49 protein-coding genes and 2 pseudogenes (1 of these 51 running past the window's edge) are annotated in these 57,671 nt (G+C 61.2%); 36 read left to right on the top strand and 15 right to left on the bottom strand.

What is annotated here, in order from left to right:
• Positions 1-212 carry the final stretch of a lipocalin family protein gene (locus HNP33_RS14845; RefSeq protein WP_184709744.1) on the top strand. The gene continues 403 nt to the left of window position 1, outside the view, so the window shows 212 of its 615 coding nt (coding positions 404-615); the start codon falls outside the window, past its left edge; it ends in the stop codon at positions 210-212.
• A gap of 93 nt (positions 213-305) precedes the next feature.
• On the opposite strand, the gene HNP33_RS14840 is transcribed toward HNP33_RS14845, so the two are convergent.
• The 4 genes and pseudogenes from HNP33_RS14840 to HNP33_RS14825 form a co-directional block, all read right to left on the bottom strand.
• Positions 306-1,058: an ABC transporter ATP-binding protein gene (locus HNP33_RS14840; RefSeq protein ID WP_184709746.1), complete on the bottom strand. Its 753-nt coding sequence runs from the start codon at positions 1,056-1,058 to the stop codon at positions 306-308.
• Entirely contained in the window at positions 1,055-1,834 is a 780-nt protein-coding gene (locus HNP33_RS14835; RefSeq protein ID WP_184709747.1) for an ABC transporter ATP-binding protein, read from the bottom strand. The genes HNP33_RS14840 and HNP33_RS14835 overlap by 4 nt, the downstream gene beginning before the upstream one ends.
• Before the next feature lie 66 nt (positions 1,835-1,900).
• A complete protein-coding gene (locus HNP33_RS14830; RefSeq protein WP_184709749.1) occupies positions 1,901-3,541 on the bottom strand; it encodes an ABC transporter ATP-binding protein in 1,641 nt (546 codons plus the stop codon).
• A 97-nt stretch (positions 3,542-3,638) separates the two neighbouring features.
• Positions 3,639-4,682: pseudogene (locus HNP33_RS14825) on the bottom strand (ABC transporter permease); the annotation flags it as partial.
• A gap of 50 nt (positions 4,683-4,732) precedes the next feature.
• Here HNP33_RS14825 and HNP33_RS14820 point away from each other — a divergent pair.
• Positions 4,733-5,314: a DUF2127 domain-containing protein gene (locus HNP33_RS14820; RefSeq protein ID WP_233464540.1), complete on the top strand. Its 582-nt coding sequence runs from the start codon at positions 4,733-4,735 to the stop codon at positions 5,312-5,314.
• Positions 5,315-5,366: 52 nt separating this feature from the next.
• Here HNP33_RS14820 and HNP33_RS14815 read toward each other — a convergent pair whose 3' ends face one another.
• Entirely contained in the window at positions 5,367-6,395 is a 1,029-nt protein-coding gene (locus HNP33_RS14815; protein ID WP_184709752.1) for a microcin C ABC transporter permease YejB, read from the bottom strand.
• A 137-nt stretch (positions 6,396-6,532) separates the two neighbouring features.
• Positions 6,533-8,392: an extracellular solute-binding protein gene (locus HNP33_RS14810; protein WP_184709755.1), complete on the bottom strand. Its 1,860-nt coding sequence runs from the start codon at positions 8,390-8,392 to the stop codon at positions 6,533-6,535.
• 378 nt (positions 8,393-8,770) lie between these two features.
• On the opposite strand from HNP33_RS14810, the gene fabI reads away from it, so the two are divergent.
• A complete protein-coding gene (fabI, locus tag HNP33_RS14805) occupies positions 8,771-9,571 on the top strand; it encodes an enoyl-ACP reductase FabI (RefSeq protein ID WP_184709757.1) in 801 nt (266 codons plus the stop codon).
• A gap of 148 nt (positions 9,572-9,719) precedes the next feature.
• Here fabI and HNP33_RS14800 read toward each other — a convergent pair whose 3' ends face one another.
• Positions 9,720-12,197 (bottom strand): heavy metal translocating P-type ATPase, encoded by a 2,478-nt coding sequence (locus HNP33_RS14800; RefSeq protein ID WP_184709759.1) that lies wholly within the window; start codon positions 12,195-12,197, stop codon positions 9,720-9,722.
• Positions 12,198-12,437: 240 nt separating this feature from the next.
• Between HNP33_RS14800 and HNP33_RS14795 the strand changes: the two genes are divergently transcribed.
• Positions 12,438-13,313 carry a DNA ligase gene (locus HNP33_RS14795; RefSeq protein ID WP_184709761.1) on the top strand — a complete coding sequence of 292 codons (876 nt, stop codon included), beginning with the start codon at positions 12,438-12,440 and terminating at the stop codon, positions 13,311-13,313.
• A gap of 167 nt (positions 13,314-13,480) precedes the next feature.
• Here HNP33_RS14795 and HNP33_RS14790 read toward each other — a convergent pair whose 3' ends face one another.
• Positions 13,481-16,030, bottom strand: coding sequence for an arginine/lysine/ornithine decarboxylase (locus HNP33_RS14790; RefSeq protein ID WP_233464539.1), 2,550 nt, complete (start codon positions 16,028-16,030; stop codon positions 13,481-13,483).
• Positions 16,031-16,217: 187 nt separating this feature from the next.
• Here HNP33_RS14790 and HNP33_RS14785 point away from each other — a divergent pair, with 187 nt between their 5' ends.
• Positions 16,218-16,652, top strand: a complete 435-nt coding sequence (locus HNP33_RS14785; RefSeq protein ID WP_184709762.1) for an NfeD family protein — start codon at positions 16,218-16,220, stop codon at positions 16,650-16,652.
• A 266-nt stretch (positions 16,653-16,918) separates the two neighbouring features.
• Entirely contained in the window at positions 16,919-17,836 is a 918-nt protein-coding gene (locus HNP33_RS14780; protein ID WP_184709764.1) for an SPFH domain-containing protein, read from the top strand.
• Positions 17,837-17,970: 134 nt separating this feature from the next.
• On the opposite strand, the gene kdgR is transcribed toward HNP33_RS14780, so the two are convergent.
• Together kdgR and kduD are read right to left on the bottom strand one after the other, a co-directional pair.
• Positions 17,971-18,753 (bottom strand): DNA-binding transcriptional regulator KdgR, encoded by a 783-nt coding sequence (gene kdgR, locus HNP33_RS14775; protein WP_184709766.1) that lies wholly within the window; start codon positions 18,751-18,753, stop codon positions 17,971-17,973.
• Between the two features lie 48 nt (positions 18,754-18,801).
• Positions 18,802-19,599: a 2-dehydro-3-deoxy-D-gluconate 5-dehydrogenase KduD gene (gene kduD, locus HNP33_RS14770; protein ID WP_184709768.1), complete on the bottom strand. Its 798-nt coding sequence runs from the start codon at positions 19,597-19,599 to the stop codon at positions 18,802-18,804.
• Between the two features lie 319 nt (positions 19,600-19,918).
• On the opposite strand from kduD, the gene kdgT reads away from it, so the two are divergent.
• The 11 genes from kdgT to cydX all read left to right on the top strand — a co-directional run bounded on the left by kdgT (position 19,919) and on the right by cydX (position 33,029).
• Complete coding sequence (gene kdgT, locus HNP33_RS14765; RefSeq protein WP_184709770.1) at positions 19,919-20,941, top strand: 2-keto-3-deoxygluconate transporter; 1,023 nt, start codon at positions 19,919-19,921, stop codon at positions 20,939-20,941.
• Positions 20,942-20,996: 55 nt separating this feature from the next.
• On the top strand, positions 20,997-21,758 hold the full coding sequence (locus HNP33_RS14760; RefSeq protein WP_184709772.1) for an SDR family oxidoreductase: 762 nt from the start codon (positions 20,997-20,999) through the stop codon (positions 21,756-21,758).
• Positions 21,759-22,007: 249 nt separating this feature from the next.
• Complete coding sequence (locus HNP33_RS14755; RefSeq protein WP_184709774.1) at positions 22,008-22,853, top strand: ureidoglycolate lyase; 846 nt, start codon at positions 22,008-22,010, stop codon at positions 22,851-22,853.
• Between the two features lie 273 nt (positions 22,854-23,126).
• Positions 23,127-23,456 (top strand): hypothetical protein, encoded by a 330-nt coding sequence (locus HNP33_RS14750; protein ID WP_184709776.1) that lies wholly within the window; start codon positions 23,127-23,129, stop codon positions 23,454-23,456.
• Positions 23,457-23,631: 175 nt separating this feature from the next.
• Positions 23,632-24,654 carry a P1 family peptidase gene (locus HNP33_RS14745; protein ID WP_184709778.1) on the top strand — a complete coding sequence of 341 codons (1,023 nt, stop codon included), beginning with the start codon at positions 23,632-23,634 and terminating at the stop codon, positions 24,652-24,654.
• Between the two features lie 41 nt (positions 24,655-24,695).
• Positions 24,696-26,132 carry a TAXI family TRAP transporter solute-binding subunit gene (locus tag HNP33_RS14740; protein ID WP_418903849.1) on the top strand — a complete coding sequence of 479 codons (1,437 nt, stop codon included), beginning with the start codon at positions 24,696-24,698 and terminating at the stop codon, positions 26,130-26,132.
• Between the two features lie 433 nt (positions 26,133-26,565).
• Positions 26,566-28,314 carry a thiol reductant ABC exporter subunit CydD gene (gene cydD / locus HNP33_RS14735; RefSeq protein WP_184709780.1) on the top strand — a complete coding sequence of 583 codons (1,749 nt, stop codon included), beginning with the start codon at positions 26,566-26,568 and terminating at the stop codon, positions 28,312-28,314.
• On the top strand, positions 28,311-30,035 hold the full coding sequence (locus tag HNP33_RS14730) for an amino acid ABC transporter ATP-binding/permease protein (protein ID WP_184709782.1): 1,725 nt from the start codon (positions 28,311-28,313) through the stop codon (positions 30,033-30,035). The genes cydD and HNP33_RS14730 overlap by 4 nt, the downstream gene beginning before the upstream one ends.
• A 69-nt stretch (positions 30,036-30,104) precedes the next feature.
• A complete protein-coding gene (locus HNP33_RS14725; RefSeq protein WP_184709784.1) occupies positions 30,105-31,706 on the top strand; it encodes a cytochrome ubiquinol oxidase subunit I in 1,602 nt (533 codons plus the stop codon).
• A gap of 4 nt (positions 31,707-31,710) precedes the next feature.
• Entirely contained in the window at positions 31,711-32,865 is a 1,155-nt protein-coding gene (gene cydB / locus HNP33_RS14720) for a cytochrome d ubiquinol oxidase subunit II (protein ID WP_184709786.1), read from the top strand.
• A gap of 32 nt (positions 32,866-32,897) precedes the next feature.
• Positions 32,898-33,029 carry a cytochrome bd-I oxidase subunit CydX gene (gene cydX / locus HNP33_RS14715; RefSeq protein ID WP_184709788.1) on the top strand — a complete coding sequence of 44 codons (132 nt, stop codon included), beginning with the start codon at positions 32,898-32,900 and terminating at the stop codon, positions 33,027-33,029.
• A gap of 188 nt (positions 33,030-33,217) precedes the next feature.
• On the opposite strand, the pseudogene HNP33_RS14710 reads toward cydX, so the two are convergent.
• From HNP33_RS14710 to HNP33_RS14700, 3 genes and pseudogenes are all read right to left on the bottom strand, one after another.
• Positions 33,218-33,919, bottom strand: a pseudogene (locus HNP33_RS14710) (GNAT family N-acetyltransferase); the annotation flags it as partial.
• Between the two features lie 145 nt (positions 33,920-34,064).
• Positions 34,065-35,273, bottom strand: coding sequence for a L,D-transpeptidase family protein (locus HNP33_RS14705; protein ID WP_325064943.1), 1,209 nt, complete (start codon positions 35,271-35,273; stop codon positions 34,065-34,067).
• Positions 35,274-35,654: 381 nt separating this feature from the next.
• A complete protein-coding gene (locus HNP33_RS14700) occupies positions 35,655-36,947 on the bottom strand; it encodes a nuclear transport factor 2 family protein (RefSeq protein WP_184709794.1) in 1,293 nt (430 codons plus the stop codon).
• 526 nt (positions 36,948-37,473) lie between these two features.
• Between HNP33_RS14700 and HNP33_RS14695 the strand changes: the two genes are divergently transcribed.
• The 18 genes from HNP33_RS14695 to HNP33_RS14610 all read left to right on the top strand — a co-directional run bounded on the left by HNP33_RS14695 (position 37,474) and on the right by HNP33_RS14610 (position 55,472).
• Entirely contained in the window at positions 37,474-38,535 is a 1,062-nt protein-coding gene (locus HNP33_RS14695) for a hypothetical protein (protein ID WP_184709796.1), read from the top strand.
• An 80-nt stretch (positions 38,536-38,615) separates the two neighbouring features.
• Complete coding sequence (locus tag HNP33_RS14690; protein ID WP_184709798.1) at positions 38,616-40,091, top strand: hypothetical protein; 1,476 nt, start codon at positions 38,616-38,618, stop codon at positions 40,089-40,091.
• Between the two features lie 364 nt (positions 40,092-40,455).
• The gene (locus tag HNP33_RS14685) at positions 40,456-40,782 is read left to right on the top strand and encodes a hypothetical protein (protein WP_184709834.1); all 327 of its coding nucleotides are present in this window, start codon (positions 40,456-40,458) and stop codon (positions 40,780-40,782) included.
• On the top strand, positions 40,779-41,144 hold the full coding sequence (locus tag HNP33_RS14680; protein WP_184709836.1) for a hypothetical protein: 366 nt from the start codon (positions 40,779-40,781) through the stop codon (positions 41,142-41,144). Before HNP33_RS14685 ends, HNP33_RS14680 begins: the two co-directional genes overlap by 4 nt.
• Positions 41,089-41,313, top strand: a complete 225-nt coding sequence (locus HNP33_RS14675) for a Flp family type IVb pilin (protein ID WP_184709800.1) — start codon at positions 41,089-41,091, stop codon at positions 41,311-41,313. Before HNP33_RS14680 ends, HNP33_RS14675 begins: the two co-directional genes overlap by 56 nt.
• Entirely contained in the window at positions 41,310-41,876 is a 567-nt protein-coding gene (locus HNP33_RS14670; protein WP_184709802.1) for an A24 family peptidase, read from the top strand. Before HNP33_RS14675 ends, HNP33_RS14670 begins: the two co-directional genes overlap by 4 nt.
• A gap of 174 nt (positions 41,877-42,050) precedes the next feature.
• Positions 42,051-43,076 (top strand): Flp pilus assembly protein CpaB, encoded by a 1,026-nt coding sequence (gene cpaB, locus HNP33_RS14665; protein WP_184709804.1) that lies wholly within the window; start codon positions 42,051-42,053, stop codon positions 43,074-43,076.
• A gap of 110 nt (positions 43,077-43,186) precedes the next feature.
• The gene (locus HNP33_RS14660; RefSeq protein WP_184709806.1) at positions 43,187-44,641 is read left to right on the top strand and encodes a type II and III secretion system protein family protein; all 1,455 of its coding nucleotides are present in this window, start codon (positions 43,187-43,189) and stop codon (positions 44,639-44,641) included.
• A gap of 4 nt (positions 44,642-44,645) precedes the next feature.
• Positions 44,646-46,130 carry an AAA family ATPase gene (locus tag HNP33_RS14655; RefSeq protein ID WP_184709808.1) on the top strand — a complete coding sequence of 495 codons (1,485 nt, stop codon included), beginning with the start codon at positions 44,646-44,648 and terminating at the stop codon, positions 46,128-46,130.
• 7 nt (positions 46,131-46,137) lie between these two features.
• Positions 46,138-47,454 carry a CpaF family protein gene (locus HNP33_RS14650; RefSeq protein ID WP_184709810.1) on the top strand — a complete coding sequence of 439 codons (1,317 nt, stop codon included), beginning with the start codon at positions 46,138-46,140 and terminating at the stop codon, positions 47,452-47,454.
• Positions 47,451-48,419 carry a type II secretion system F family protein gene (locus tag HNP33_RS14645; RefSeq protein WP_184709812.1) on the top strand — a complete coding sequence of 323 codons (969 nt, stop codon included), beginning with the start codon at positions 47,451-47,453 and terminating at the stop codon, positions 48,417-48,419. The genes HNP33_RS14650 and HNP33_RS14645 overlap by 4 nt, the downstream gene beginning before the upstream one ends.
• 85 nt (positions 48,420-48,504) lie before the next feature.
• Positions 48,505-49,491, top strand: coding sequence for a type II secretion system F family protein (locus HNP33_RS14640; protein ID WP_184709814.1), 987 nt, complete (start codon positions 48,505-48,507; stop codon positions 49,489-49,491).
• Positions 49,492-50,361 carry a tetratricopeptide repeat protein gene (locus tag HNP33_RS14635; RefSeq protein ID WP_184709816.1) on the top strand — a complete coding sequence of 290 codons (870 nt, stop codon included), beginning with the start codon at positions 49,492-49,494 and terminating at the stop codon, positions 50,359-50,361.
• A gap of 12 nt (positions 50,362-50,373) precedes the next feature.
• Positions 50,374-50,769 carry a DUF3613 domain-containing protein gene (locus tag HNP33_RS14630; RefSeq protein WP_184709818.1) on the top strand — a complete coding sequence of 132 codons (396 nt, stop codon included), beginning with the start codon at positions 50,374-50,376 and terminating at the stop codon, positions 50,767-50,769.
• Between the two features lie 45 nt (positions 50,770-50,814).
• The gene (locus tag HNP33_RS14625) at positions 50,815-51,321 is read left to right on the top strand and encodes a TadE/TadG family type IV pilus assembly protein (RefSeq protein WP_184709820.1); all 507 of its coding nucleotides are present in this window, start codon (positions 50,815-50,817) and stop codon (positions 51,319-51,321) included.
• Position 51,322: 1 nt separating this feature from the next.
• Positions 51,323-51,835 carry a TadE family protein gene (locus HNP33_RS14620; RefSeq protein ID WP_184709822.1) on the top strand — a complete coding sequence of 171 codons (513 nt, stop codon included), beginning with the start codon at positions 51,323-51,325 and terminating at the stop codon, positions 51,833-51,835.
• Positions 51,832-54,003: a pilus assembly protein TadG-related protein gene (locus HNP33_RS14615; RefSeq protein WP_184709824.1), complete on the top strand. Its 2,172-nt coding sequence runs from the start codon at positions 51,832-51,834 to the stop codon at positions 54,001-54,003. The genes HNP33_RS14620 and HNP33_RS14615 overlap by 4 nt, the downstream gene beginning before the upstream one ends.
• A gap of 50 nt (positions 54,004-54,053) precedes the next feature.
• On the top strand, positions 54,054-55,472 hold the full coding sequence (locus tag HNP33_RS14610) for a sigma 54-interacting transcriptional regulator (protein WP_184709826.1): 1,419 nt from the start codon (positions 54,054-54,056) through the stop codon (positions 55,470-55,472).
• A 32-nt stretch (positions 55,473-55,504) separates the two neighbouring features.
• On the opposite strand, the gene HNP33_RS21090 is transcribed toward HNP33_RS14610, so the two are convergent.
• Complete coding sequence (locus tag HNP33_RS21090; RefSeq protein WP_233464537.1) at positions 55,505-55,852, bottom strand: hypothetical protein; 348 nt, start codon at positions 55,850-55,852, stop codon at positions 55,505-55,507.
• Positions 55,853-55,888: 36 nt separating this feature from the next.
• Between HNP33_RS21090 and HNP33_RS14605 the strand changes: the two genes are divergently transcribed.
• Positions 55,889-56,788: a glycosyltransferase gene (locus HNP33_RS14605; protein ID WP_325064944.1), complete on the top strand. Its 900-nt coding sequence runs from the start codon at positions 55,889-55,891 to the stop codon at positions 56,786-56,788.
• Positions 56,789-56,795: 7 nt separating this feature from the next.
• Here HNP33_RS14605 and HNP33_RS14600 read toward each other — a convergent pair whose 3' ends face one another.
• Positions 56,796-57,536 (bottom strand): 16S rRNA pseudouridine(516) synthase, encoded by a 741-nt coding sequence (locus tag HNP33_RS14600; protein WP_184709828.1) that lies wholly within the window; start codon positions 57,534-57,536, stop codon positions 56,796-56,798.
• Positions 57,537-57,671: the final 135 nt, after the last annotated feature.

Below are 57,671 nucleotides of genomic sequence, written 5' to 3'. Positions count from 1 at the left end.
AGGGCTACCACATCGTGGCCATCGACCCCGATTACCAGTGGGCCATGATCATGGGCGATACCACCGATTCGTTCAAGCTGCTCTCGCGCGAGCCGGTGCTCGACGGTGAAACCACTGAGTTGCTGCTTTACCAGGCGGAGCTGATGGGTGTGGAGGCCGACCGCATCCATTGGGTGATGCAGGATGGCGTGAACCCGACAGGGCAGTGGTAAAAAATACAAGCCCATTCTGACGCCTATTCACAATGCGTCAACAGCTATCAAAAAAGGAGCAAATCAGCTCCTTTTCTGCTTTTTTATGGCACCTTACACCCCAACCAACCGAGCCCCTGCCCTCTCACGCTCCAGCAAGGCCGCCATGCTGCCTTCAAACTGGATTTCTCCCTTCTCCAGTACATAGGCCCGGTCACTTACCAGTTGGGCAAAGTGCAGGTTCTGTTCGCACAGCAGGATGCTCACACCATGCGCCTTGAGCTGCAGGATCATCTGCACCATCTGCTCCACGATGACCGGTGCCACGCCTTCCGATGGTTCATCAAGCAGTACCAGGTAGGGATTGCCCATCAGGGTGCGCGCCACAGTCAGCATCTGCTGCTCGCCACCGCTCATCTGCCCCCCTGGGCGCCCGGGCATGGCCGCCAGATTGGGAAAGAAGGCCAGCAGGCGCTCTGCCGTCCAGTCACTCGCCACCGTGCCGTCCGGCCAACGGCGGGCAGGCTGGCGGCCCACTTCCAGATTCTCCAGCACCGTCAGTTCGGTGAAGATGCGGCGATCCTCGGGCACATAGCCCAGGCCCTCACGGGCAATCTGCCAGGCTTCATGGTGCGAGATGTCGTGTCCGCAAAATCGCACCTGCCCGCTGCGCCGCGCCAAAAGGCCCATGATGGCCTTGAGCGTGGTGGATTTGCCGGCACCGTTGCGCCCCATGAGCGCTACCACTTCGCCACGCCGTACGTTCAGCGACACATCAAACAGAATGTGGGCCGCGCCGTACCAGGCGTTGAGCTGGAGAGCCTCCAGCAGCACCTCTGCATTCGCAGTATTTACGGCGCCATTCATGCAGCCTCCTCGTTGGTTGCCGCCTTGTTGGTGGAGCCCTTGCCCAGATACACGGCCTGCACCTCGGGGTTGCTGCGCACTTCGTCCGGCGAGCCCTCGGCAATGAGGCTGCCACGCGCCAGCACGATGATACGGTCCGCATAGGCGAACACCACATCCATGCTGTGCTCGGTGAACAATACTGCCATGTCGCGCTCGCGCGCCAGGCGTTGCGTCAGCGCCATCAACTGATGGCGCTCGGCCTGGGCCATGCCGGCGGTGGGCTCGTCCATCAGCAAAAGTGCCGGCTGGTGCGCCATGGCAATGGCCAGCTCCACGCTTTTCACATCGCCATAGGCCAGTTCGCTGCAGGGACGGTCGGCCTGGGCCTGCATGCCCACCAGCGCCAGCAGTGCAAGCGCCTCGTCGCGCCGAAAATCACGTGCCTTCTGCCACAGCGAAAAGGTGCGGCCTGCGGCCGACAGCAGCGCCATCTGCACATTTTCGACAACCGTCAGCGACGCAAAGGTTTCGGCAATCTGGAAGGTGCGCCCCACGCCCAGGCGCCAGATCTCGCGCGGCAGCTTGCCCACCAGTTCGGTGCCGCTCAGGCGCACCGATCCGGCGTCCGCCCGCAGCTGGCCGCCCACCATGTTGAAGGTGGTCGTCTTGCCTGCGCCATTGGGACCGATCAAAGCCAGCACTTCGCCGCGCCGCAGCGAAAAGCTGACATCGGCAACCGCCTGCACGCCGCCAAAACGCTTGCCCAAATGGCTCACCTGGAGCAATTCCGTCATGATTTATGCGTTAAAAAAATCACTAGCCCTTGCCCATCAGGCGCAATCAGCTATCAAAACAATAGTTCACGGGACCACCGGCGACAGTTCCAGGCTCGAAGCCATCAGGCGCTGGGTATAGGCCTCGCGCGGGGCGTCCAGCACCTGCATCACTTCGCCCGATTCGACTATACGGCCATCCTTCATCACCAGCACCTGGTGCGCCATGGCGCGGATCACTGCCACATCGTGGGTGATCAGCACATACGACAGCCCGCGCTCCTTTTGCAGGCGCTGCAGCAGAGCCAGCACCTGCTGCTGGATGGTGACATCGAGCGCACTGGTGGGCTCATCGAGCACCAGGATATCCGGGTTGACGATCAATGCGCGGGCAATGGCCAGCCGCTGGCGCTGGCCGCCCGAAAATTCGTGCGGGTAGCGCTCAAGCAGGCCGGGGAACTGCTCCTCGGTCAGGCCCACTTCTCGCAGCAGTGCCAGCACCTGTTGCTGCAGATCGGCGGCGGCCATGCGGGGCTGCGCGAGCTGCAGGCCTTCACCCACGATTTCCTGCACTGTCATGCGCGGCGACAGCGACGAGAACGGATCCTGAAACACCACCTGCACCTTGCGGCGCAAGTGCTGGTTGGCGGGGGTATTGCGCTGCGCGGGCAGTTGCCAGGGTTGCTGCTCGATGCGCAACTCCCCCGTGCTAGGCAAGAGGCCCAGAATGGCCTGGGCCAGGGTGGATTTGCCCGAGCCCGATTCGCCAATCACACCCAGCGTCTGACCCTGCGCCAACTGCAGGCTGGCCTCGCGCACCGCCTCGAACCGGCCCTTGCGGAACCAGCCCGTGAAGCCCGGCAGCGGCGTGGCATAGGCCACGGACAGATTCTGCGCCACCAATACAGATTGCGCACCGGTCTCTGGCGCAATGACATCGCGCTGTGGCGTGCTGGCCAGCAGCCTGCGGGTATAGGGATGTTGGGGCGCAGCAAATACCTCGGCCACACTGCCCTGCTCCACCAGCAGGCCTTTTTCCATCACAGCCACTCGGTCGGCAAAGTGCCGCACCAGCGGCAGGTCGTGCGTGATCATCAACACCGCCATGCCCGTCTCGCGCTGCAGGTCGTTCAGCAGATCCAGAATCTGCCCGCGCAGGCTCACATCCAGCGCTGTGGTCGGTTCATCGGCAATCAGCAGCTTGGGTTTGCAGGCCAGTGCCATGGCGATCATGGCGCGCTGGCGTTGCCCGCCACTCAACTGGTGCGGGTAGCTGGCGGCGCGCCGCTCCGGCTCAGGGATGCCTGTGGTGGCCAGCAGTTGCACGGCCTGCGCCCAAGCCGCCTTGTCCGAAAGCCCTTGCTTGAGCTGCAGCACCTCTGCAATCTGCGCACCCATGGTCATCAGCGGGTTGAGCGCCGTCATCGGCTCCTGAAAGATCACCGCGATCTCATCGCCGCGCACGGCCTGTATCTCTCGCTCTGAAATTTGCAGCAGATTGCGTGCACTCATCAAGGCCTCACCGCGCAAGTGCGCATCTCCCACCAGGCGCAGCAGCGACAGGGCCGTCACGGATTTTCCCGATCCGGATTCGCCCACCAGCGCGAGTTTTTCACCTGCATGCATCGAAAAGCTCACGCCTTTGACCACGTCCTGGCCTCCAAAGGCCACATGCAGATCGCGCACCTGCAACAGCGGCGCTGGCTCCGCCCGATTGGTGTCAACCATGGCGCACCTCCACATGTGCTGGCTGGGCAGGCAAGGCAGTCGCTACGGTTTGCGTAGCTGTCTGCGCTTTGTTGGAAGGCGTAGCAGGGGTATTGAGCTGTTTTCTTGGGTCCAGCGCATCGCGCAGCGCATCGCCCATGAAGGTGAGCAGCAGCAATGTGATCACCAGTACAGCAAAGGTGGCAAGTGATATCCACCAGGCGTCGATGTTGTTCTTGCCCTGCGAGAGCAGCTCGCCCAGGCTCGGCGTGCCGGGCGGCACGCCCAGACCGAGAAAATCCAGCGACGTCAGCATCAGGATTGCAGCGCTCATGCGGAAAGGCAGAAAGGTCACGACCGGCGTCAGGCTGTTGGGCAGAATGTGCCGCCACATGATCTGCCAGTTGGGCACGCCCAGTGCGCGGGCAGATTTGACATAGTCCAGCTGCCGGTTGCGCAGGAACTCGGCACGCACATAGTCTGCCAGCCCCAGCCAGCCAAACAGGCTCAGCAGGATCAGCAGCAGCGCCACGCTGGGCGCAAACACCGCGCTGAAGATGATCAACAGGTACAGCTCGGGCATCGAACCCCAGATTTCCGACAGGCGCTGCAGCAGCAAATCGGTCTTGCCGCCAAAAAACCCCTGAATGGCGCCCGCCACCACGCCCAGCACAACACCAATGGCCATCAGCGCCAGGCCAAACAGCACGCTGACGCGAAAGCCGTACAGCAGCTGCGCCAGCAGGTCTCGCCCCCGGTCATCGGTGCCCAGCCAGTTGTCGCGCGACGGCGGCGAAGGATTGGGCGCCTTGGCAAAGTAATTGATGGTGGACTTACCGTAGCGGTTGATGGGGAAAATCGCCCAATTGCCATCCTTGGCCAATTGCTGCTGGATGAAGGGGTCGAGAAAATCGGTGGTAGTGTGGAAATCGCCGCCAAACGTGGTTTCCGGGTAATCCTTGGCCAGCGGAAAGTAGGTGTGCCCTTCGTAGCGCACGATGAGCGGCTTGTCGTTGCTGATCACCTCGGCAAACAGGCTCACCACCACCAGCACCACAAAGGCCACCAGGCTGTAAAACCCCAGCTTGTTGGATTTGAAACGGCGCCAGGCGCGGGCGGCGGGTGAGCGGCCCGGGGCCGCAGTGGAAACACGCTCGGTCATCGTTATGGTCTGCGGAGCCTGCGCAGGCACAGCTCCCCTCCTGTCGCTGAATGGTTGGGCCTGAGGCCAACTATATCGTCATTGAAAGCGCCATTGACAGCGTCATTGATAGCGCCATTGGCCGACAGCAAAACGGCGCGCCATCGATCATGCTGTGCGCCATGCCCGCTGCCAATCCTCCTCATGCCCTGCGCACTGCGCTGCAGGGCATTGCTATCTTCGAAGCCCTCAAGGGCGTTGCTGCGCTGCTGGGGCTTCTGGGTCTGCTCAGTCTGTTGCACCATGATCTGCACCGCCTCGCGCTGGAGCTGATCGGGCACTTCGGCCTGTCGCCCGAAGCCCGCTACCCGGCAGTGCTGATCACCTGGGTGGACAGGATCAATGCCAGCTCCATCCATACCCTGGTGCTGCTGGGTGCCATCTACATCGCGCTGCGCTGGCTGGAAGCCTGGGGCCTGTGGCACGACAAGGCATGGGGCGAATGGCTGGGCGCACTGTCTGCGGGGCTGTACATACCGCTGGAAGTTCGGCACCTTCTGGCGCATCGCCACTGGCAGGGTGCGCTGGTGCTGGTGCTCAACCTCGTGCTGGTGGCCGTGCTGCTGCGCCGCCTGTATCTGCGCAAGGCGTAAGGTACGGATCTTATTCAGCGGGCCTTGCCCGGCAGGTGCTGGCATGGGCGCCTCAGTCGAACTTGACACGCGGATCCACCCACACGTAGCACAGGTCGCTGACAAGCTTGGTGACCAGGCCGATCAGCGTAAAGAGGTACAGGGTGCCCAGCACCACCGGGTAATCGCGGCGGATCACGCTTTCGTAGCTGAGCAGGCCCAGACCGTCGAGCGAGAACTGCGTCTCGATCAGGAGCGAGCCCGCAAAGAACGCGCCGATGAATGCCGCAGGAAAGCCGGTCACGATGGGCAGCAATGCATTGCGGAACACATGGCGCCACAGCACCTGGCGTTCCGACAGCCCTTTTGCGCGCGCCGTCATCACATACTGCTTGCGGATTTCCTCCAGGAAAGAGTTCTTAGTGAGCATGGCAGTCACCGCAAAGCTGCCTGCCACCATGGCTGTCACCGGCAAGGTGATGTGCCAGAGGTAATCGATGATGCGCGCCCCCCAGCTCAGCTCCTCCCAGTTGGGAGAGGTGAGCCCGCGCAGTGGAAACCATGCAAGCTGCCCGGCAAACACCACCAAAAGCAGTACGCCCAGTACAAAGCCCGGAATGGCATATCCCACCAGCACGAACAGCGACGTGACCAGATCGAAGCGCGAGCCTGCCCGCACCGCCTTGGCAATGCCCAACGGCACGGCCACCAGATAGCTGATCAGAAAGGTCCACAGACCCAGGCTGATGGAGACCGGGAGCTTTTCCTTGATGAGTTGCCAGACGCTTTTGTTCTGAAAGAAGCTGCGGCCCAGGTCAAACCGTGCAAACTGGCCCACCATCTGCACAAAGCGCTCGGCAGGAGGCTTGTCAAAGCCGTACAGGGCCTTGATCTCATCGAGACGCTTCTGGTCGATGCCCTGGCCGCCGCGGTAACTCATGCCACCACCTTCCGCCCCTGCGCCTGCTCCCGCCTTGGTCTCGGCGAGGTACTGCTCCACCGGGCCGCCGGGTACGAACTGGATCACGACAAAGGTCAGCAGCAGCACGCCCAGCAGGGTTGGGATCATCAGCAGCAGGCGTTTGAGGATGTAGGCGAACATGCGTGCGGGGCTCCTGCGTCAGGCGTGGGCGGGGCTCACGCAAGCAACATCTGTCGAAAAAACTATCAAAAACATAGCTTGTTGCGCTTGTACAGTGGGCATAAAAAGCGTTTTTATCATAGTTTTTCGGGATGCTTTCAAGGCTTGGCTGTCTCTGCTGTCAAAGGCGGCAGCCGTGCCCACCAGTTGTTGATGACCCAGGTCTCCCCCGGCGCATAGGCCGGAATCTGCGGCGGCACGACAAGGCGCCAGGCGTCATACACCATGCGATGGCTGCCCGCGTAGTACTGCGGAATCAGGTAGTGGCCTGCAACAATGATGCGCTCCAGCGCATGGCAGGCAGGCAGCAGTTGCTCCTCGGTCTTGGCGCTGCTCATCTGGGCGATCATGGCGTCGACGGCGGGGTTCTTCAAGCCGATGAAATTGCCCGAGCCTTCCTGATCGGCAGCGGCACTGCCAAACAGCTCCGCATATTCCTGGCCCGGGTTGTTGGTGCCGGGAATGTTGAGCGTGATGATGTCGAAATCGAACTTGTCCATGCGCTGCTGGTACAGCGCAAAATCCACCACGCGCAGCTTGAGCGTGATGCCGAGCTTTTCCAGGTTGCGCGTCCAGGCGCTCACAACCTTGGCGCCCCCTTCGCTGCTGTCCAGGTATTCCAGCACCAGCGGCTCACCCTTGGCATTGCGCAGCAGGCCGTCGCTGCCCACTCTCCAGCCCGCATCCGCCAACAGCTTCTGCGCCTTGCGCAGATTGCCGCGCAGGGTGTGTTCGCCCCCTTCTTCGCCCGGGGCGCCATCCGTGCGGGGTGGTTCCTGAATGGGATCCAGGGTGCCCGCAGGCAAATCCTTTTCAAATGGCTGGAGCAAGGCCAGCTCGGCAGCGCTCGGCGCGCCATGGGTCTCGCAGGCCGTGTTGCCGAACAGGCCATGCACGCGCTGGTAGGAGCCGTAGAACATCTGGCGACTCATCCACTCGAAATCGTAGGCCAGTCCCAGGGCCTGCCGCACGCGCGCATCCTGCAAAAGCGGGCGGCGGGTGTTCAGAAAATAGCTTTGAAAGCCCGATGGCAGCTTGTTGGCAAAATCCCCCTTGCGCAGCTCTCCGCTGTCAAAACGCTTGCCATAGAGGCGCCGCGCCCAGTCGCCCGCACTGAAAAACCGCATCAGGTCGAATTCGCCCGCCTTCAAGGCCTCCAGCCGGGCCGTGCTGTCCCGGTAGATCTTGACGGTGACCTTGTCAAAATTGTTGCTGCCCACACGCACCGGCAGATCCTTGCCCCAGTAGCCGGGGTCGCGCACGTAGGTGATGTCCTTGCCGAAGTTGACCGGCCCGATCTTGTACGGGCCGCTGCCGATCGGAATATCGGTCACAACCTGGTCAAACGGCCTGGCCTTACCATCATCGCCCTTGCCCCAGTCGCGGCTGAAGACCGGCAGACCGCCCACGGTCAGCGGCAGATCGCGGTTAGGCTTTTTGAAGCGAAAGCGCACGGTGCGGTCATCGACCACATCGCAGCCATCCACCTCCACCAGCAAGGTTTTATACCCGGGTGATACATACTTGCTGATCAGCGTTTCGTAGCTGTATTTCACATCCTGCGCGGTAACGGGCTTGCCGTTGTGAAAACGCGCCTCCTTGCGCAGCCGGAAGGTGACAGACAGGCCATCGGGCGCCACCACCACATCCTCGGCCAGCAGGCCATAGCCGGTGGCCGTTTCGTCCAGGCTGCCGGTCAGCAGGCTCTCGAACAGCATGTCGCTGAGGTAGGCGGGGGGCGAGCCCTTGATCGTGAACGGGTTGTATTTGTCGAAGGTGGAGTAGCGCAGGCCGCTCACCAGGCGCAGCTCGCCGCCCTTGGGGGCGTTCGGGTTGACATAGCCAAAATGCTTGAAATCCGCGCCATAGCGCGGCTCGCCCCACAGGGCATAGGCATGGTTGGCCCAGGCAGGAGCGGCAGCGGCCGCACACAAAATCATCGGAAGGCAAAAGCGCATGCGACAATTCTGCCTTAGAACGTGCTTACGATCTCTACGCAGCCGCGTTGGAGTGCAATCGGGATGAGTTCGAAGCGCTGGGCCACAGCTTGCACCGGGGTGCAAGCAAGGGCCAGCGCGCAGAAATCGCCCGATTTCACTCCAACCCGGAGGGACAGTGACTTTGCGGGCGGTCTGCTTCGTTGCAGCGCTTGCCAATAGCTGGCTATTGGCTGCGCACTGCGCCTCGCATCCCATCCCGCAAAGTCACTGTCGCGGCGCGAGGAGATCGTAAACACGTTCTAAACCGGACGCCTTGCCATGCATTTTTTGGCGAATGGGCGTCCGACCATTTTTTGGCCGGTCTGCATTGGATCGGTACTTATCAGGAGAAGAACAATGGGTTTTCTGACCGGCAAGAAGCTGCTGATCACAGGCGTGCTGTCCAACCGTTCCATCGCCTATGGCATTGCCAAGGCCTGCCACGAGCAAGGCGCCGAGCTGGCTTTCAGCTATGTGGGCGAGCGTTTCAAGGACCGCATCACCGAATTTGCCGCCGAATTCAACTCCAGCCTGATTTTTGACTGCGATGTGGCCGATGACGCACAGATCGAAGCCATGTTCAAGGGCCTGGGCGAAGCCTGGGGCAAGTTCGATGGCTTTGTGCATTCGATCGGCTTTGCACCGCGCGAAGCGATTGCCGGCAACTTCCTCGACGGTCTCTCGCGCGAGAGCTTCCGCATTGCACACGACATCAGCGCCTACAGCTTCCCCGCCATGGCCAAGGCTGCACTGCCTTACCTGAACGACAAGTCGTCGCTGCTGACCCTGTCGTACCTGGGGGCCCTGCGCTCCATCCCCAACTACAACACCATGGGCCTGGCCAAGGCATCGCTGGAAGCATCTGTGCGCTACCTGGCCGAGGCCGTGGGCCGCACCGAAGACGGCCGCGCCATCCGTGCCAACGGCATCTCGGCCGGCCCGATCAAGACGCTGGCGGCCTCGGGCATCAAGGATTTCGGCAAGCTGCTGGGCCGCGTGGCCGATGCCGCCCCGCTGCGCCGCAACGTGACCATTGAAGACGTGGGCAATGTCGCCGCCTTCCTGCTGAGCGATCTCGCCTCGGGCGTGACCGCCGAGATCACCTATGTGGACGGCGGCTTCAGCCAGACGGCAGGCCTGTCGGCCGACCAGGTATAAGAAACAGCACCCGTATCTTCCGAATAAAAGGCCCCGCAAACGCAACCGTTTGCGGGGCTTTTGTGTTTCAACGCCTTTGCAAATCAGAAGGGAAATCGGCCCTTTTTTTGAGTGCCAACGGTCACCAATTGCTACCAAATAAATAGCATTACGCTAAAAAGCGTTTCAGTCGCAGCGCATTGCCCAGCACGAACACGCTCGACATGGCCATGGCGCCTGCGGCAAACACCGGCGACAACAGCGTGCCATAGAACGGGTACAGCAGACCTGCAGCCACCGGAATGAGCGCCACGTTGTAGGCAAAGGCCCAGAACAGGTTCTGGTGGATATTGCGCATTGTGGCGCGCGACAGGCCGATGGCGGTGACCACACCGCGCATGTCGCCTCCCATCAGCACCACGTCTGCCGATTCGATGGCGATATCGGTGCCCGTGCCAATGGCCACGCCTACATCGGCCTCGGCCAGCGCAGGGGCGTCGTTGATGCCGTCACCCACGTAGGCGAGCGCACCATGCTCGGCCCGCAGGCGTTTGACGGCATCGACCTTGCCATCGGGCAGTACTTCGGCCACCACCTCGTCAATACCCAGCTGGCGGGCAATCGCTTCACCGGTGCGACGGTTGTCGCCGGTGATCATGGCCACCTTCAGCCCCATGGCATGCAAGCCATCAATGGCTGCCTGCGTGGTCGGCTTGATCGGGTCAGCCACCGCAATCATGGCAGCCAGTTGGCCGTTGATGGCCGCATACAGCGGCGTTTTGCCTTCGGCACCCGGGCGAGCGGCATCTTCGGCGAATACGGTGACTTCAGCCCCCAGCTGCGCCATCATGCGGTCGGCCCCCACCTCCACCCGCGCGCCCTCCACCTCGGCTCGCACGCCAAAGCCGGTTACCGATTCAAAGCCAGCCAGTTGTGGTATCTGCAGGCCTTCCGCCTTGGCGGCCTGTACGATGGCCTGCGCAATCGGGTGCTCGGACTGGCTCTCGACCGCCGCCACCGCAGACAGCACCGCAGCCCGTTCAAAGCTGGGCGCCAGCACCAGATCCGTCAAAGCAGGCTTGCCTTCGGTCAAGGTGCCGGTCTTGTCGACGGCCACGACCTTGGCGTCCTTGAGCAGCTGCAGGGCTTCGCCCTTGCGCAGCAGCACGCCCAGCTGTGCCGCGCGGCCCGTGGCCACCATGATGGAAGTCGGCGTGGCCAGCCCCATGGCACAGGGGCAGGCAATGATCAGCACCGCCACTGCATTGACCAGGGCAAAACTGAGCGCAGGCGCAGGCCCGACCAGCAGCCATACCGCAAAGGTAAGCACGGCGGCGATCATCACGGCCGGCACGAACCACATGGTCACCTTGTCCACCACGGCCTGGATCGGCAGCTTGCCGCCCTGCGCCTGCTCTACCATGCGAATGATCTGCGCCAGCACCGTGCCCGCACCCACCTGGGTGGCTTCGAGGGTCAAGGCGCCCTTCTGGTTCACGGTTCCGCCCACCACCTGGGCCCCCACCTCCTTGCGCACGGGCACCGGCTCGCCACTGATCATGGATTCGTCCACAAAGCTGTCGCCTGCGGTCACCACGCCATCGACCGGAATGCGCTCGCCCGGCCGCACCTGCACGGCATCACCCTGGCGCACCTCGGCAATCGCCATTTCCACCCACTCACCGCTGCGCTGCACCAGCGCAGTCTTGGCCTGCAGTTGCACCAGGCGCTTGATGGCCGCAGAAGTATTGCCCTTGGCCTTGGCCTCCATAAAACGGCCCAGCAGGATCAGCGCAATGATGACCGCTGCCGCCTCGAAATACACATTGACCGTGCCCGCAGGCAGCCACGACGGCGCAAATGTGGCCACCACAGAGTAAAGATACGCCGCCGACGTACCCACCGCCACCAGGGAGTTCATATCGGGCGCTGCGCGCAACAATGCGGGAATGCCCTTGGCGAAGAAGCGCCGCCCGGGCCCCGTCAGCGCCAGCGTCGTCAGTACGAACTGCAGCAGCCAGCTGGCCTGCTGAGGCAGCCACTGGCCCACCCAATGGTGAAACCCAGGAATCAGATGCCCGCCCATCTCCAGCACGAACACCGGCAGCGCCAGGGCCGTGGCGATGAGCAAGTCACGCTTCAAGGCCTGCAACTCCTGCTGTTGGCGCTCGCTCTGCTGATCGGCAGCGGCTGTGGCGTCTTGCACAGGTTTGGCTTCATAGCCGGCCTTGGCCACTGCGGCCAGCAAGGCGGGCAGCGCCACCTCGCCCGTGGCGGTGATGGATGCCCGCTCGGTGGCCAAATTCACGGTGGCACCTTGCACGCCCGGCACGGCCTTCAGAGCCCGCTCCACCCGACCCACGCAGGACGCACAGGTCATGCCCTCCACCGCCAGCTCGATCTGCTGCGCTGGTACGGCATAGCCCGCCTTGGCGATGGCCGCAATCGCATCGCTGCCCACAGCCGAGGCCTGTGCATCGGCTGCCAATTGCAGGCTGGCGCGTTCGGTCGCCAGATTGACCGAGGCGCTTTGCACGCCAGGCACGGCTTTCAGGGCACGCTCCACCCGCCCAACGCAGGATGCACAGGTCATCCCTTCAATGGGCAGCTCCAGCGTGGCGGGGTTCTTCAGGATTGCATTCGTCATGGCGTTCTCGTCTTTGTTGCATCACGTTGTCCGCCACTCTAAAGATTGCCATGGTGTGAAGGTCAAGCGCAGGGTTGGCGGGCAGGCAACAGCAGCTATTTTGACCGCCAGCACCCATCCAGCTTGCGCTGCACATGCAATTTTCATAGCAGATATCGCAAGGCGACGGACGGCATGGCCTGGATGGCAGGCGAGCGCTAGCATGCAGCCATCCTTTCCATGCGGTATTCAGAGGCTTTCATGCTCCCCACGCACGTTCCACCCCGGTTGCGCCATTGGTTGACCTGGCTGCTGCTGTTGATGGCAGCCTCCGTGCAGGCAGCGGACAGGCCTGCCCTGTGGCTGGCACAGAAATACCCGGGTGGATTGGATTTACAGCAGTACTGGGTGAGCGAAAAGTATGACGGCGTGCGCGGCTACTGGGACGGAACTGCGTTGTGGACACGCCAGGGCGAGCGTATTGCAGCGCCCGCCTGGTTCACCGCGGGCTGGCCCCCCGCTTCGGTAGAGGGCGAGCTGTGGGCGGGGCGCGGGCGCTTTGCTGATGCCCAATCCACCACACGCAAGGCCGAGCCCGTCGATGCCGAATGGCGCCGCATCCGCTTCATGCTGTTTGACGCGCCAGCCACGCCCGGCCCCTTCGACGCGCGCCTTGCGGCGCTCGCACGGTTTGAAAAGACAGTGAACCAGCCCTGGGTGCAGGCCGCCCCGCAATGGAAGGAGGTCAGCGAAGCCAGTTTGATGAAACGCATGGCGCGCACCGTCAAGGAAGGCGGCGAAGGCCTGATGCTGCACAGAACAAGCGCCCTGTACCGCAGCGGCCGGGGCGACGATGTACTCAAACTCAAGCCGCAGGACGATGCCGAGGCGCAGGTGATCGGCCACGTTCCCGGCAGAGGCAAATACGCAGGCCAGACCGGCGCCCTGCTGGTACGCACGGCGACCGGCCAGCAGTTCAGGCTCGGCAGCGGCCTCAAAGATGCGGATCGCCTGCATCCACCCGCCATCGGCAGTTGGGTCACTTACCGCTACCGGGGCCTGCATGACAGCGGCCTGCCGCGCTTTGCCAGCTACTGGCGTGTGCGCGAAGATACTGCTCTCTTGCAGCGCGAATGAGATATTTCAAAAAGCGTAGCTGAAAGTGTTTGACTGGCGGGCGCCATATCTCATTTCCACTAAAAACCCCGTAGCCCCGCCCAGCCGGTCTCAACACGCAGACGACCATAAAAAAGCAGCACCGCAGTGCTGCCTTTTGCCTTCAGGCCGAAAGGCCCTGGCGCCTATCAAGCCTTGGGCGTACGTGGCTTGGGTGCCTTGGCGGTCTTGGTGGACTTGGCAGCGGCCTGCGGTGTCTTCTCCACGGGCGAGATCTTGCCGACGCTGGCGTCGCCAACAGGCTTTTCCGCCTTCAGCGCCTTTTTCATGGCAGCTTCCGTCTTGATCTTGCCGGTTTTGGCGGGAGCGCGGCCTGCCAGCATGGGGCTGGTTTTCTTGCCAGCGGCCACGGGCGCCGAGATTACCTGCGTCTGCACGGCCTGATCGCCCGCATCCAGCGCCACGCAGTCCGCGTAGTAGCGCACTTCGCCCTTGTCGTCGACCAGTTCGACGAGGCCGTGGATATCGGTCTCGAAACCGGGGCAGAGTTTGGAGAATTCGCGCGCAAAGATGAGGTAATCCACGATCTTGCGGTTGAAGACTTCACCCGGAATCAAAAGTGGAATGCCCGGTGGGTATGGCGTGACCAGGCCCACGGTCACGCGGCCTTCCAGGTGGTCGATCTCGACGCGGTCCGTCTTGCGGCGGGCAATGTGCGCGTAGGCGTCCGAAGGCTTCATCGCGGGCGTCAGCTCCGACAGGTACATCTCGGTCGTCAGGCGCGCAATGTCGTACTTGGCGTAGAGCTCATGCACGTGCTGGCACAGGTCGCGCAAGCCCATGCGCTCGTAAACCTTATGCTGCTGGCAGAACTCGGGAAGGATGCGCCACATCGGCTGGTTCTTCTCGTAGTCGTCCTTGAACTGCTGCAGCGCCGTCAGCATGGTGTTCCAGCGGCCCTTGGTGATGCCGATGGTGAACATGATGAAGAACGAGTACAGGCCGGTCTTCTCAACCACCACGCCGTGCTCGGCCAGGTACTTGGTCACGATCGAGGCCGGAATGCCGGTCTTGTCGAACTTGCCGTCCAGGTTGAGGCCCGGCGTGACGATGGTCGATTTGATCGGATCGAGCATGTTGAAGCCGTCGGCCAGTTCGCCAAAACCGTGCCAGCTGTTAGAGCTGGCCTTGCCGCTCTTGCTCTTCTTGCCCTTGATGATCCAGTCATCAGCACGGCCCATGCCCTCTTCGGCCAGATCTTCGGGGCCCCAGACCTTGAACCACCAGTCGTTCTTGCCGAACTCGTCTTCCACCTTGCGCATCGCGCGGCGGAAATCCAGGGCTTCGACAATCGACTCCTCCACCAGCGCGGTGCCGCCCGGCGGCTCCATCATGGCGGCAGCCACGTCGCAGCTGGCAATGATGCTGTACTGCGGGCTGGTCGAGGTGTGCATCAGGTACGCCTCGTTGAACAGGTTGAAATCGAGCTTCTGCGTCTGGCTGTCCTGCACCAGCACGTGCGATGCCTGGCTGATACCGGCCAGCAGCTTGTGGATGGATTGCGTGGCATACACGACCGAGTGTTTGGGACGCGCGCGCTTCTTGCCCATGGCGTGATAGCTGCCATAGAAGGGGTGGAAGGCAGCGTGCGGCAGCCATGCCTCGTCAAAGTGCAGGTTGTCCACGTAGCCATCGAGCTTTTGCTTGATGGTTTCGGTGTTGTAGAGCACGCCGTCATAGGTGGACTGCGTGAGCGTGAGCACGCGCGGCTTGACCTTCTTGGGATCCACGCCCTTGAGCAGCGGGTTGGCGGCAATCTTGGCTTCGATCGTCTTGGGCGAGAACTCGCTCTCATGGATCGGGCCGATGATGCCGAAGTGGTTGCGGGTGGGCTTCAAGAAGACAGGAATCGCGCCCGTCATGATGATGGAGTGCAGGATGGACTTGTGGCAGTTGCGGTCCACCACCACCACATCCCCCGGCGCCACGGTGTGGTGCCACACCATCTTGTTGGAGGTGGATGTGCCATTGGTCACGAAGAAGCAGTGGTCGGCGTTGAAGATGCGTGCGGCATTGCGCTCGCTCTCGCCAATCGCGCCATTGTGGTCGAGCAGCTGGCCCAGTTCTTCCACCGCGTTGCAGACGTCGGCGCGCAGCATGTTCTCACCGTAGAACTGGTGGTACATCTGGCCGATGGGGCTCTTGAGGAAGGCCACGCCGCCACTGTGGCCGGGGCAGTGCCAGCTGTAGGAGCCGTCTTCTGCATAGTCGAGCAGCGCCTTGAAAAACGGCGGCTGAATGCTTTCGAGGTAGTTCTTGGCTTCGCGGATGATGTGCTTGGCCACGAACTCGGGCGTGTCCTCGAACATGTGGATGAAGCCGTGCAGCTCGCGCAGGATGTCGTTGGGCAGGTGGCGGCTGGTCTTGGTCTCGCCATAGATGTAGATCGGCACATCGGGGTTCTTGCGGCGCACTTCGGAGATGAAGTCGCGCACATTGCGCACGATCAGGTCTTCGTCGCCACCCTGCGTGAACTCCTCGTCATCCACCGACAGGATGAACGCACTGGCGCGGCTTTGCTGCTGCGCGAACTGCGAGAGATCGCCATAGCTGGTCACGCCCAGTACCTCGAAGCCCTCTTCCTCGATCGCATGGGCGAGGTCGCGGATGCTCAGACCGGAGGTGTTCTCCGAGCGGAAATCCTCGTCGATGATGACGATGGGAAAACGAAATTTCATGGGCAGTGCCTCACAATGAACAGAGCAAACAACAGACAAGAAACGAAACAGGCGCGAAGTGTACGGAATTTAGAACTCCGTTTTATGTAATGAATGTCAATTGCCGCAAAATTGATCAACATATCGCACAATGCAGCAACAAGTCCAAGAACGTGTTTACGTTCTAAGCGAAAAGGAGGAATCGACAATGGCACTCTCAAGTATCTGGTGGCTGATGGCGGGTATTGCCGTGATTGCCGAGCTGCTGACGGGCACACTGTATCTGCTGATGGTGGCCATTGGCCTGGCCGCTGCGGCCATTGCCGCGCACCTGGGCGCTGGCGAGACAACGCAGGTGGTAGTGGCTGCGGCCGTGAGCGCGGCAACCGTCCTCGCGTGCTACCTGCGGCAAAAGCGACTGGGCGCCCTGCACAACACCCAGAGCGACCGCAGTATTCATCTGGACATTGGCGAGCAATTGACCGTGGACCACTGGCAGCCCGACGGCACCGCCCAGGTACGCTACCGCGGCGCGCAGTGGACGGCCGTGCTGCAGCATGGCGCGCAACCCGCGGCCAGCGGCCACTACCGCGTGGTGCGGCTCGATGGCAACCGGCTGATGGTGGAGCCTGCCGCGGCGTGATGCCCTCGGCAGGGGTGCCGCCCTGGCGTGGCGGCACCACGGCCAGATATCTTGATCAAAACCAGGAAGATCGGCCGCTATAGCGCACCAGTGGTGCGGACCGGCCTCCAAAACAATAGCATTCACCCACCCAGGTCATTGCGGTGCCGCGCCAGGGCACGCATGTTTTAATCGGGCTACGGGCCCCATTCAGGCCCACAGGCCCCCGGGCCGTTGCCGCCCGCAGTCATTGCGGTCACCACCGGAATCTACCCAGAGGAGAACACATGGAAATTGCGCTCATTGCCCTTGTCATCGTGGTGATATTTGTCGCCATGTCCGTCAAGATCGTGCCCCAGCAACATGCGTGGGTCAAGGAACGCCTGGGCCGCTATGCCGGTACGCTGGCGCCCGGCCCACGCTTCATCATTCCATTCGTCGACAAGGTCGCCTACAAGCACAGCCTGAAGGAAATCCCGCTCGATGTGCCCAGCCAGGTCTGCATTACGCGTGACAACACCCAGTTGCAGGTAGATGGCATCCTGTATTTTCAGGTGACCGACCCGATGCGCGCCAGCTACGGCTCGTCCAACTACATCATGGCGGTCACCCAGCTGGCACAGACTTCGCTGCGCAGCGTGATCGGCAAGCTCGAACTCGACAAGACCTTTGAAGAGCGTGACATGATCAATGCGCAGGTGGTTTCTGCCATTGACGAGGCTGCGCTGAACTGGGGCGTGAAGGTGCTGCGCTACGAAATCAAGGATCTGACGCCACCCGCAGAAATCCTGCGCTCGATGCAGGCGCAGATCACGGCAGAGCGCGAAAAGCGCGCGCTGATTGCCGCATCCGAAGGCCGCCGCCAGGAGCAGATCAACATTGCCACCGGCGAGCGCGAGGCATTCATCGCCCGCTCCGAAGGTGAAAAACAAGCTGCGATCAACAAGGCCCAGGGTGAGGCCGCATCGATCACCGCCGTGGCTGACGCGACCGCGCAGGCGCTGGAACGCATCGCCGCGGCCATCCGCCAGCCTGGCGGCGAGCAGGCTGTGCAGCTGAAGGTGGCCGAGCAGGCCGTTACCGCCTATGGCCAGCTGGCCAGCGATGCGACCACCACCCTGGTCGTGCCCAGCAACATGACGGAAGTCTCCAGCCTGATCACCTCGGCGATGAAGATGATTCAGACCACGCAGCGTGGCAATTGATCCATTTGGAAAAAATGGGCTATAGCGCCCACCCATAAAGCACAAACCGCTACTGAATAAGTAGCGGTTTTTTCTTCGTCCATGCAAGAACGGTGTGCGCCCCACGCCCAGTGCGCGGCCCCCCGCTTTGCGGCCTACGCCTCTGGCCGCCAGCCCAACCGCCCCGAAATCGACTGGCTGGCCGCTTTCAACAGCGAGGTGTAGCGCTCGGGCGTATCCGCATCGCAGCGCATGGTGGGAAAGGAAATCGATAGCGCCGCAACCACCTTGCCAAAGCGGTCGAACACCGGCACGGCAATGCAGCGCAGGCCGGGTTCAGCCTCTTCGTTGTCTTCGGCAAAGCCGAGCTTCCATACACGCGGCAGGATCTGCATCACCGCCTCCACCGTGTTCAGCGTCTGCGGCGTAAAAATCTTCAGGGGCTGCGACTCCAGCAGTGCCCGCGCCCCGCTCGGCGTCATATGCGCCAGCAGCACCTTGCCGATGGCCGTACTGTGCAAGGGCTTGCGCCGCCCAATGCGCGACTGCATGCGCAGCCCGAAATCCGATTCGATCTTGTGGATGTAGATGATGGCATCTTCATCCAGGGCGCCCAGGTGAATGGTCTCGCGCGTGAGTTCGCCCAGGCGGCGCATGTCCTCGTCGGCCTCGCGCACCAGGTCGGTGTTCTCCAGCGCCTTGCCACCCAGCTCGAACAGCTTGAGCGTGGCGCGGTACAGCTCCGATTCGCCGTCCTGCGCCACATAGCCCAGGGCCTTGAGCGTCTGCAGCAGCCGGTGCACCGACGATTTGGACAGCCCCAACTGCTGGGCCAGTTCAGTCACGCTCACATCACGCCTGTTACCCAGGCACTCCAGAATGGCAAAGGCCTTTTCGACGGCAGCTACGGTGTCGGATTTTTCCTGGATGGTGGTCATGGGCAGCAAAACGGGTCGGTCTATGTCTTTGAGAATGTATGGAGCCCATTATCGGGCCAGCCAGCCACCATCGACGGCCAGCGTATGGCCGTGCACATAGTCTGCTGCAGATGAAGCGAGGAACACGGCAGCACCGCCCAGGTCTTGGGGCGCGCCCCAACGGCCTGCCGGAATGCGCTGCAGTATTTCGCGCGCCCGGCCCACATCCTGGCGCAGCGCCTCGGTATTGTTGGTTTCGATATAACCCGGGGCAATCGCATTCACATTGATACCCTTGGCCGCCCATTCATTGGCCATCAGGCGGGTGAGGCCCAGCACCCCACTCTTGGCCGCCGTGTACGACGGCACCCGAATGCCGCCCTGAAACGACAGCAGCGATGCAATGTTGATGATCTTGCCGCCGCGCCATGCACCACCCTGCTCAGCCCCGCGCGCCAGCATGTGGCGCGCCACCGATTGCGACAGAAAGAACAGTGTCTTGAGGTTGGTGTCCATCACCGCATCCCAGTCTTCCTCAGAGAAATCCAGTGCATCGGCGCGGCGGATGATGCCTGCGTTGTTCACCAGCACATCCACATGGCCCATTTCCGCCAGCGCCTGCTCCATCACGCCAGGGATGGCGCTGATGGATGCCAGATCGGCCCGCACCGCCACAAACCGCCGACCAAGTGCACAAACCTGCTGCGCAGTCTCGACGGGCTCGCTGCGGTTGACCCCCACGATATCGGCCCCCGCGCGCGCCAGCGCCACCGCAATGCCTGCGCCGATACCGGTGTTGCACCCCGTCACCATGGCCACGCGGCCACGCAGATCAAAAGGGTTGAACGATGCAGCGGCTTGGGACATGGCTTTTCCTTTTTTGGATGGCGCAGCGAGATCGCGCCTGTGGCAGAGCGATGGCGGCAATGGCTCGCAAGCCTGAGAAGCTGCACAGCCCATGGCTCAGCCACCAAAGAGATACGACAAGTATAAAAATCAAGTTTATTTTTCGGAACCTAGTTCTAATTTTTTCTCAAATTATTCGTATTTTTCAAAAATCCTAGGGTTTACAGCATGATTTTCCATTGATTTTTTATGAAACACTTCACTCGTCAAGACTTTGTTGTCTGACAACAAGCCAAACTACACATAACAAAAGCGCCTGCCGCGGCGCAAGGAAAGAGACATGCACATCAAAAAAGCCATCGAGCGCGTGCCCGGCGGGCTCATGCTGATTCCCCTGCTGCTGGGCGCCTGCGTCCACACCTTTGCACCCGATGCAGGCAAGTACTTCGGCTCGTTCACCAATGGGTTGATGACAGGCACAGTGCCGATCCTGGCCGTCTGGTTCTTCTGCATGGGCGCCACCATCAACCTCAAGGCCACGGGCGTGGTGCTGAAAAAATCAGGCACCCTGGTGCTCACCAAAATTCTGGTGGCCTGGGTAGTTGCCATGATCGCAACCCGGCTGCTACCGCCCGGAGGCATCCAGACGGGCCTGTTCACCGGCCTATCGGTGCTCGCGCTCGTCACGGCCATGGACATGACCAACGGCGGCCTGTACGCCGCGCTGATGCAGCAGTACGGCACCCAGGAAGAAGCCGGCGCCTTTGTGCTTACCTCCATCGAGTCGGGCCCGCTCGTGAGCATGCTGATCCTGGGCGCCACCGGCGTGGCCGTGTTCGAGCCGCGCCTTTTTGTCGGCGCGGTGCTGCCGTTTCTGATTGGCTTCGCGCTAGGCAACCTTGATGCCGAACTGCGCGAGTTCTTTGGTCGCTGCGTGCATCCCTTGATTCCCTTCTTCGGCTTTGCACTGGGCTGCTCGATCGACTTGGGCGTAATCGCCAAGAGCGGTTTCACCGGCGTGTTCGTCGGCCTGGCGGTCATTGTCATCACCGGAGTGCCACTGATCCTGGCCGACAAGGTGATTGGCGGCGGCAACGGCACGGCAGGGCTGGCGGCCTCTTCCACCGCAGGCGCTGCGGTGGCTAATCCGCAGATCATCGGCAACATGATCCCCGAGCTCAAACCCATGGCCGATTCGGCCACCGCCATTACCGCCACGGCCTGCCTGCTTACCGCCATCCTGGTGCCGATCCTCACCGCCATGTGGGCGCGCAAGTACGGAATGCTACGAAATCAGCAGCAACCCGTGCAAGCTGCACCTGCGCAAAGCCCCAGCCCACTGGTACAAGATGGTCATTTCTGACCCACCGGCCCCACCAGACATCCCCAGCAAAGATCGACAGGAAAGAAAAGAACGAATGAGCAACTTGACCCTCCCCTCCCAACGCCTTGCAGGCAAGGTAGCCCTGGTGACCGCCGCCGGACAAGGCATCGGCCGCGCCAGTGCAGAGCGGCTGGCTGCCGAAGGCGCTCGTGTGATCGCCACCGACATCAACATTCAATCGCTCGCAGGCTCCGGCCTGGAGGTGCGACAGCTTGATGTGCTGGACAACGCCCAGGTGCAAGCGCTGGCCGCCGAGCTGGGGCCCATCGACATCCTGTTCAACTGCGCAGGCTTCGTACACGCGGGCTCCATCCTGGAATGCAGCGAAACCGACTGGGACTTTGCCTTCGACCTGAATGTGAAGGCCATGTACCGCACCATCCGAGCCTTTCTGCCGGGCATGCTGCAAAAGGGCGCGGGCAGCATCATCAACATGTCGTCAGCGGCATCTAGCATCAAGGGCGTGCCCAACCGCTTTGCCTACAGTGCTTCCAAAGCCGCCGTCATCGGCATGACCAAGTCGATTGCTGCCGATTACTGCACCAAGGGCGTGCGCTGCAATGCCATCTGCCCCGGCACGGTTGATTCACCGTCGCTTGCCCAGCGCATCACAGCACAGGCACAGCACGAAGGCCGCTCGGTGGACGAAGTGCGCGCCGCCTTCATCGCCCGTCAGCCCATGGGCCGCGTGGGCAAGCCCGAGGAAATCGCGGCGCTCGTGGCCTACCTGGCGTCTGACGAAGCCGCATTCACCACGGGCCAGGCGCATGTGATCGACGGCGGCTGGGCCAACTGACCACAACGGATCGCAACGCAAGGCGACAGCTTCGTGACACCCAGCCCACCCCGCCTTGCATAGACTAAGAGCCGCTAACACAACCCAGCAAATCGCAGATTTGCGTTTGAGACGAGGCGCCGGGCCGCGTCAGGCGAAGCCGCAGGCAGTACAGACGTACGACAAGGCTAGGCGCCCCCGACGAAGCAACGACGTATCAAGGGTTGTGTTAGCGGCTCTAAAAGCATTGTTTTTGATGATGGAGACTGCATGAAACTGCTGCGCTACGGCCCTGTGGGCCAGGAAAAACCCGGACTGCTGGATGCCAGCAACACCTTGCGCGACCTGTCTGGCGTAGTGGCCGACATCCACGGCGACACCCTGAGCGATGCGGCGCTCGCCAAGCTGCGCGCCATTGACCCGGCCACCCTGCCCGCCGTTGGTGGCCAGCCGCGCATCGGCCCCTGCGTAGGCAGGGTGGGCAAATTCATCTGCATCGGCCTGAACTACGCCGACCACGCCGCCGAATCCGGCGCGGCGATTCCCACCGAACCCGTGGTGTTTGGCAAATGGACCAGCGCCATCTGCGGCCCCAACGACAACGTCGAGATTCCGCGCGGATCGACCAAGACCGACTGGGAGGTGGAGCTGGGCGTGGTGATCGGCAAGCCCGCCAAATACATCACCGAGGCCGAGGCGCTCGACCATGTGGCCGGTTACTGCGTGATCAACGATGTGTCCGAGCGCGAATGGCAGATCGAGCGCGGCGGCACCTGGGACAAGGGCAAGGGGTTCGACACCTTCGGCCCCATCGGCCCCTGGCTGGTAACCCGCGACGAAGTGCCCGATCCGCAGAACCTCACCATGTGGCTGGATGTGGATGGCAAGCGCTTCCAGAACGGCAACACCAAAACCATGATCTTCACTGTGGCGCAAATCATTGCCTACCTCAGCCGGTGCATGAGCCTGCAACCCGGTGATGTGATCTCGACAGGCACTCCGCCCGGCGTGGGCCTGGGCATCAAGCCTGTGCCCGTCTACCTGAAGGCCGGCCAGACCATGCGCCTGGGCATTGAAGGCCTGGGCGAGCAACAGCAGACCACGGTCGCCGCCTGATCCACTTTGGTACCAAACAGCCCGCACGGCCTTGCCCTGCGGGCTTTTTGCCATCTCAATGCTGGCTTTTGCGAGGCGCCCGGGCCGTGAGGATCCTTGCGCAAGTCTTCCGGGTAACCTCGGGCCAATGCAAGCAATCAAAAGCGAGATTCATATAGGGCTTCAATTGTCAAAATATCTGTTAACGCTGATGTACAAAGCAACCATTGCTCATCTTTTGATACATGAATATCCGCTAAGCTTCGCAGCTTCATTCGCCTAACATGAATGCCCATGAGCCGCCTGCTTGCCCAACTTCTTGTTCCTTTGGCCCTGGCCAGCCTGTCTGCCCCCGTCTGGGCGCATGACGACGATCACCACGGACGCCGCCACCATCGCAAGGAATACAAAGAAGAGTACTGGGACGGCCAGTGCAAGGTCGAGCGCAAGTGGAAGAAGAATGGCGAGTACAAGGAAAAGCGCAAGTGCCGCGACCGGCCCGTGGTCTACCAGCAGCCGGTGTATGTGGAGCCGCAACCGGTTGTGGTGGCGCCTCGCCCCGTGATCGCAGTCCCCAGGCCCGAGGCCATTGTGATCAGTCCGCAGATCGTGATTCGTCCCTGAAGGCTGCGCGTCAGAAGGTTCGACGAATTTATGGGCCCTGGCGCCCGATGGAAACGCGCCGAAGCTATACAAAGAATAGCAAATCAATTCACTGCAAAGCGCTGCCAGACACTTGTTTGACAGCGCTTTGGCTTTTGCCTCACCAGCGCACCCTGCATTGGCCCACAATCGGCCCATGTCATCCAACGCAAAACAATTTCCGGATACGGGCGCCATCACTCTGGTACAGGGCATCGAGGTCGGTCACTTCACCGACAGCCGCCGTCCTACCGGCTGCACAGCCATTCTTGCCAGAGACGGTGCCGTCGGCGGCGTAGATGTGCGCGGTGCTGCTCCCGGCACGCGCGAGACTGATCTGCTGCATCCCACCAACCTGGTCGAGCGCGTACATGCCATCGTGCTGGCCGGTGGCAGCGCCTGGGGGCTGGATGCGGCCAGCGGCGCCATGCGCTGGCTGGAGGAACAAGGCGTCGGCCTGGATATCTCCGTCGGCCGCATTCCCCTGGTGCCTGCGGCCGTGCTGTTTGATGTGCTGGTGGGCGATATGCGCGTGCGCCCCGACGCCGCCGCCGGCTATGCCGCATGCCAGGCCGCCAGCCGCGCCATGCCTGCGCAAGGCAATGTGGGCGCAGGAGCGGGTGCCGCCGTGGGCAAGATCTTTGGCATCGACCGCGCCATGAAAGGCGGCATTGGCACCGCCTCGGTCACCGTCGATGGCGTGACCGTGGGCGCCATCATTGCCTGCAACGCCCTGGGCGACGTGATCCATCCCGACACTGCCCAGGTGGTGGCGGGTGCGCGCACTGCAGATGGCAGGCAGCTCATGGATACCCGCCGCGCCCTGCTGCGCGGCGAACCGCCCAGGCCGCTGTTGGCCGGTACCAACACCACCATTGGCGTGGTGGCGACCGATGCCGCCATCACCAAGGCGCAGGCCAATCGCCTCGCAACCGTTGCGCACGATGGCCTGGCGCGCGCCATCAACCCGGTGCACACCATGTCGGACGGCGACACCCTCTTCTGTCTGGGGACTGGTGCCTCAGGCCGCAGCCCCGGCATGATGGTGCTGGCCACCATGGCCGCCGAAGCCGTGGCCCAGGCCACCTTGCAGGCCGTGCTGCACGCGCGCAGCTTACATCTGGATGCTGGAGAAAACCACAAAGCGCTGCACCTGCCCAGCGCCGCTGATTTACAGTAAGCGGTCTTCCAATACCGCTGCATGCGCAGCACCCGAGAACCATGGGTGACCGATCCACCACGATGCGCCACAAGGCCTACCAACTGCGCCAGACTTTGATCACACTGGTGCTCAATATCCGCGACGCGCTGGTGTCCGGCGGGCCATTGGTGATCATTGCGGTGGCGCTGATCGTGGCGGCCTACTGGTGGCTCAAGCCCAATCCGCCTTCGGAAGTGACGCTGGCTACCGGGCCCGCACAAAGCGCCTATGCCGGTTTTGGTGACCAGTATCGTTCGGCCCTTGGCAGCAACAAGATCAAGGTGAATCTGGAAGCGAGCGAGGGCTCGTTCAACAACCTGCAACTGCTGCGCGAAGGCAAGGCGGACCTCGCCTTTGTGCAGGGCGGAACGGCCAGCCTGACCGACGAAGATCTGGAAAGCCTCACATCGCTGGGCGCGCTCTTTCTAGAGCCTGTCTGGCTGTTCTACCGTACCGATGCCGCGCAACGCCTCAACAAACGCCCGCAATTGACCAGCATGACCCAGCTGGCTGGCTGGAGAGTGAACGTGGGCACGGCCGGCAGTGGCGTGCCCACCTTGTTCAACCAGCTGCTCGAAGCCAACCACCTCAGCCCCAAGCAACTGACGCTGTCGCAATTGACGGAAACGCCCGCCACGGTCGATTTTCTGGCGGGCAAGCTCGATGCCATGGTCTTCGTCTCCGCACCCGAATCACTGATGGTGCAGATGCTGCTGCAAACGCCCGGGGTGCAACTGATGGACTTTCCGCAGAACGAGGCCTATGGCCGCAAGTTCAAATTCTTGACGCCAGTCACGCTGCCACGCGGCATTGTCGATCTGGCCGCGAATGTACCGCCGCGCAATGTGCATCTCTTGGCGTCCACCACCTCGCTGCTGGCCCGCGACGATACCCACCCGGCTATCAAGCAGCTGTTTGCGCAGGCATCGCAGAACATCCATAGCAATGCAGGCTGGTTCAACCGGGCACGGGACTTTCCCAATACCAAGAGCAGCGAATTGCCTGTGGCGCAGGAAGGCGTGCGGGCCATCAACGAGCCATCGCCCTGGCAGCAACGCTATCTGCCTTTCTGGCTGGCCAACTTGGTAGAGCGCATGTGGCTGGTGCTGGGCGTTCTGCTTGCGTTCATGCTGCCACTGTCACGCATCGTGCCCCCGCTCTACCAGTTCCGCGTGCGTTCGCGCGTGTTCAAGTGGTACGGACGACTTCGCGCCGTTGAGCATGAAATGGAGCAACCCGACTCCGACCGCGCCGGCATCCGGGCCGAACTCGAGGAGCTGAGCCGCAAGGTCGAGAAGATCACCGTGCCGCTGTCTTACGCCGACGAACTGTACGCGCTGCGCAGCCATATCCATTGGGTGCTGCAAAAGCTCAACATGCAAACACAGGCTGCCCCTGCACAGGCATCACAGGGCCCGGCCAGTGCAGCAGAAACGCCCAACGCACCTGCCGCCTGACGTGCGCCCATTGCCTATGTCACTTTTTTGCTCCATCCAGGTCGCGCTGGAGCAACGGGCGAGCAAGCCCATTCCCCGATAGCCTAGGGACAACCCTTGTATTTCTTGACTTACAGCAAGGTCTGTTTACCCCTGCAGGACCAGAATGCAGGAAAACCTTGACGTTAGGCAAGTGAGACTGCGTCCCCATAGGCGTAGCGGCCTGCATGAAATGCGCCGCCATTGGGCCACGCTGCTTTCATAAACCAGCCAAACAGCTAATTTTCATAGCAAAAATCCGCGTGCATTGTGCGCAGCTTGGCGCAACAATGCGGCAAATGCTTGAGCATGATCAAGAAAAAGCTGCTAGGCCCTTAGCTTGGGTCAAGTGTTTATTTGTAATTACAATACTTTCACGAATTCCTGAAAATTTAAAACCCGATAAATAACCTCGATGGCTGCCGACCCGCTCCCTTTCCCCTCCGCCAACGCGGCTAGCGCGGCGGAGCGTCCATCCAAGGGCGGGGCATGGCTGCAGGCGGCAGCAGCATTGCTGTGGCTGCCCCAGGCAGCAGCCATTGCGTGGAGTATCGGTGCTTTGCAGCAGGGTACTGCCTGGAGCCAGATCTGGATCGCCCTGTCGGTGTTTCTGGCCACCGGCCTGGTACGCGCGCTGTTGGACGCTGCCGGCCTTCGCGTCTCCTTCACCTCGGCACGGCTCTATACCCAGCAGTTGCGCCAGCAGGCACTGAAAGCTGTGGCGCTACACTCCCCCACCGATAGTCAACGCCCGTCACCCGGCTTGGCTGCCAGTGTGCTGAACGAGCAGGCCGACCAGATCACCCCCTATTTTGCGCGTTACACCACGGCCCGCACCAAGGTGATGGTGCTGCCCCCAGCCATTCTTGTGTGCGTAGCCTGGTTTTCATGGGTGTCGGCAGTGGTGCTTCTGGTGGCCGCGCCGCTGATTCCGGTCTTCATGGCCCTGGTAGGCTGGCGCGCAGAGGCCGCCAGCAAGAAGCATCTGCAGGAAGTGGGCAACCTCAACCAATTCTTGCTCGATCGCCTGCAAGGCCTTGCCAGCATTCGCGGGCTGGGCGCGGCCCCGATGGTGGCCAACCAGCTTGCTGCCACCGCCGAGCGCCTGCGCTGCAACACCATGGCAGTGCTCAAGATTGCCTTTCTGTCATCGGCTGTGCTGGAGCTGTTTTCTGCGCTGGGCGTCGCCCTGGTTGCCGTGTATGTGGGCTTTCACCTGCTGGGCCAGTTGCCGTTTGGCAGTTGGGGCGGCCAGCTCAGCTTGGCCCAGGCCATGTTCGTGCTGCTGCTCGCGCCAGCCTTCTTCGAGCCATTGCGCGAACTCTCCGCGGTCTGGCATGACAAGGCGGCTGGCCTTGCTGCCGAGCAAGCGTTGCAGGCGCTACAGAAGCCGGGCCCGCAATTGGTGGGCGCAAATCTCTGCAATGCAACTGTCCACCCTATGCATTCGACTGCCAGCAAGCACGGGCTGCACATTGCCCTGCAGGGCGTCAGTTTTCGTTACACCGATGGAGGTGCGCAGGTGGTCGAAAGCCTCCATGCCGAGATCCGGCCCGGTGAAAAGATTGCACTCTGGGGCGAAAGCGGCAGTGGCAAATCAACCGTCATGGCGCTGATTGCCGGGCTGGCGGCACCGTCGCAAGGCAATATCCGCGTGGGCGGCCTGCCCATGAATGGTGCCAATGCGCCGGGTCTGCGCAGCCGCATGGCCTGGGTCGCGCAGAAACCGCATTTGTTTGCCACCAGCCTGCTTGCTAATATCAGCCTGGGCCGCGATCTGGATGACACCACTTTGCAGCAAGCCGTGCACAGCGCTGCACTCGGCGATGTACTGGCCCAGCGCGGCAACGCCATCATCGGAGATGGTGGCCTGGGCCTGTCTGGTGGCGAGGCGCTTCGTCTGACCCTGGCGCGCGCCGCAGCCAATCCGGGCTGCCAACTGGTTCTGGCCGACGAGCCCACAGCCCATTTGGATGCTGAAACCGCAGAGTTTGTGCGCCAGGGTCTTTTGCGGCTGGCTGCCGGCGGCGCCACCTTGGTGGTTGCCACACACGACCCGCTGCTGGCCGCTTGCATGGATCGGGTACTGCCTCTCAAAAAGGACAGTGGCAGCCCTCCCGCCTTCTGCGATAGCGAAAAGCGCGAAGAAGGAGCCACAGTATGACGACCTGGAACGCCCTGCGCCCCATCGTGCAACTGTTTGCACGTTCCGGCCATCGCCGCCAATTGCTGACCGGCATGCTGCTTGCCATGGCGACCGTGCTGTTTGGCATGGCGTTGCTGGGCCTGTCCGGCTGGTTTTTGACAGCCTGTTACGTGGCGGGCCTGTCCACCGCGACAGCCCTGGTTTTTGATGTGTTTGCGCCGGGCGCCGGCGTGCGTCTGCTTTCGGTATTGCGAACCGCTGCCCGCTATGGCGAGCGCGTCACCACCCATGACGCCACCTTGCGCGTACTGGCCCAGTTGCGCGTCCGGCTGTTTTCGCGCTTTTCTGCCACGGATATTGCACTGCGCCTGCGCCAGCGCCCCGCACGCCTGCTCTACCGCTTGACCTCCGACATCGACGCGCTCGACGCCGTCTACCTGCGCCTCTTCACCCCGGCCATGGCCCTGCTTGCCAGCACCACGGCCTCCGCGCTCGCCTTGGGCCTGTTTCTGGATTGGCGCAGCGGTTTGCTGGTGGGCGCCATGGTGCTGGCAGGTGGAGTCGCCTGTATCGCCTGGTGCGTGCGCCGGGGTTTTATAACGGCGGTCAGGCGCAGCTTTGCCGGAGCGCATTTGCGGGCTGCGGTGATTGACGCGGTAGGCGGTCAGACCGAACTGGTGATGGCCGGCCGCCTGTGCCACCAGTTGCAGCAGGTATTGGCCGCAGAGCGCCAGCAGATGGCTGCCGACATGCACCTCAACAAGATCGAGGCCCAGGTGGGCATCGCCATTGCGATGACCGGGCACCTCGCCACCGCCGCCGCGCTGCTGTCTGCGGGCAGGCTGGTGCAACAAGGCCAGATCGGCGCGCCGATTGCAGCCCTGGCCACCCTGGTGTTGCTGGCGGCCCTGGAGCCGCTCTTGAACATACGACGCGGCGCCATGGAAGCAGGCCGCACCCTCCTGGCTGCCCGCCGCCTGGCGCCCCCATTGCAGGCACAACCCGCTCCCGCGAGCCTGCAGCCGCCTGCCACAGGCCTGGTGGCGGATCTGCAGGACGCCAGCGTTCAATACAGTGGCAGCGCCCAGGCGACGCTGCAACACATCAATCTGCAAGTGGCCGCTGGCGAATGGCTGGTGCTCGCCGGCCCGAGCGGCACCGGCAAATCCAGCCTGCTGGCCTTGATGGCGGGCGAGCTGCAGGCCGCCACCGGTCAGGTACTGTGCCAGCCAGCCGCCAGCCTGCCGCAACGCACCGAACTGTTCCATGACAGCATTGGCGGCAATCTGCGCCTGGGCTGCCCCGACGCCAGCGACGATGACTTGTGGACGGCCCTGGAGGCCGCAGGCCTTGCCGCTGTGGTAGCAGCGCTGCCACAGCAATTGGCCACGCCCCTGGGCAGCCAGGGCGCCGGTCTGTCGGGCGGCGAATCGCGCCGCCTTGCGCTGGCCAGGCTGCTGCTGCACCCCGCGCCGCTTACGCTGTTGGATGAACCCACCGAAGGTCTCGACCAGCACACCGCAGACGAGGTGATGCAGGCCATTGCCCAATGGCACCTCGCTCGCCGCACGAATGCCCCAGACATACCCGCTGCCATCGTCATGGCCAGCCATCTGCAGCGCGAAGCGCGCCATGCGGACCGCATCGTATGGGTGGATCCCGCCCGCATCGCCTGGCAGGACGCGCGCAAGGGCACACCGGAATTTGATGCACTGATTGCGCGACTGCGACCGGGTTGAGCGCCGCCGCCCACCCCCACCCTTATTTCATCTGGATCGATAAATACCAAGAACGGAAAGGACCATTTCATGGATATCGACATTGTCGGGCTATCAAGGTTGCAGTTTGCAATCACTGCCCTCTACCACTTCCTCTTTGTCCCATTGACCTTGGGTCTGTCGATGTTGATCGCCATCATGGAGACGGTGTACGTGATGACGCGCCGCGTCATCTGGCGACAGATGACCAAGTTCTGGGGCACGCTGTTTGGCATCAACTTCGTGATGGGCGTTGCCACCGGCGTGGTGATGGAATTCCAGTTCGGCATGAACTGGAGCTACTACAGTCATTATGTGGGCGACATTTTTGGTGCGCCGCTCGCCATTGAAGGCCTGATGGCCTTCTTCCTGGAAGCCACCTTTGTGGGCCTGTTCTTCTTTGGCTGGGACAAGCTCTCCCCCGTCAAGCACCTGATCGTGACCTGGCTCACGGCGCTGGGCACCAATTTCTCGGCGCTGTGGATTCTGATCGCCAATGGCTGGATGCAGAACCCCGTGGGCGCGGTGTTCAACCCGCAGACCATGCGCATGGAAGTGAATGACTTTGGCGCCGTTCTGACCAATCCGGTGGCGCAGGCCAAGTTTGTGCACACCGTGTCGGCAGGCTATGTATGCGCCTCCGTCTTCGTGCTGGGCATTGCCGCCTGGTACCTGCTCAAAGGCCGCCATGTGCAGCTTGCCAAGCGTTCGATGACCGTGGCAGCCGCCTTTGGCCTTGCCGGTGCGCTGTCGGTGGTGGTGCTGGGCGATGAATCGGGCTACCTCTCTGGCGAACACCAGAAAATGAAGCTGGCAGCCATTGAAGCCATGTGGGAGACCGAGCCTGCTCCGGCATCCTTTACCGCCATCGGCTTTCCCGACCAAGAGGCCCGCGAGACACACTATGCCGTGCATATCCCGTGGGTGATGGGCCTGATTGGCACCCGCTCGCTCGATACCGAGCTGCAGGGCATCAACGATCTGGTCAAGCACGCCGAAGTGCTGATCCGCGACGGCATCAAGGCCTACGACGCACTGGAGAAGATCCGCGCAGCAGGCTCCACCACCACCATTTCGCCAGAACTGAAGGAGCAGTTCGAGGCCAACGGCAGTGCGCTGGGCTATGCACTGCTGCTCAAGCGCTATGTCGATGACCCGCGTCAAGCAACCGACGCGCAAATCGCCAAGGCTGCATCTGACACCATTCCGCAGGTCGCGCCGCTGTTCTGGACCTTCCGCATCATGGTTGCACTGGGCATGTTCTTCATCGTGCTGACCGCTGTGTTCTTCTACCTGGCATCGCGCCACCAGCTCGACAAGTACCGCTGGCTGCTGTGGGTGGCAGTGTGGTCCATCCCGCTGCCCTGGGTGGCGATTGAATGCGGCTGGTTTGTTGCCGAATTCGGCCGCCAGCCCTGGATCATCGAAGGCGTGCTGCCCACGGCCGTGGCCGCATCCAACCTGGGTGTCACCACCTTGCTGATCACCATTCTGGGTTTTGTGGCGATTTACTCGGTGCTGTTTGTCATCGAGATGAAGCTGATGTTCAAGGCCATCAAAAAGGGCCCCGAGCTGGAGCCCGAGCAGCAGGAGCCTCAGCCGCTGAGCTATGCCTCGGTCGCTACCGCACAACCTACCTATTCCGGAAAGTAACACCATGATCTTGCATACACTTTTGGATTACGACACGCTGCGTGTCATCTGGTGGGTGCTGCTGGGCGTGCTGCTGATCGGCTTTGCCGTGATGGATGGCTTTGACCTGGGCACCGGCATGTTGCTGCCCTTCCTGGGCAAGAACGATGTGGAGCGCCGCGTCATCATCAACGCGGTAGGTCCCACCTGGGAAGGCAACCAGGTCTGGCTGATCCTGGGCGGCGGCGCCATCTTTGCCGCCTGGCCCCAGCTGTATGCCGTGTCCTTCTCGGGCTTTTACCTGGCGATGTTCGTGATCCTGATCGGTCTGATCCTGCGCCCTGTCGCCTTCAAATACCGCAGCAAGAACGAATCCAGGGCCTGGCGCAACGGCTGGGACTGGGCATTGTTCGCGGGTGGCTTCATCCCGACCCTGATCTGCGGTGTGGCGCTCGGCAATGTACTGCAGGGCGTGCCCTTCCGCCTGACGCCTGAGCTGTTCATCCACTACGACGGCAGTTTCTTCGGGCTGCTCAATCCGTTTGCCATCCTCACAGGCCTGGTCTCCGTTGCCATGCTGACCATGCACGGCGCCGCCTGGCTGGGTATCAAGACCGAAGGTGCTGTTGCGCAGCGTGCGCGCACCGTGGGCTCCATCGCCGCCATCCTGACCGCTGTGCTGTTTGTGCTTGCAGGCGTCGTGCTGTGGAAGTTCGTGGATGGCTATGCCATCACTTCTGCAGTCAATACAACCGGCCCGTCGAATCCGCTGTTCAAAACAGCGGCCCACATGCCCGGTGCGTGGATGGCCAACTACAGCAAATACCCCTGGACCATGGCCGCACCTGTGCTGGGTATCGTGGGCTGCATCATCGCTGCGGTGCTGATGCGCGCGCGCAAGGAAGGCTGGGCCATGATCTTCAGCGGCCTGGGCATTGCCGGAATCATCCTGACCGTGGGCGCATCCATGTTCCCCGTGATCCTGCCTTCCACGGTCGATCCCCGCTTCAGCCTGACGGTTTGGGATTCCTCATCGAGCCACATGACCCTGTTCATCATGCTGGTGTGCACCGTCATCTTCCTGCCCATCATTCTGGCCTACACCACCTGGGTGTACCGCGTGCTGTGGGGCAAGGTCGACGAAAAGCAGATTCGTGAAGGCAGCGGCCACGCTTACTGAGCGTGGGCTGCATCTTAAGAAAGGATTTTTATATGTGGTATTTCGCCTGGATCCTAGGACTTCCGCTGGCTGCCGCGTTTGCCGTGCTCAACGCAATGTGGTTTGAGATAACCGAAGACCAAAAGCTGCGCGACCAGTTGATGGATGACCCGAACACCCACTGACGGAATGCAGTCGCAGCCCCTTGCACAAGGGGGCTGCGGCCAATACAGAACAAAAAAGGCCCAGGCATCATGCCCGGGCCTTTTGCTTTACCGCTATCAACGCTACCAACTGAATATCAAAGGCGCAATACAGGCAGGCGCCAGCGGCCAATTTCTGATGAATCGGTAACCGGCCCTCACCCCTGGGTGCGCAAATCCGCCAGTGCGCGCTTCTGGTGCCCGGCGGCATCAAAATTACCCGGCGCCAGCCATGCCTGGAATGCCGCAGCAATTTTGGGCCAATCGCTGTCGATGATGGCAAACCACGCCGTATCACGGCTGCGCCCCTTGTACACCACCGCCTGGCGGAAAATGCCTTCAAAACTGAAGCCCAGGCGCTGCGCAGTCTTGCGCGACGGTGCGTTGAAATGGTCGCACTTCCATTCATAGCGCCGGTAGCCCAACTGATCGAACACATAGGCCATCAGCAGATATTGCGCCTCGGTAGAGATCGGGGTTTGCTGCAACAGCGGCGAAAAGGTGACGCTGCCGACCTCGATCACACCATTTTTCGGATCAATCCGCATCAGCGCCAGCGTGCCCACCGCCTCGCCGCTGGCCCGGTCGATCACGGCATAGTGGCGCGGATCGGTGCTCGCCTCCACGCTCTGCAGGTAATCGTGGTATGCCTGTGCATCGGCGAAGGGGCCGATGGTCATATAGGTCCACAAACGAGCATCGGGAGCGCTGCTGAAGGCCACATGCAACTGGGCAGCGTGCCGGTCGGCATTGATGGGCTCCAGCCGGCAAAACCGGCCTTCGAGGGTGACGGGAGCTGGCAGCTCGCGCGGTGCCCAGCTGGGCAAATCACAGCCAATGGCTTGGCCAAATGCATTGGTACGGTCAGTCATGCCGGACAACTCCAGAAGCAAACGCAAAACCCTAGTGTGACAGCATTGCAGTCTTCAGATCTCTGCCTACCATCTTCTGGACACGCGCCCAGCTTCATGGCATTGCGCTCCAGGCGCAGACACCGATGCGCTGCCAGCCACTGCATCAATTCTGCGTGTCTTCCGAAAACAGCTTCCACTCGCTGCCCACCTTGCGCCAATACTGGCGCAGCGACAGGGGCTCTGCCTGGTTTTTCGCCTTGAGGCGGAAATTGGCGATGCGAATCTCGCCTTGGGAATCTTTCCAGGCAAATGCCGATATATCCTGCAAAACGGCGCCACCTTTGAAGGCGTTTGCCATGCGCTCCTGCATGGCCTGGCCAGCAACCGAGCTTCGCCATTCCGCCTGGTAGAGCGGCGACAGCGCAGCCTGCGCATCTACTTGGCTCCAGCCCTGCTGCCAGCGGTGAAGTATGGAGAAAAAGGCATCCCGCTCGCGCCCCATACCTGTGTCGGCAGCCGCGACCCAGTGCAGGCGTTCACGTACCAGCACCGGAGAGAGGCGACCAACGGTTCGCATCAGATGCGTCAGATCGGTATTGGAGAGCACCATGCAGCCGTCACTGGCAAGCGGCAGGCGGGCAAACTGGTCTGGTGGCGTGCCATGCAGCCAGATACCACTGCCTGATCGCCCGACTGCCTTGTCCCAGTCGTTGGGGTAATTCACCGTCAAGGCACCCTTGCCATAGAACTCGGGCAGTTTGGGGCCAGGAATCTGCCTGCCGATGAAATACACCCCCTCGGGCGTGCGCTGGTCGCCCTCCTCAAACTTGCCCATGCCCAGCTTGCCGACGGATACGTAATAGTCGCCCGTCAACCGCAGCTTGCCGTCTTCGTTGGCAAACAGGTAGAGCCGTGACTTGCTCGCGTCAATGGCAATCGCCTGGCGCACCGAGGGCGCCAGCGCCAGAAATTCCGCCGGAATACTGCCGGTAGCCGGCAAGGCATTGGCCCCCTGCACACGGCGCTTGATCTCGTCCTGCAAGCCGCGCAACTGCTCCAGGCTGTCTGCACCAGGCGCCGTGCTGGGTTGTGGGGTGTGTTTGACCCGCATTGCCACCACCTCCGGCAGCGGCGCGGGAGAAAGTGCCCCTGCATGGCCAGTCTTGTAGCGCAGCAAATCCGCATACACCAGTTGCGCCGCCTGGAAATGTGGCACATCCAAGGTCAGCCGAGAGGCTTCCTGCAGCGCCATATCCAGCTTTTGCTGCTGAACCAGATCGATCACCTTCAACAAACGCGCCTCGGCGCTTGCATGGACGGCAGCCGGTGCGGCGACACCCGGTGCGACGGCCCCCGGTGCGACGGCAGCCACGGGCACCGCTGCCCGTGCTGCGCTGCTTTTGGCATCTTGGGTATTTTTTGTGCTTTTTTCGGCTTCGGTGGCCTTGGTCTTTTTGCCACGCCTCGGCTCTTTGGAGGCTGACGAACTCTTTGCAGGCCCGCTGGCAGCAGCCCCTTGGCTCCGGGCGACGCTGCCAGCCTTGCTGTCCGCCGTTTTTTGGGCATACGCAACACCGAGCGCGCCGCTTGCGGCGACCGCCAGTGCTCCCATGGCCAATGGCCGCCAAAACTGCTTGCTAAAAGGCATTGCCCAAAAATCCTCGTCCCGCCGCCCAACCATCGGTAGCGCGCTGCGCATGATACCGCGCCACCCTATCCCTCAGAAGCTATTGGTGCGAGTCGCCACGCAAGATCAGCCCCCGGTTGCTTCCCGAACGATATGCCACTGGCCCTTTTCGTGGCGCAGGGTCAAGGTCTTGCGCGTCGTGGATTTGAGTGAGCCCGCGGCATAGTACTGGCGGAACCTGGCCGTCGCCTGTTCACCGTCAACGCTGACCTGCAGGTTCTGCACCTTTACGTCGATCGTCTGCTTACCCACAATGCGCGCCCGGCGCTCCTCTTTCCATGCCGCCAGGCTACCCCCACCGGCGGGCTGGAACCTGTCGCTGTATGCATCCAGATAGGCCGTCATGTCCTTTTTCTCCCAGGCCGACGCCCAGGCATGCACAGAACGCTCCACATCGGCAACCGCGCTCGGGCGCGTAGCTGGCTTGGTCTCGGCAACAGCAGCCGGTCGTGCTGCAGGCTCTTCCTTGGGCTTGGCGCTTGCTGCAGGTTGAGCCGGCGCCGGTACAGGTGCTGATACTGATGCCACAGGCACAGGCGCTGGCGCTGGTGCAGCAACGGGAGTCGGTGCCGGTGCCGCAGGTTTGGCCACTGGCGCCGGTTCTGCCTTGGCAACCACAACGGGCTCGGGCTTGACCGCAGGCTGTGGTTTGGGTGGTTGCTGGGGTTCCGGCTTTGCCTCGGGCTTAGGCTCCGGCTTGCGCTCAGGCGCAACTTCGGCCTTGGCGGGGGCTTTGGCCGCCACTGGCGCCGCAGCGCTTCCTGCATCGGCCACCACCGTCTTTCCCCGGCTCGCGGCCCCCGGCACGATCTGGGTGATCAAGGCCAGCTTGGGGCGAATGTCCTGCCGCGAACCATCCAACTGCAGCGCCTTTGAATAGGCTTCGCTCGCCATGCGTGCATACAGGTCCCCCAGATTTTCATGGGCGGTGGAGTAACTGGGGTTGGTTCGGATTGCCTGCTCCAGAGCCTCCGCAGCCTTGCGCTCCTGCCCATCGGCCGCATACAGAACCGCCAGGTTGTTGTAGGGCTCAGGCATATGGGGATACTCACGCGTGAGCGCCGAGAAGATCTTGATCGCCTGCGCATTCTGTTTTTGCTCGGTGGCAATCACACCGCGCAAAAAACGCATTTCCACATCGCCTGGATTGAGCTGCAGATGGCTGTCTGCCTGTTTGGCAGCCAGATCGGCCTTGCCCTGCTCCAGCAACTGCGTGACCTCTTCCACAGCGCGGGCGGCCAATGCAGGCAGGCTGTGCAGCGCCACACCACATCCCAGCAATAGTGCGACCCAATTGCGGTGCCAATGCAGGCGGCGGCAGGTATGCACTGGCAGCAAGATGTTAGGCGCAGTCTTCATAAGCAATGGTTCTCTCTGCAATGACTAGAAAAGGCAGACAAGGCCGCCAGACACCGAAATGAGCGACATTGTGAGCCACCTGCGCAGGCGCTCGGCCCAGGTTGTCGATTGTACATTTTGATACATTGCATTTTACCGATGGGTATCAGCAATTGTGGCACCCAGGTTTCACCACGATCTGACGGGTTGCAGCTGTTTGCGTACCGCATATTTCTATCTGCCAATCAATGCTCACCAGCTTTTTCCGGCCATTGTTGGCAAGCGCCAGACGGCAGGAAAAAAGCTACGGCCCCACCGTGTCCACGTTACGTAACATTGCCCGTAACACTGCCAGAAGCATGGCGGATGCATTCGTTATGCATACCAAGAAGAGAAAAAATACATCAAAAAAATCAATAAGTTAGAAACCTCTGTTTTCTGACCTGCCCGTTTCCCCATGTTGGCACGCCTATTGCGCTCACCGAGGCATGTGCCGTCCGGCGTCGTTTCCGGGCTGCCCACAAAACCAATTTTTGGGAAACAGTACATGACCGCGGCCCTCCCATCGATTCACCGCGCAACCAACGATGCCGCCCCATCCGGGGATGGCGCCAAAATGGCGTCCGCCCCACTCACCCAAGTCTCTGCAGGTGTGCACATGGTGCGCGGCGGCCAGTCAATGGCAGCGCGGACAGGTGGCAAGTTGCAGATGGGCGGCACCATCGTGGCTCCGGCGGGCGGCAATGCGCAAGCGGTTATGACGAACAACGATGGGCAATCGCAAATTGCCCCCCTTGCTGCCAGTCCAGAAGCAACACTCGGCAATTGCGATAGCAGCGGCGCTGCAGGCGTGGCGGCATTCACCGCGGCATCAGGCAGCGTGGAAACTGTGCCTGCGGCAGCGAATGCCGCCGCTGTACCAACCGCAAAGGCAGAAGCTGCCGGTAGCAATACTGAAGCGGGCTGCGCCGTCCTGGGCGACTTCTTGCTGGCGAGTCTGGTTGGCGTGGGCGGTGGCGTGCTCGCAGGTGCTTTGCTGAACAGCGGCAACGATGGTGACGATTCCACGCCGACGAACCCCGGCGGCGGAACCGAAGAACCCGGCATGACCGCCCCAACGGGCACGACCGACCCGACTGACCATGGCCTGATCACTTCGGTACAAGATCTGGTGGACAGCGTGTTGGGCAGCACCGTGGCAAGCCCCGTTGGAAACCTGATCGACACCCTGCTCAACCCCAGCACTGGCACGCTGGCAGCGGTGACCGGGCTGCTGGAAGGGTTGACCTCCGTCGATGGTGGCCATTTGGGAGTGCTTGCCGAGTTGGTGAACGGCCTGACGCTGATCGACGGCCTGGTACTGGAGCCAGTCATTGGCACACTCAACCAGTTGATTGCCGGTCTCAGCGATCTGGGCAGTGGCGTGGGCAGCGGTGGCCTCGGCGGCTTGCTGGACAGCTTTATCACCGTCACAACCAGTACAGCAGAGGCCTTGGCAGATCTGCAGCCCCTTTCGCTGGCCATCAGCAGCCACGTTAGTGAAGCGGGTACGGTAGGCATTAGCGGAGCAATCAGCCAGGAGTTGCAGCACCACAGCCTGACTCTATAAGGTTTGAGTGCCTCAACGCCGCAAGGTTGCGGCGGTGAGGCAGCAAACCCCGAATCATCTCTACACCTTGCGAGAACACCATGATGAACGCATCGCTCTCCAGTTGCTTCGCACCGCCCACGCCGATGCCCATGAGCGTCGGTGAACAATATGAGCCGAGCGCCGAATCGATCGATCTCGCGCAGCAGCTGGATCTGGCTTTTCGGTTCGTGGCGCAGCATGTGGTGTCACTTCCGGATCCATACGCCTGCTGTGTGCTGTTCTTTACCGTTGCAGCAGAAGATCTGCCTGTCACCAGCTTCAGCATCCGGCGTGTCACCGTGCACGCCGCCTGGCGGGAAGGCGCCACGCGCGTGCGCCAGTGGGCATGGGCCCACAACGCCAGCGGAGTGGAGCTGCGCATTGACTGGGCCTGCGGCATCCAGCCAGCAACCACCGCAATGGGCCAATTGCGCTCCACCGATCCCACCCGCACCTGGGCATTGGCGGACGATGAATTGGAAGACACGGAACTGCTCTCGGTTCTGGGCACCAACACATCGCGCACGCTAGCTGGCGTACGAAGCCTGTCCGATCCGGTGCATGGTGCCACCCATGCCCGCTGGCAGCTATTGCTGGAGGGTGTGTATCTCGACCAACATGGTGAACTGACTGCATTGCCCCGCCCCCGCCTGTCTCCCGCCCACCTGCGCAATGGCTCCGCGGGGCCCATGCTGTATAGATCCACCAAACAGTTGATCGCCCAACGCCAGAGCGAAGACGGTAGCTGGCCCGAAGCCGGAACACTCTTGGATCACCTGGGCATTGCCTACGCTCTGCTGCTCGCGCACAAGAGCAGCCCGGCGGAGCCATCCCAGGACGAGCTCAGTGCCCTGGCCTGCCACCGCTGCATCGTGTACCTGATTGAACAGATGCGCCGCTGGAGCCTGCATGACTATGCAAGCGAAATGCTGCATGCCATGAGTCTAATCGTACTGCTGCGATACACGGAGCTCTTCCCCGGAGCCAATGCGTGCTCCACCGTCCGCAACCTGATCACTTTGCTGGCCCAACAGTTGGGCGGCGTATCACCTGCCCTCCCAGGTGATACGCCGCCATGGGGTGGGCTGGGCCTCAAGGCCTTGCGCCTGCGCCAGCAACAGTCGCCTTTCGGCGGGTCGCCGCAGCCACCTGCTGCAAGGGGCAGCGACGATGGCAAATGGCTGCATGCAAGCTGGCAGCAACTGCGATTGATCGCCGACGACGGTGGTCGTCCATCCCCCGCAGCCAGTCCATGGACAGCCATTGCAGTGATGGAATGCACACGGCACGCAAATCAGCCGCAGTTCATGAGCGAAGGCATGCAGGCAGAGTTCAAAGCGAACATGCAAACCCTGTTTCGAGCCTGCTACCAACGCATTGTGTGGCCTGAGGTCGCCTTGCTGCAGGCTGGCGGCTATCGCAGACAAGCAGCATTTTTCTCACCCCGCTCGGGCAATGCACTGGTCAACGACTGCCGGATTGCAAGCCAGTTGCTCATCACCATCAGCGCAGCCATGCACTTTGCTGCTGCATAAAGGCTTCTCTACAAGAGCCCGGAGCGCGTCCATAAGCAAAGAGGAACTGCCCGAGCTCCATCGTGCTTATTAATTATTTATATGTATCAAAATATAAAAAATAATAAGCAAATACATAAATCTTCTCGATAACGGGTGTTTTTTACATATTTTGCATAGAACTTGCTAGCATCACATAGCGCAGTTGTCATTTACTAACATTAATAAAATAACAAATTGTCATTTTTTGACACCAATTTGGCACTATTTATGGAAATTATTAGTTACATAAACTTCCGATAGTTACGCAATATCTGCACAATGCATTGGAAACGATTTCTGGATATTGGTTTCTCGTTGTTACTAACTCGACAATTTTCCAGCCATGCTTGAATTCCTGCTTCCCCACAAACTGGTTCCTGCAGCGCCAGCTGCAGCACCAGTTGGCGTGGCAGGGCCGTTTTCCAAAGCCATTGGCAGCAGCTTCAAGCACGCCTGCAGCCATCTACAGCGGGCGTTGTGGCTGGCGTTGCCCATCAGTCTGCTGGGCCTGTTGCCCTCTATCTTTTTGCTGCAGGTATACAACCGCGTCGTCTCGCGCGGCCCCAGCCAGCCTGAACGCCCCCTGCCGCATGCCGCATCGGCAGTCCACCAGCCTCACCAGAGCACCTACGACGAACGAGGCACGGCCGCTCAGGAGGCCGCGCTATGAGCCAGCCTGGCCGCCACCAAGAATGGATCACAGGCCTGCAGACCCGCCTGAAGCTCTATGAGCAGGAGGCCTGCATTGCCAACCAGCTCGCTGCCGAATCGGCGGACATCATCGGCCAGCTCGTCCGGGTGGAAGAGCGCCGGGCAGAGCTGGGCGCCGTAGGCCGCAATGACCTGCGTCAGGCCGCATCGCGGCGTGCCAGCGCCCTGGCGCTGGTAGCAGCGCGTTTTCCCGTACAGCGGCTGGTGTCCGCCCATCGCCAGCCACTGTTTTCCTCCATGGGCCTTGTGAAAACTGGAGACCACTATGACGAACTTCATCAAGAACTTCTGGAAGGACGAAGAAGGTGCGACAGCGATTGAGTATGGATTGATTGCAGGGTTGATCGCAGTGGCAATCATTGCAGGTGCCAGCGCCATTGGCGGAGGACTCAACGAGATGTTCTGCAAACTCTCCAATATCGTCAAGACACCGAGCACAACCTGGGCAGACGCCTCGACGACGTGTGCTGCAGCACCTACCACTCCATGACCACCACCTGGCTCCTCTCGTGCGTCCTGCTGCTATGGCTCGCCGTCGTAGCAGCCATGGATCTGCACAGCCGCAAAGTACGCAACTGGATGGTGCTGCTGGGCCTGGCGACAGGCACGGTGGCATTGTTCAGTGGCGTGCAGCCGTTCTGGGTGGAGCCTTGGAGTGGCCTGGTTGGCGCTGCGGCGGCGTTCGCCATATTGCTGCCCTTCTATGCATTGCGCTGGATGGGAGCTGGCGATGTCAAATTTGCCGCTGTGATGGGTCTGTGGTTTGGCATTTCTCCTTACCTGCTGGCCATCTGGCTTGGCGGCAGCCTGCTCGCCGGGCTGCATGGCATGGCTGTGCTCGCATGGCGTCGTCTGCAGCTCAGCGTCTACGGCGGCTGGCTGCAGGCACACCTGCCTGCGCCGCTGGCAGCGAGCATGGTGCCAGCCACTGCATCACCCACAACCACCGCCAGCGGCAAGCGCGTCATCCAGCGCAGCATTCCGTATGCGGGCTACATGGCGATTGCCGCCATCTGGGTGGTGCTGCGCACCGGCCCCAGCCTGGCGAACTGAGGTTTTTTCCATGCCAGCCATTCCACCGCATCCGCCACCTGCCCGCAATGCGCCGGGTGTTTGCCTCTGGTCTCAGCCTCGCGCGCACCCTGCGCGGCAGGTACCAAATCCAAGCACCTGCTGCACCACGGCAACCCAGGCCCAACAACAAGCAAACCATCAGGAGCACACACGATGAACCTCACCAAGATACTTGCTGGCTTGCTGCTCGTTCTCGCCATTGTGCTGGGAGTGGCCGCCTGGATGCTGGGCCGCCAACCCACCCGCCCCGTGCAAGCGCCTGCCACGCCAACCGTGCAGGCCCCCTCCGCACCGGCCACGACCCATGCCGTCGTGGTCGCCGCCAAGGCAGTACCGGCAGGCCAGCGGCTGACCGCAGAAGATGTGCAACTTGCACAGCTGCCAGCGGCTGTACCCAACAGCTTTTCCAGTACCGCGCCGCTGGTGGGCCGAACCACGGTCGTGGCGCTGCCTGCCCAGGCACCCTTGTTCGAGCAACATCTGCTCAGCGGCCTGGCTTTGCAGATCGAGCCTGGCCAACGCGCGGTATCCATTGCCGTCAAAGAGCCCATGGCCGCTGGCAACCATGTACGTCCGGGCGATTTTGTGGACGTGTTCTTTACCCTCGACGGCAAGAACGACAAGGCAGACATAGACACCCAGACCCGCCTGCTGATGGCCCGTAGCCGCGTGCTGGCCTATGGCGCTGCCAGCGTGGAAAATCCGCCTCCCACTGCTGCTCAGCGCCAGGCCCAGCAAGACAGCGACAGCTCGCGCCGCAGCAACGGAAACGCCACACCTCCTGCCCCTGCCAATACAGCCGTACTGGCGGTACCGCTAGAAGATGTGGAGCGCCTGACGCTGGCGGAAAAGTACGGCCACCTCACCCTGGCCCTGCGCCACCCGGACGACACCTCTGTACCCAATCCAGCCTTGTTCGCGGCCCTGCCGACCGTTTTACAACCGGTAGCGGGCAAGCTGAAAAAAGATGAACTGCTGCAGGCGGCAGACCGCTCTTTTGCGGGCCTGCGCTTCAGGGATCTGGCAGTTGGCGCGCCAGCCAAACATGCTCGGGGCTCAACGCCCCTGGTCACTCCCCCGCCCCCGTATTCAGGAGCGGGAACATCCCCGGCACCTTCCCTGCGCACACAGACCGTCGAAGTCTACCAAGGCGCTTCGGTGCAGACCATGAGCTATTGATTGGGAGGAAACATGCCGCTATTGCCTACCTATAAAGCGCAAGCAGCTATTTGTCTGATAGTGAATGAAAACAATAAAACCCGCATTGCCTAAGGCTGGAGGCCAGCAATATGACACCTACTACGCACACTGCAACGCTTCATCTGATCACCAGCCTGTTTGGTGCAAGTCTTGCCAGCCTGGCTCTGCCCGTGGCGGCACAATTGCCCTCGGCTGAGACCGTACGCAGCGACAACGCTCCATACGATGCGCAACGGGACAAGGCAACGCCGCTGGAGTTGACGGTGGGCAGACAGCAGTTGCTGCCCCACAGCACTGCCGTGGCGCGTATTGCCGTGGGCGACCCCAATGTGCTCGACGCCAAAGTGCTGCGCGATCTGAGCAGCCCTGCCACCAAAAACGCAGCCCAATTGCTGCTGACACCCAAATCCCCTGGTCAGACCACCCTTGTTGTCTGGCCAGTCAAGGGCGAAGCACAGCATTGGCTGGTGCGTGTCAACAACCCGCACCTGTTGCTTGAACGCCGCCTCTCCAGCTTGCCGGAGCACGCCCATGCCGTAGCCCTTGCCAGCTCCGGTGCCGCCAAGGGAACGGTGCTGGAAGATCGGTCACAGATTGAGGTGGCCAGCAACACCGTACAAGTAGATGTACAGGTGGTGGAGTTCAAGAAAAACGCGCTGCGCCGCGCAGGCGTCAACCTGCAAAGTGGTGGTCCCAATAACCATGGGTTCCAATTTGGCGTCTTCACCCCGGGCAGCGGAAGCGGTGGTGGCAACAATGGCAGCTCTGGCGGTGGTACCGGCTCAGGCAGCACAGGCGGCTCTGGCTCCGAATCTGGATCGGGGTCGGGCGGGACATCGGCCATCGCCAGCGCCATGAACCTGGTGCTGGGCTTTGGCAGGGCGTTCAGTGGTGCGGGCATTACCGCGCAGCTGGGTTTTCTCGAAGGCAATGGCCTGGCCCGCGTATTGGCCAAGCCCACGCTCGTGGCTCACACCGGTCAGAGCGCAAGCTTTCTGGCAGGCGGAGAAATTCCGATTCCGGTGCCCAGCAGCGCCAGCAACAACATCTCCATCCAGTACAAGGAGTTCGGCGTCAAGCTGCAGCTCACGCCCACCATCCTGTCCGATGAGCGCATTGCATTGAAGGTGGCGCCAGAGGCCAGTGATCTGGATTACACCAATGGCGTCACCATCAGCGGCATCACGGTACCCGCGCTACGCACCCGCCGTGCAGACACCATGGTGGAGTTGGCCGACGGAGAGAGCTTCGTCATTGGCGGCCTCGTCAGCCGCAACACCATGTCCAGCGTCAGCAAAGTGCCGCTGCTGGGCGATCTGCCCATCCTGGGCACCTTCTTCAAGAATCTCAATTACACGCAAGACGAGACAGAGCTCGTGATCATCGTCACGCCGCGGCTCGTGCAGCCACTGCCCGCCAACACCAACCTGGAAGCGATGCTGCCTGGCGCCAGCTCCGAGCAGCGCAACGCCCGCAATGTATGGGCTCCTTACATGCTGGGCACACCTCCCGGTAGCGCAGCTTTGCCAGGCTTTTCGTACTGACGCCATGAACAGCGAATCCCTTGCCCCCACACCAGCTGCAGCACCTGCGGCGACACCATCACTGGCTGATCTGCTGTCCGTGCGGCCACCCGCGCAACCAGACGCGGGGGCAGATGTCGTTTCCATGCCCTTCCTGCGAAGCAACCCGGAGCACTTCTCCTCGATAGGAACGACATCTCCAGGCGGCTCGGTAGATACGCAGCAAGACTCTGCGCTGACCGCGCCAGCGCCTCCAGTGGAGCCGCTGCGGCGGGTGCCGCTGGTATTGGTACACGGCAATGGCAGCGATGGCGCATTGGTGCACACCTGGATGCATCAAGTGCTCAATGGCGCGGAGCTGTATGGCATGCGCTTTCAGGACAATCTCTTTGATGCGGTGCACCGCCAGCAGCCCCAGGCCATATTGATTCAGTTCATTCCTGGTGCCCTGGACCCCGCAGTGGCCATGGCGACGCAGCTGCAAACCGTGTTCCCCCATATTCCCCGTGTGGCACTGGGCCACAGCAACGACCCGCAATGCATGCTTGCCGCACTGCGGTGCGGCGTGCAGGATTTTCTGGACATGGACGGCCCGCTCGACAGCGCCCAGCAAACCATTGCACACTTTCTCAGCCAGCCGCCTGTGGCAGAACCCAGTCGCCACAAGGCACCCGTCACCGCCCTGCTGTCTGCCCGCGCTGGACTGGGCTGCAGCCTGGCAGCCAGCCATCTGGCGTGGTATTTGCAGCAGCGCCTGGCCTCTCATACAACCGCCAATGGCCTGCACGGCGACGACGCAGAAAACCTGTCCTGCCTGCTGATGGAGATGGGCACCCCGGGTGGGGACTGCGCCATCTATCTCAACACCCCGGGCGAATTCAGTTTTGGTGATGCCGTCAGCCAGCATCGGCGTATGGACAGACGCATGGCCCAAAGCGCATTGGCCCGCCACGGCAGTGGCCTGCGCCTGCTGACGCAGCCACGCCCGATTCAACCCCTGGCAGCGGCGGATGTCGACGCGCTGCTCTCACGCCTTGGTCAGTATTTTGAACATATTGTGCTCGACCTGGGCGCTGCAGCGTCACTGCAACTGACATTGGAGCTGCTGCCCAGTGCCAGCGATATCTGGATTCTGTGCGACCAGAGCGTCGCCAGCGTCGTCTGGACTACCGAGTTGCTCCAGCAGCTCGAAGCCCACCAGATTGACCGCGACCGGCTGCAATTGGTGGTGAGCCGGCACGACCCCCGCTTGGAGCTAAGCGCGCAGCAAATGTCCAAGCAACTGCAACTGCCCCTGCTGGGGGTCATTCCAGAGCGGCGGCGCGAATTGGCCCAAGTTGTCAATCTGGGAGCCCTGCTGCCACTGCAACCCAAGCGCGAGCCCTATGTGCAGGCGCTCGATGGCTTGCTGCGCCAACTGCTGGCCACACACCACCCAGCGGCAGCGCCCTATGCCCTCGTCCCAGCCAGCCCCTGGTCTGGTTGGCTGCAACGTCTGAAAAAACATTGAGCCGCCCATGACAACCACTACATTTCCCCCTGTAGCACCGGCGGCCGTCAGCGAGTTTGAGCGCAGCGCCCTGTTTGCCGACCTGAAAAACAGTGCCTACGAGCACCTGCTCAGCCGCATCGAGGAGCTGGGAGCCGAGTTTGGCCGCTGGTCGCAGGCGGCAATAGCGCAGTTCGTGACGCTGGAGCTCGACAGCTACATCCGCTTGCACGCAGTGCCGGTCAATGAGGCAGAAGCGCAGTTGGTGGCTCATGCATTGACACGCGAGCTCACTGGACTGGGGCCCTTGCAGCCGCTGCTGGAAGACCCACGAGTGGAGGACATCCTCATCAACGGGTCCGAAGTGGTATATGTATCGCGCGGCGGTGTTTTGCAACGCGAGCCCTCGCACTTCAAGGACGACGAGCATGTGTTGCGCATTGTGCGCCGCATTCTGGCACCCCTGGGCCGCAGGTTGGACGAATCCAGCCCCATGGTGGATGCGCGCCTGCCCGAAGGCGGCCGTATCAACGTCATCATTGCGCCCTTGGCTATCGACGGGCCCTCGGTGTCGATCCGAAAATTTCGCAAGGACCCGCTCACACCCAAAGAACTGGTGCGCCTGGGCACCTTCAACGAAGACATCTGCCGCATTCTGGAGATGGCAGTGCAGGCACGCTGCAATATTCTGGTGAGTGGCGGTACCAGCTCTGGCAAGACTTCGCTGCTCAATGCGCTTGCTCACTTCATCCCCAGCAGCGAACGGATCGTGACCATCGAGGACACCGCCGAGCTCTCTCTCAACCACACCCATGTCGTCAGGCTGGAGAGCCGCCCCGGCAGCTTCGACGGCAGCGGCCACGTCAGCATCCGCGATCTGCTGATCAACAGCCTGCGCATGCGCCCCGACCGCATCATTGTTGGCGAAGTGCGCAGTGGCGAAGTGCTGGAACTATTGCAGGCCATGAATACCGGCCATGACGGCTCAATGGGTACGATCCATGCAAGCTCGCCCCGCGAGTGCCTGTACCGCGCCGAGATGCTGGCAGGGTTTGCAGGATTCCAGGGCAGTGAAGTGAGCCTGCGCCGACAGATTGCCAATGCGGTGGATTTCATTGTCCAGATCGGTCGCCTGTCCAACGGCAGGCGCCGCCTGCTCTCTCTGACCGAAGTGACGGGCATGACCGACAACGTCATTTCCATGCAGGAGCTGTACCGCTATGAGCCACAGATAGGTGCGGACGGCCAGGAAATCGACAACTGGACATCAATGGGCATCTCGCCCCACTCGCCCAAGCTCTTGAGCTGGTGGCGTGCTCAGCAGCAGACAGGGGGCATGCGATGACAACGCTTGCGCCCGCCATTCTGATCCTGGCTGCCCTCGCTTGCATCCTGCTGGCTTTGGCGCTGTGGCTGTTTGCACGCGCGCGCAGTGGCGACACCCGCAAAGCTCTGCAAGACAATCTGCAACGCAATCTGGATATTCAGCGCGAAATGCAGGCATCCCCCTTGCCCATGCCCGGCTCCAGCATTGATCCCGGTGTGGCAGTGGGTGCGAGGCTACAGGAATCCTCCGTCTGGCAGAGGCTGGAGGATTTCGTGGGCTATGAGGCCTGGGGCATCGCACCGCGCACCCTCCTGCTGCTGGGCTGCATCGGTCTGACTCTTACGGTGCTTGCGGCCTCGCATGGCGGGCTGGCCATGGGAGCGGCGGTACTGCTGGTGCTGGTACTGCTCTCGTGTTTTGGCATAGCCATGCGTCTCAATCGCCGCCGCGCCAAGATGCTTTCCCAGTTGCCAGCATTCCTGGACAACGTGGTGCGCCTCATTTCCATCGGCAATTCCCCACACGCCTCCTTTCAGCTTGCCTGCAACAACGTCCCCGAGCCACTGGGCGGCGCACTGCAGCATGTCAGTGCCTCACTCAACATCTCACCAGACCTCGGCCAGGCGATGGGCCAACTCGAGCGTATGTGGGGCCTGCCCGAGTTTGGCCTGCTGGCCGCAGTCTTTCGCATGAGCACCCGCTACGGCGGGCGCGCCGATCTGGTGCTGGAGCGCGTATCAGCCTATATCCGGGACCGCCAATCTGCCGAGCGGGAACTGCATGCCCTCTCCACCGAAGTACGGCTGTCTGCCTGGGTTCTTGCCCTGCTGCCTATCGTGGTAGGCACCTTGATCATGGTGCTCAACGAAGGGTATTTCATGCGCATGTGGAACGATTCCACCGGGCAGAAGCTGATCTTTGTTGCCGGTGGCTTGCAAGTGGCCGGCTCCTTTCTGCTCTACAGACTGGCCCGCCTGAAGTGATACACGCCATGCACCAAGCCCGCCGCATCCACCGCCCTGCCGCCATTGCATCACCCTGGCCCCATGGCACGGCAAAGGAGCCGCTATGACCCCGCAACAGCTGTGGATCATGAGCCTGGTATTCGCTTCCATTGCCATTGGACTGATGGCGGCAGGGCTGTTGTGGCGCGTTCGCCGCGCATCCCAGGCCCAAGCCCAGGTAGAAAAAATCCTGCAGACACGCGAAACCAATGTTGCAGGCACCCCGCCATTCCCCATCCCTGGACTGGGCACGACGCCAGCGCCCGGCAGCAAGCCTGGCAATGAGGCAGCCTCCGTAGCCGACAGCATCCGCCCTCCTGCATGGCTGGAGACGGGCATCGCCAAAGCGCTGCTGGCTGACGAAGACCGCAAATTGCTGGACCAGGCAGGGTTTGATCTTCCGCGCGGAGGTCTTCTTTATATCGTGAGCCGCGCCGTACTCGCCGTCTGCCTGCCTGCACTCGCCCTTTTGATTCTGCAGCCCTCAGGTCTCAAAGCGCTGCTGGTAGGCTTCATCCCGTTTGCACTGGGCATCATGCTGCCCAAATGGATCGTCCGCTCCAAGGCAGCCAAGCGGCGCGCGCAAGTGGTAGAAGAGCTGCCCCTGTTTGTGGATCTGCTGCGCCTGCTGCAAGGTGTGGGGCTCAGCATCGATCAGAGCCTGCAGATCCTCGCCTCTGAATTTGGCAGTGTGCTGCGCGTCATCAGCACGGAGCTGACGCTGGCAAACCGTCTGTATAACTCCGGCCGTACCCGAGAGCAATCCTTGCAGCGCCTGTCCTACCTGGGTGCCGATGACGACATGAATGCCGTCGTCAATTTGCTGGTGCAGGTAGACCGGCACGGCGGGGCTGTACAGGAGCCTCTCAAGGAATTCAGCATCCGGCTGCGCGAAAAACGCCAGGCCAGCTTCAAGGAGAAGATTGGAACCATCACCGTCAAGATGACGGGGGTGATGGTTCTCACATTGCTGCCGGCACTTCTCGTCATCACCGCCGGGCCGGGTTTTACGGCGGTCATCCGCTCACTGTCCGCCATGGGAGGCCGATAAATGCTGCACTACCGCAAACCCCATCACTACCGTGCTCTGCCTCGCGCCCTTGCGCTTTGCTATGGCCTCTTGCTGTTGACGGGCTGTGCCTCCAAACCTCCCCAAGGCTATGGCGTGGCTGAGGCAGGCACCGCAGCACAGGCACAACAGCAATTGGAAAAGGCGGAACAATCGACACAGGTCGATTCGCAGCAAACCTATCTGAATCTGATTGCACAGATGCAGCAGGCGAACCAATGGTATGCGTCACTGGCGCACACCGACGCCTTTGAGCGGCAGTATGGCGCCACACCCCAGCTGCGCTTGCTCAAGGCAGATGCCTTGCGCAACACCAACCAATGGCCCCAGGCTCAAAGCACTTACGAAAGCCTGCTCAGCCATGCGGATGCCAGCATGGTAGCCCGGGCTCGCCGTGGCTTGGGTCTGCTGCATGCCAGCCAGGGGCAATTGCCCGAGGCCATCACGCAACTGGAGCAGGCACGTGCACTCAACCCCATTGATGCCGATGCGCTGAGCGATCTGGCCTACGCCCACATGCTGGCGGGCCAGTTGCCCCAGGCGCAACTCCCCATCATGCAGGCCGCGCAGCTGGCGCCCAGCAATGCGCGCGTCCAGTTGAACCTGGCCTTGTACCTGCTGGCGGCCGGAGCACATGACCGGGCCTCGCAATTGCTGCAGCGCCTGCAGCAGCCGCAGGCCAAAAACATTCCTGCACTTGTGAATGCGACATCCATCCAGACCCTGCAACAGCAGTTGGCTACGGTGCAATCGGCGATGGCCAAGCAGCCCCATGCACTTCAGCAATCAGGCCAGGCAATGGCCGCAACCCCACAGGCAACCGCCAGCGCGGCTGTAGAAAAGCAACCCTGAGGAACATAAGCCATGTCCGCTCCACTCCTGCCCCACAGCACCCGTCTCCTGCCAACTGCTCCCATATTGGGGCTGATATTGGCTACTGGGAGTGTCCTGGCCCAAAACAGCACGCCAGCGCCTTCAGCGCCCGCATCAGAGCAGATGGAGCTGACGGAGCAGCCAGCCGATATCCGCAGAACACCCAGACTGAACGAGTCAGCGGTTGCCACCTCGTCGGGGTACCAGTACCGCACCGACGTTGGCTATGCCACTGACAGCCTGCTGGACATGCAACGCAATGCCCATGGAGAGCGAGCCCGCCATATCGATGCCGAGCAGGCGCGGCGCAGCTACCAGCGGTATCTCAAGAGCTTTGATACCGCGATTCCGGAAAAATTCGATACTGGCCTCGATGTCAAGAAGTGATGGTGCCTCCCAGGCCCACCGACCAATCGCCCAGGAGACGATGCCATGCAACAGACATATGCTACCGGCCGGCGCCCAGGCCGCGAGCGCGGCGTCTATGCGCTGGAATGGGCCATCATTTTCCCGGTGTTCTTTATGCTGCTGTACTCCATCGTGAGCTACGGACTGGCATTTTTAGTGCGGGAGTCCATGCAGTTTGCCGCAGAGGACGGTGCCCGAGCCGCCCTGCGCTATCAGCCCTCCCCAAACACCCGGCTGGTAACTGCGCAGAAAGTCGTGGTTCAAAGGCTCGGCTGGCTACCTGCCGCCCTGGCACCAACGGAAAGCTCCGTCAATGTGCGCGTCTGCCGGGTCGGCAATCTGGATTATTGCCCCGCAGATCTGACATGCGGCGTTGCAGTGAATGAGCGCTGCATGGTGCGCCTGGATTTTTCCATTCCCTACGGAACTTCGCCGCTGGCACCTGGTCTGCGCATGTTCGGCATGGACCTCCTCAACCCAGCCACACTCTCGGCCAGCGCAAGCATTCTTGTCGATCAAGGAGGGATGTGACATGGCCCACTTGGCACCTCGATCTTCACGTTACTCACTGACCCATGGCGGAGCGGCATCGATTGAATTTGCCCTCATCGCCATGCTGATGGTACTGATGCTGCTGGGCATTCTGGTGTACTGGCGCGTGCTGCAGGCGCAGCAATCCGTTGCACGGGCCACCGGCGACGGAGCGCGTATGGTGCAGAACCTGATCTACGGCACCTTCAGTGCCTATGACATTACCAAGGAGTCTGAAACGCACACCATCCAGGCTGCGGCTGAAGACGTGGTCAAGCGCAGCCTGCAAAACAGCGGTATTCCTGGAAATCCGCAACAGGCTGCCTCCATTACGCTGACTGTCAGTGCCAGCCAGGCTCGCCTCAACGTCTCCTACCAGCTTCCGCCCCTGTTTGGCAACGCTGGGGGACAGCCTCAACCCGTCAAGCCAGGTGGATGGGCGCTGGTGGAGCCGGCGCGTCTGCAAGCCTCCTCCCTGGTTTCTTTTCAGCTGGATGGCAGGAGCACGCCATGATCTACCGGCCACAACCTCAAGCACCGTCGCAAATCCATCGCTCCATGCGCCAGGATGGCAGCATCCTCGTTCAATTCGCGCTGATCCTCGGCGTGCTGATTGCCATCCTCGGCATCGTGGATGTGGGCTATATGTACTACGCAAAGCGCGATCTGCAGCGCATTGCGGATCTGGCGGCCCTTGAGGCCGTACGCGGGCTGGATTATGGCGAAGGCGGCTCTGCCAATTGCCAGCTCAAGGGTCGAAACAGCATCCAGGACAACTGGCCCGCTGCTCTCGCCATCGATCAAGCCAATACAGCCATCACTTGCGGCAACTGGGATCCAATCAAGCATGCAGCACCTCTTCACTTCGGTGCCAACGGGCCCCTCAATGCCGCACATGCCTTCGTCCAAGGCAAGTCTCCCATCCTGCTACCCGGCCCCTGGAGCCGCACCATCAGCGCAGAAGCCGTAGCAAAGTTCAACGAGCCCCTGGTCAATTTCTCGGTAGGAACAACGCTGCTCAATGTGGGCTGCAACCAGCAGTTAGCCCCATTGGTACAACTGCTGAAAATCGTCGGCATCGGCAATCCATGCGTCGCGGCAGGCGGCTATGAAGGCCTTGTGGGCGCAAAAATTTCAGCCAGTGGCTTGCTCAAGGCACTGGGACTGCCGCTCGACACCAATCTCTCTGTGGTCGACCTCAACGATTTGCTGGCTGCAAAAAAAGTCTCCCTGGGCGATCTGTTGAACACCGCTTTGACCCTGGGCGGCCACACCGAGCTACTGGCGTTGAATGCCGAGATATTGCGCCTCTTGGGTCTGCAGATGGGCATTGACGCACTCAACCTCGAAATTCCGCTGGGTAGCGGCCCTGGAGGCCCAGGTATCTTTGCCGGCATTCATGCGCCCGATGGCACCACCGCCTCCGCCCTCGATGTGCAATTGGACGTCTTGGACGTCGTTACGGCAGCCATTGGCGTAGGCACGTCGGGCCGCGGCGTCTCCGTACCTGGTCTGGGCATACAGATACCCGGAATTCTGCCCAATTTGCTACAAGTCAAAGCTGGCGTCATTGAGCCTCCATCAATCGGCCTGGGCGGCGTTGGCGCTACTGCCTACAACGCGCAGGTTCGCCTCTATGCCGATGTAGACACCAGCGGCGGCGTGCTCGGAGGACTGCTGCAGCTGCTGGGCACCAGGATCAAGTTGCCCATATTCATAGATGTGGCACGCGCCAAGGCCACCGTACAAGACATCAGCTGCAAAGTGCCCGGAAAGGACAGCACGGCCACCCTCCGCGTGGATGCATCCATCGCCAATGCCTGTATCGGCAAAGCTGCAGGAAACCCGTTTTCCACACGCACACCCATCTGCGAAACCATTCAGAGCGAGGATCTGGTCAGCGTTCTGGGGCTCATCAAGATCAGAGACCACGTCAATGTCGATGCCCTTCAAAACACGTACACATCTCCAGCCATGAAAGCCGGTGATACATGGCGCACCAATGGCAACAGCCTGAATCTGGGCACTACCTTGTCAAGCTTGGTCAGTGAGTTGTTGCGACTGGTTGGCAATTTGCTCGGGGCACCCAACGAATCGCAATGGACACCGGCAGAGAACCAGCAAGCCGCACAGACCATGGCTGACTACTACATCGGCACCGGCCCTAACGCATTGCCCTCGCTGCCCAAAGTCAACCTCGGAATTCATATCCCGGCAATTCCAGGCGCCTATGACACGAGCGCATTGGTGAACCGTCTCAGTGCAGACATCGATCGATCCGGACAAGGGTGTCTGCTTGGCATCCCCTTTCTTTGCTGGCAAACCAATGAATGGAAAACCTGGGGAGACAGCGTTGGCCGCGTCGATGGAGGCCTGCTGGTGCCCAAATACATAGGAGCCGGCTCCTGCCTTACCAGTGCAGGCAACTCCTCCGCAGCCTTCAACCAATGCATTCGGAACAAGCTGAGTGAAGAACTCCTGAAAAAGCCCAACAACAATAAGCCCAAGAACTTTCTTCAAGTGCTGCTCGCACCCCTGCTGGATGTCCTCAAGGCAATCCTCGATCCACTGGGAAATCTATTGGCGGGCCCAGTGCTACGCGATCTGTTGGGGATTGAGTTGGGCCTCAACGACGTCAATGTCAAATCCGTGGGTTGCGGCAACGCACAGCTTGTTTACTGAACAGAGAAATCTCTCGATACGAGCACGATTGAAATAGGAGAATCGAAATAGTGAATTCAAGCGATTTGGTCATCTACGTCTGGGAAGGCCAAGCCGATATCGCCGAACGTGTGGAACGCTGCATGCTCAACATGGATGTGCAGGTGGTTCGGGCCGATGGCCTGTCCACTTTCGCGAGCGTGCAGGACGGTGGCAATGCGATTGCCGTGGTGAGCGTGTCGGTGCTGGAAGGTGCGCGGTTCACCCGCCAAGGTGTAGAAGGCAGTTACGGCGGCATGCCCGTTTTGTGGGTCAGCTCAAGCCTGCGCGGCAGCAGTGCCGGCAGCTATGCCACCGAGTACTCGCATGTGTTGCCATTTGACTTCACCGGCGCGGAACTGCGCGCCATGCTGATGCGCATTCTGCGTCGCCTGCAAAGCACCCAGCGGCAAATCCAACGTTCGGATGACATCATTGCAGTGGCAGAGTGCATGCAACGCTTGCTGCACGACGCCGATACGTTTGCCGACTGTGAGCATAGCGTGCTGATCTTTGGCGAGACCGGTACCGGCAAGGAGCGCATTGCCGAGCGCCTGCATGAGCGCAATACGCATTACGGCCAGGGCCCCTTCGTGGTGGTCAACTGCGGAGCGATCCCGGATGGTCTGTTCGAATCATTGTTCTTCGGACATGCAAAAGGCTCATTCACGGGGGCTGTAACAGCCCACAAAGGCTTTTTTGAACAGGCCAATGGCGGCACGCTGTTTCTGGATGAAATTGCCGATCTGCCCATCTACCAGCAGGTCAAGCTACTGCGGGTGCTGGAAGAGCGGACGGTCACGCGTCTGGGCTCCGCATCTGCGGTGCGAGTCGATTTCCGCCTGGTGGCGGCGACCAACAAGTCGCTGCGCAACCTTGTTCATGAAGGCAAATTCCGCGCGGACCTGTTCTTTCGCCTGGCGGTGATCGAACTTCAGATTCCCAGCCTGGAAGAGCGGGGAGAAGCCGACAAGCTGGCGATATTCCATTCCATCTTGCGCAACGTGGTAGGTAAAGAACTGATGGAGCAGTTGGGAGAGCCGCCATTTTTCATCATGGACATGATTGCGCAGATGCACTTTCCCGGCAATGTGCGCGAGCTGCGCAATCTCACCGAACGCATTGGCGTGGCCGCAAGACAGACCCAGGACTGGCTGGCCAACGGGGCAACCGAACGAATCCTGCGCCAGGCGCAAATTCTGTCGGCAACCACATTCCCTCCTGAAATCGAGGACCAGCAGCCACTCCTGGCCGATCGCAGCAACTGGGACCAGGAAGAGCGCAACCGCATCATTGCAGCGCTCAATGCCAATGACTGGAAACGGCTCCAGACTGCCCAGCAACTGGGTATCAGCCGCAAAGTGCTCTGGGAAAAAATGCGCAAGTACCAGATCAGCGACGGAGAACCGGAAGTGCCTGTTACCGTCACTGCACCTCTTGGCAACTTCTAATAATCCAACCACCAGCGTACATCTGTTGTCCGTCAAATGCTATCAAATAGAGAGCGAAAATCTTTCGCATGCCTAGCCAACCTTTGATCGTCTTCGTCGGCGCCGTCTACCCCAGCCAATACAGCCTGCTGTGCAGCTACCTTCGAGACCAGAAAATGGCCGACGCCTGGTTCATGACCACGCCGGGCCACAAAGCCAAGCACGAAGCGCAATGTGATCACCTTTTGTCTTTTCAGCCGGATGGCAAGATCGTTGAGCCACAAAGCTACTACTACTCCAGCAAGGTGGAACGCTCCGCCCGTATTTGCCGAGGTGTACTCGCCGCCTTGAAAGATTTTGAAAATAAACAAGGCCGCAAAATCGATCTGGTCGTTGCGCATTCGTTGTAGGGAGTCCCCAACTGGCTATACGGCGAAATCGATGCCGCCATCATCAGCTACATCGAATTTCCGAGCTATCTGGCGCACGGCTGGGACGCAGCCTACCCCCCTGACGCGGCCCAGCGCCAAAGCGATCGGAATACGAAAATGCTGCATTTTCACCAGGTGCTGTGCAGCGACCTGACCATTGTGCCCAGCGCCCACGCGCGCTCCATGTTTCCACCTCTGCTGCAAGACCGCATTGCGGTGCAATTTGAAGGGTTTGATATTGAACCAGCAACACCGGCCGACAGGCCTTGTACGGCATCTGAACAGGCTTTCACCATCGCCTTTTCGGCACGTGATCTCTCCAGTGCCAAAGGCTTGGAAACCTACATCCGGCTGGTAGACCGCCTGGTTCGAGAAGGCCATGGGCGCAACACACGCTTTCTGGCAATTGGTGATCCGACTGCCGCAACCTATGGCTATGAGCAGCAATGGGTAGAGCGCAAATACCAAGGAAAAGTAGCCAGCTTCCGAGACCACTTGCTGAAAGTCTATCCAGCCGCAAAAGTGATCGAGTTCCCAGGCCGTCTGCTTTATGCAGAATTTGCACAGATGCTTCGCGGCGTTGACCTGTTCCTCTACCCACTGCGGTATGGCGTAGCCAATTGGGGACTGATGGAAATCCTGGCGCGTGGCGGATGCGTGATTGGCTCCAACTGGGGCTTCATCCCCGAGCTGATCCAAAATGATGTCAATGGCTTGCTGCTGCCAGACAGCGACGACAGCTGGATCGCAGCCATACAGCAGCTACGTGCAGACCCTGCAAGGCGCGCGCGTTACGCCCAGGCCGCCATCGAAACGGGTAAGCGCTACCACATCTCGGCAGTAGCTCCTCTGTACCTGTCTCTGTTTGAGCGGGCCATGGCACAGAAACGAGCCCCCTTGCATTAAAGCGTGCTTATGGCTTCAACAAAGCCAGTTCTTGTGCAGTCAGCCAACGCCACTGGCCAGGTTGCAGATCCTCAGGCAAATACAATCCACCGATCTGGGAGCGGTGCAGCCCTTCCACACGGTTTCCCACCGCAGCCAACATCCGCTTGACCTGGTGGTACTTCCCCTCCGTCAGCGTCAGGCTCAATGCATTGTCACCAGTCTTGACACATGCCGCAGCCTTTACAGGTTTTGGGTCATCGTCCAGCACTACGCCCGCCAGCAATCTCTCAATCTGCTGATTGGTCACTGCATGCTTGGCAGCCACCTGGTACACCTTGGGTACGTGCTTTTTTGGAGAGCTCATGCGATGAATGAACTGACCATCATCGCTCAGAAGCAGCATGCCCGTTGTGTCCTGATCCAGCCGCCCTACAGCCTGCACACCTTGAATCGCATTCTTGTTGGGACGATTGCGCAGCGGCGCAGGCAACAGAGTATAGATACTCGGATAGGACGATGGTTTTTGCGAGCATTCCGTGCCCCCAGGCTTGTTCAGCAGGACATAGCCTAAAGCATGGTATTCCCACTCCAGGCCCTGTACCTTGAAGCGCAGGCCCTCTGGCTCTACTTCTGCAGTCGAATCCGTCACCTGCAACCACTCTTCGGTATCTCTACTCCATAACTGCACCCAGCCCTGCTGCACCAGGCCTGAGCACACACGGCGAATTCCAAAGCCTTGCGAGTACAACATATCTTGCAACTGCATATCACACCCTTTTGAACCATGCACTAAGCATAACGAGTGACAAAAGCAAAACCCCCGCAGTCGGAGACTGAGGGGGTTTGGGAATAAAAGCCTGACGATGACCTACTTTCACACGGGAATCCGCACTATCATCGG

The sequence above is a fragment of the Comamonas odontotermitis genome (genome assembly GCF_014207855.1).
In the GTDB taxonomy this organism is placed as follows: Bacteria; Pseudomonadota; Gammaproteobacteria; order Burkholderiales; family Burkholderiaceae_C; genus Comamonas; species Comamonas odontotermitis_A.
This window is presented reverse-complemented; position numbering and strand designations above follow the sequence as displayed.

Bases quoted from the DNA above. Each gene is read 5' to 3' on its own strand.
- HNP33_RS14730 (WP_184709782.1), top strand. From the start codon at position 28,311: ATGACGACCTGGAACGCCCTGCGCCCCATCGTGCAACTGTTTGCACGT.
- HNP33_RS14815 (WP_184709752.1), bottom strand. From the start codon at position 6,395: ATGTTCGCCTACATCCTCAAACGCCTGCTGCTGATGATCCCAACCCTG.
- HNP33_RS14670 (WP_184709802.1), top strand. From the start codon at position 41,310: ATGACCACCACCTGGCTCCTCTCGTGCGTCCTGCTGCTATGGCTCGCC.
- kdgR (WP_184709766.1), bottom strand. From the start codon at position 18,753: ATGACCACCATCCAGGAAAAATCCGACACCGTAGCTGCCGTCGAAAAG.
- HNP33_RS14795 (WP_184709761.1), top strand. From the start codon at position 12,438: ATGCTCCCCACGCACGTTCCACCCCGGTTGCGCCATTGGTTGACCTGG.
- HNP33_RS14760 (WP_184709772.1), top strand. From the start codon at position 20,997: ATGAGCAACTTGACCCTCCCCTCCCAACGCCTTGCAGGCAAGGTAGCC.
- HNP33_RS14645 (WP_184709812.1), top strand. From the start codon at position 47,451: ATGACAACGCTTGCGCCCGCCATTCTGATCCTGGCTGCCCTCGCTTGC.
- HNP33_RS14820 (WP_233464540.1), top strand. From the start codon at position 4,733: ATGGTTGGGCCTGAGGCCAACTATATCGTCATTGAAAGCGCCATTGAC.
- HNP33_RS21090 (WP_233464537.1), bottom strand. From the start codon at position 55,852: ATGCGCAACGACCAGATCGATTTTGCGGCCTTGTTTATTTTCAAAATC.
- HNP33_RS14685 (WP_184709834.1), top strand. From the start codon at position 40,456: ATGCTTGAATTCCTGCTTCCCCACAAACTGGTTCCTGCAGCGCCAGCT.
- HNP33_RS14655 (WP_184709808.1), top strand. From the start codon at position 44,646: ATGAACAGCGAATCCCTTGCCCCCACACCAGCTGCAGCACCTGCGGCG.
- HNP33_RS14635 (WP_184709816.1), top strand. From the start codon at position 49,492: ATGCTGCACTACCGCAAACCCCATCACTACCGTGCTCTGCCTCGCGCC.
- HNP33_RS14780 (WP_184709764.1), top strand. From the start codon at position 16,919: ATGGAAATTGCGCTCATTGCCCTTGTCATCGTGGTGATATTTGTCGCC.
- HNP33_RS14675 (WP_184709800.1), top strand. From the start codon at position 41,089: ATGACGAACTTCATCAAGAACTTCTGGAAGGACGAAGAAGGTGCGACA.
- HNP33_RS14750 (WP_184709776.1), top strand. From the start codon at position 23,127: ATGAGCCGCCTGCTTGCCCAACTTCTTGTTCCTTTGGCCCTGGCCAGC.
- HNP33_RS14650 (WP_184709810.1), top strand. From the start codon at position 46,138: ATGACAACCACTACATTTCCCCCTGTAGCACCGGCGGCCGTCAGCGAG.
- HNP33_RS14740 (WP_418903849.1), top strand. From the start codon at position 24,696: ATGGGTGACCGATCCACCACGATGCGCCACAAGGCCTACCAACTGCGC.
- HNP33_RS14840 (WP_184709746.1), bottom strand. From the start codon at position 1,058: ATGAATGGCGCCGTAAATACTGCGAATGCAGAGGTGCTGCTGGAGGCT.
- HNP33_RS14690 (WP_184709798.1), top strand. From the start codon at position 38,616: ATGATGAACGCATCGCTCTCCAGTTGCTTCGCACCGCCCACGCCGATG.
- HNP33_RS14790 (WP_233464539.1), bottom strand. From the start codon at position 16,030: ATGAAATTTCGTTTTCCCATCGTCATCATCGACGAGGATTTCCGCTCG.
- HNP33_RS14725 (WP_184709784.1), top strand. From the start codon at position 30,105: ATGGATATCGACATTGTCGGGCTATCAAGGTTGCAGTTTGCAATCACT.
- HNP33_RS14630 (WP_184709818.1), top strand. From the start codon at position 50,374: ATGTCCGCTCCACTCCTGCCCCACAGCACCCGTCTCCTGCCAACTGCT.
- cydD (WP_184709780.1), top strand. From the start codon at position 26,566: ATGGCTGCCGACCCGCTCCCTTTCCCCTCCGCCAACGCGGCTAGCGCG.
- HNP33_RS14700 (WP_184709794.1), bottom strand. From the start codon at position 36,947: ATGAAGACTGCGCCTAACATCTTGCTGCCAGTGCATACCTGCCGCCGC.
- HNP33_RS14615 (WP_184709824.1), top strand. From the start codon at position 51,832: ATGATCTACCGGCCACAACCTCAAGCACCGTCGCAAATCCATCGCTCC.
- HNP33_RS14695 (WP_184709796.1), top strand. From the start codon at position 37,474: ATGACCGCGGCCCTCCCATCGATTCACCGCGCAACCAACGATGCCGCC.
- fabI (WP_184709757.1), top strand. From the start codon at position 8,771: ATGGGTTTTCTGACCGGCAAGAAGCTGCTGATCACAGGCGTGCTGTCC.
- HNP33_RS14810 (WP_184709755.1), bottom strand. From the start codon at position 8,392: ATGCGCTTTTGCCTTCCGATGATTTTGTGTGCGGCCGCTGCCGCTCCT.
- cydB (WP_184709786.1), top strand. From the start codon at position 31,711: ATGATCTTGCATACACTTTTGGATTACGACACGCTGCGTGTCATCTGG.
- HNP33_RS14800 (WP_184709759.1), bottom strand. From the start codon at position 12,197: ATGACGAATGCAATCCTGAAGAACCCCGCCACGCTGGAGCTGCCCATT.
- HNP33_RS14745 (WP_184709778.1), top strand. From the start codon at position 23,632: ATGTCATCCAACGCAAAACAATTTCCGGATACGGGCGCCATCACTCTG.
- HNP33_RS14680 (WP_184709836.1), top strand. From the start codon at position 40,779: ATGAGCCAGCCTGGCCGCCACCAAGAATGGATCACAGGCCTGCAGACC.
- HNP33_RS14835 (WP_184709747.1), bottom strand. From the start codon at position 1,834: ATGACGGAATTGCTCCAGGTGAGCCATTTGGGCAAGCGTTTTGGCGGC.
- HNP33_RS14600 (WP_184709828.1), bottom strand. From the start codon at position 57,536: ATGCAGTTGCAAGATATGTTGTACTCGCAAGGCTTTGGAATTCGCCGT.
- HNP33_RS14660 (WP_184709806.1), top strand. From the start codon at position 43,187: ATGACACCTACTACGCACACTGCAACGCTTCATCTGATCACCAGCCTG.
- HNP33_RS14785 (WP_184709762.1), top strand. From the start codon at position 16,218: ATGGCACTCTCAAGTATCTGGTGGCTGATGGCGGGTATTGCCGTGATT.
- HNP33_RS14755 (WP_184709774.1), top strand. From the start codon at position 22,008: ATGAAACTGCTGCGCTACGGCCCTGTGGGCCAGGAAAAACCCGGACTG.
- cpaB (WP_184709804.1), top strand. From the start codon at position 42,051: ATGAACCTCACCAAGATACTTGCTGGCTTGCTGCTCGTTCTCGCCATT.
- kduD (WP_184709768.1), bottom strand. From the start codon at position 19,599: ATGTCCCAAGCCGCTGCATCGTTCAACCCTTTTGATCTGCGTGGCCGC.
- cydX (WP_184709788.1), top strand. From the start codon at position 32,898: ATGTGGTATTTCGCCTGGATCCTAGGACTTCCGCTGGCTGCCGCGTTT.
- kdgT (WP_184709770.1), top strand. From the start codon at position 19,919: ATGCACATCAAAAAAGCCATCGAGCGCGTGCCCGGCGGGCTCATGCTG.
- HNP33_RS14830 (WP_184709749.1), bottom strand. From the start codon at position 3,541: ATGGTTGACACCAATCGGGCGGAGCCAGCGCCGCTGTTGCAGGTGCGC.
- HNP33_RS14625 (WP_184709820.1), top strand. From the start codon at position 50,815: ATGCAACAGACATATGCTACCGGCCGGCGCCCAGGCCGCGAGCGCGGC.
- HNP33_RS14620 (WP_184709822.1), top strand. From the start codon at position 51,323: ATGGCCCACTTGGCACCTCGATCTTCACGTTACTCACTGACCCATGGC.
- HNP33_RS14640 (WP_184709814.1), top strand. From the start codon at position 48,505: ATGACCCCGCAACAGCTGTGGATCATGAGCCTGGTATTCGCTTCCATT.